50 protein-coding genes and 1 tRNA gene (2 of these 51 only partly in view) are annotated in these 57,671 nt (G+C 59.4%); 34 read left to right on the forward strand and 17 right to left on the reverse strand.

Features of this window, described 5'->3' with window-relative positions; genetic code table 11:
• Positions 1 to 2,059, reverse strand: the 5' portion of a protein-coding gene (gene treY, locus ADB08_RS01805; protein WP_048734725.1) for a malto-oligosyltrehalose synthase. Its footprint begins 404 nt before the window's first position; 2,059 of the gene's 2,463 nt are visible here — the first part of the coding sequence; the start codon lies at positions 2,057 to 2,059; its stop codon lies beyond the left edge, outside the window.
• Between the two features lie 113 nt (positions 2,060 to 2,172).
• On the reverse strand, positions 2,173 to 3,816 hold the full coding sequence (locus ADB08_RS01810) for an exonuclease domain-containing protein (RefSeq protein WP_049170289.1): 1,644 nt from the start codon (positions 3,814 to 3,816) through the stop codon (positions 2,173 to 2,175).
• Positions 3,817 to 4,139: 323 nt separating this feature from the next.
• Between ADB08_RS01810 and ADB08_RS01815 the strand changes: the two genes are divergently transcribed.
• The gene (locus ADB08_RS01815; RefSeq protein ID WP_005510305.1) at positions 4,140 to 4,382 is read left to right on the forward strand and encodes a HigA family addiction module antitoxin; all 243 of its coding nucleotides are present in this window, start codon (positions 4,140 to 4,142) and stop codon (positions 4,380 to 4,382) included.
• Positions 4,383 to 4,554: 172 nt separating this feature from the next.
• Here the strand turns inward: ADB08_RS01815 and glgX are convergent, their stop codons facing one another.
• Positions 4,555 to 6,696 (reverse strand): glycogen debranching protein GlgX, encoded by a 2,142-nt coding sequence (glgX, locus tag ADB08_RS01820; protein WP_048734718.1) that lies wholly within the window; start codon positions 6,694 to 6,696, stop codon positions 4,555 to 4,557.
• 274 nt (positions 6,697 to 6,970) lie between these two features.
• Here glgX and ADB08_RS01825 point away from each other — a divergent pair, with 274 nt between their 5' ends.
• From ADB08_RS01825 to ADB08_RS01845, 5 genes are all read left to right on the forward strand, one after another.
• Entirely contained in the window at positions 6,971 to 8,467 is a 1,497-nt protein-coding gene (locus tag ADB08_RS01825) for a methylmalonyl-CoA carboxytransferase subunit 5S (protein WP_049170291.1), read from the forward strand.
• A gap of 23 nt (positions 8,468 to 8,490) precedes the next feature.
• Positions 8,491 to 10,104 (forward strand): acyl-CoA carboxylase subunit beta, encoded by a 1,614-nt coding sequence (locus ADB08_RS01830; protein WP_049170294.1) that lies wholly within the window; start codon positions 8,491 to 8,493, stop codon positions 10,102 to 10,104.
• Positions 10,104 to 10,409: a hypothetical protein gene (locus ADB08_RS01835; RefSeq protein ID WP_048734709.1), complete on the forward strand. Its 306-nt coding sequence runs from the start codon at positions 10,104 to 10,106 to the stop codon at positions 10,407 to 10,409. The genes ADB08_RS01830 and ADB08_RS01835 overlap by 1 nt, the downstream gene beginning before the upstream one ends.
• A gap of 71 nt (positions 10,410 to 10,480) precedes the next feature.
• Complete coding sequence (locus ADB08_RS01840) at positions 10,481 to 10,840, forward strand: biotin/lipoyl-containing protein (RefSeq protein WP_016422964.1); 360 nt, start codon at positions 10,481 to 10,483, stop codon at positions 10,838 to 10,840.
• A gap of 89 nt (positions 10,841 to 10,929) precedes the next feature.
• Positions 10,930 to 12,294 carry a Na+/H+ antiporter family protein gene (locus ADB08_RS01845; protein WP_016422963.1) on the forward strand — a complete coding sequence of 455 codons (1,365 nt, stop codon included), beginning with the start codon at positions 10,930 to 10,932 and terminating at the stop codon, positions 12,292 to 12,294.
• A gap of 40 nt (positions 12,295 to 12,334) precedes the next feature.
• On the opposite strand, the gene ADB08_RS01850 is transcribed toward ADB08_RS01845, so the two are convergent.
• Positions 12,335 to 13,003: a TetR family transcriptional regulator gene (locus tag ADB08_RS01850; protein WP_224784224.1), complete on the reverse strand. Its 669-nt coding sequence runs from the start codon at positions 13,001 to 13,003 to the stop codon at positions 12,335 to 12,337.
• 191 nt (positions 13,004 to 13,194) lie between these two features.
• Between ADB08_RS01850 and bioB the strand changes: the two genes are divergently transcribed.
• The 6 genes from bioB to nadC all read left to right on the forward strand — a co-directional run bounded on the left by bioB (position 13,195) and on the right by nadC (position 18,971).
• Positions 13,195 to 14,202, forward strand: a complete 1,008-nt coding sequence (gene bioB, locus ADB08_RS01855; protein ID WP_016422961.1) for a biotin synthase BioB — start codon at positions 13,195 to 13,197, stop codon at positions 14,200 to 14,202.
• Positions 14,189 to 14,491 (forward strand): hypothetical protein, encoded by a 303-nt coding sequence (locus ADB08_RS01860; protein WP_048734678.1) that lies wholly within the window; start codon positions 14,189 to 14,191, stop codon positions 14,489 to 14,491. Before bioB ends, ADB08_RS01860 begins: the two co-directional genes overlap by 14 nt.
• A gap of 81 nt (positions 14,492 to 14,572) precedes the next feature.
• A complete protein-coding gene (locus tag ADB08_RS01865) occupies positions 14,573 to 15,145 on the forward strand; it encodes a hypothetical protein (RefSeq protein WP_239660001.1) in 573 nt (190 codons plus the stop codon).
• 291 nt (positions 15,146 to 15,436) lie between these two features.
• Positions 15,437 to 16,513 (forward strand): quinolinate synthase NadA, encoded by a 1,077-nt coding sequence (nadA, locus tag ADB08_RS01870; RefSeq protein WP_049170297.1) that lies wholly within the window; start codon positions 15,437 to 15,439, stop codon positions 16,511 to 16,513.
• 10 nt (positions 16,514 to 16,523) lie between these two features.
• Positions 16,524 to 18,083, forward strand: coding sequence for an L-aspartate oxidase (nadB, locus tag ADB08_RS01875; RefSeq protein WP_049170299.1), 1,560 nt, complete (start codon positions 16,524 to 16,526; stop codon positions 18,081 to 18,083).
• 6 nt (positions 18,084 to 18,089) lie between these two features.
• A complete protein-coding gene (gene nadC, locus ADB08_RS01880; RefSeq protein ID WP_016422956.1) occupies positions 18,090 to 18,971 on the forward strand; it encodes a carboxylating nicotinate-nucleotide diphosphorylase in 882 nt (293 codons plus the stop codon).
• A gap of 35 nt (positions 18,972 to 19,006) precedes the next feature.
• On the opposite strand, the gene ADB08_RS01885 is transcribed toward nadC, so the two are convergent.
• The 3 genes from ADB08_RS01885 to ADB08_RS01895 all read right to left on the reverse strand — a co-directional run bounded on the left by ADB08_RS01885 (position 19,007) and on the right by ADB08_RS01895 (position 23,207).
• Positions 19,007 to 19,582, reverse strand: a complete 576-nt coding sequence (locus tag ADB08_RS01885; protein WP_049170302.1) for a hypothetical protein — start codon at positions 19,580 to 19,582, stop codon at positions 19,007 to 19,009.
• Positions 19,583 to 19,632: 50 nt separating this feature from the next.
• Positions 19,633 to 21,423 (reverse strand): hypothetical protein, encoded by a 1,791-nt coding sequence (locus ADB08_RS01890; protein ID WP_049170305.1) that lies wholly within the window; start codon positions 21,421 to 21,423, stop codon positions 19,633 to 19,635.
• A gap of 77 nt (positions 21,424 to 21,500) precedes the next feature.
• The gene (locus ADB08_RS01895; protein WP_016422953.1) at positions 21,501 to 23,207 is read right to left on the reverse strand and encodes a hypothetical protein; all 1,707 of its coding nucleotides are present in this window, start codon (positions 23,205 to 23,207) and stop codon (positions 21,501 to 21,503) included.
• Between the two features lie 296 nt (positions 23,208 to 23,503).
• Here ADB08_RS01895 and hisD point away from each other — a divergent pair, with 296 nt between their 5' ends.
• The 4 genes from hisD to ADB08_RS01920 all read left to right on the forward strand — a co-directional run bounded on the left by hisD (position 23,504) and on the right by ADB08_RS01920 (position 28,385).
• The gene (gene hisD / locus ADB08_RS01900) at positions 23,504 to 24,853 is read left to right on the forward strand and encodes a histidinol dehydrogenase (RefSeq protein ID WP_016422952.1); all 1,350 of its coding nucleotides are present in this window, start codon (positions 23,504 to 23,506) and stop codon (positions 24,851 to 24,853) included.
• Complete coding sequence (locus ADB08_RS01905; protein WP_016422951.1) at positions 24,853 to 25,995, forward strand: histidinol-phosphate transaminase; 1,143 nt, start codon at positions 24,853 to 24,855, stop codon at positions 25,993 to 25,995. The genes hisD and ADB08_RS01905 overlap by 1 nt, the downstream gene beginning before the upstream one ends.
• 45 nt (positions 25,996 to 26,040) lie before the next feature.
• Complete coding sequence (gene hisB / locus ADB08_RS01910; RefSeq protein WP_005510321.1) at positions 26,041 to 26,679, forward strand: imidazoleglycerol-phosphate dehydratase HisB; 639 nt, start codon at positions 26,041 to 26,043, stop codon at positions 26,677 to 26,679.
• Positions 26,680 to 26,963: 284 nt separating this feature from the next.
• On the forward strand, positions 26,964 to 28,385 hold the full coding sequence (locus tag ADB08_RS01920) for an MFS transporter (RefSeq protein WP_016422949.1): 1,422 nt from the start codon (positions 26,964 to 26,966) through the stop codon (positions 28,383 to 28,385).
• 105 nt (positions 28,386 to 28,490) lie between these two features.
• On the opposite strand, the gene ADB08_RS01925 is transcribed toward ADB08_RS01920, so the two are convergent.
• Positions 28,491 to 29,114, reverse strand: a complete 624-nt coding sequence (locus tag ADB08_RS01925; RefSeq protein ID WP_049170308.1) for a low molecular weight phosphatase family protein — start codon at positions 29,112 to 29,114, stop codon at positions 28,491 to 28,493.
• Between the two features lie 189 nt (positions 29,115 to 29,303).
• Here ADB08_RS01925 and hisH point away from each other — a divergent pair, with 189 nt between their 5' ends.
• From hisH to pyk, 12 genes are all read left to right on the forward strand, one after another.
• Positions 29,304 to 30,002, forward strand: coding sequence for an imidazole glycerol phosphate synthase subunit HisH (gene hisH / locus ADB08_RS01930; RefSeq protein WP_016422947.1), 699 nt, complete (start codon positions 29,304 to 29,306; stop codon positions 30,000 to 30,002).
• 147 nt (positions 30,003 to 30,149) lie between these two features.
• Positions 30,150 to 30,884 carry a bifunctional 1-(5-phosphoribosyl)-5-((5-phosphoribosylamino)methylideneamino)imidazole-4-carboxamide isomerase/phosphoribosylanthranilate isomerase PriA gene (gene priA / locus ADB08_RS01935; protein ID WP_016422946.1) on the forward strand — a complete coding sequence of 245 codons (735 nt, stop codon included), beginning with the start codon at positions 30,150 to 30,152 and terminating at the stop codon, positions 30,882 to 30,884.
• Between the two features lie 103 nt (positions 30,885 to 30,987).
• The gene (locus tag ADB08_RS01940) at positions 30,988 to 31,800 is read left to right on the forward strand and encodes an inositol monophosphatase family protein (protein WP_049170313.1); all 813 of its coding nucleotides are present in this window, start codon (positions 30,988 to 30,990) and stop codon (positions 31,798 to 31,800) included.
• A gap of 83 nt (positions 31,801 to 31,883) precedes the next feature.
• Positions 31,884 to 32,660 (forward strand): imidazole glycerol phosphate synthase subunit HisF, encoded by a 777-nt coding sequence (hisF, locus tag ADB08_RS01945; RefSeq protein ID WP_005510401.1) that lies wholly within the window; start codon positions 31,884 to 31,886, stop codon positions 32,658 to 32,660.
• On the forward strand, positions 32,657 to 33,055 hold the full coding sequence (hisI, locus tag ADB08_RS01950; RefSeq protein ID WP_005510296.1) for a phosphoribosyl-AMP cyclohydrolase: 399 nt from the start codon (positions 32,657 to 32,659) through the stop codon (positions 33,053 to 33,055). The genes hisF and hisI overlap by 4 nt, the downstream gene beginning before the upstream one ends.
• 110 nt (positions 33,056 to 33,165) lie before the next feature.
• Complete coding sequence (locus tag ADB08_RS01955) at positions 33,166 to 34,710, forward strand: anthranilate synthase component I (RefSeq protein ID WP_016422944.1); 1,545 nt, start codon at positions 33,166 to 33,168, stop codon at positions 34,708 to 34,710.
• A gap of 7 nt (positions 34,711 to 34,717) precedes the next feature.
• The gene (locus ADB08_RS01960) at positions 34,718 to 35,368 is read left to right on the forward strand and encodes a TIGR02234 family membrane protein (protein WP_049170318.1); all 651 of its coding nucleotides are present in this window, start codon (positions 34,718 to 34,720) and stop codon (positions 35,366 to 35,368) included.
• Between the two features lie 4 nt (positions 35,369 to 35,372).
• The gene (trpC, locus tag ADB08_RS01965) at positions 35,373 to 36,179 is read left to right on the forward strand and encodes an indole-3-glycerol phosphate synthase TrpC (protein ID WP_049170320.1); all 807 of its coding nucleotides are present in this window, start codon (positions 35,373 to 35,375) and stop codon (positions 36,177 to 36,179) included.
• Between the two features lie 146 nt (positions 36,180 to 36,325).
• The gene (gene trpB, locus ADB08_RS01970) at positions 36,326 to 37,615 is read left to right on the forward strand and encodes a tryptophan synthase subunit beta (RefSeq protein ID WP_080971464.1); all 1,290 of its coding nucleotides are present in this window, start codon (positions 36,326 to 36,328) and stop codon (positions 37,613 to 37,615) included.
• Positions 37,616 to 38,395: a tryptophan synthase subunit alpha gene (gene trpA / locus ADB08_RS01975; RefSeq protein WP_049170323.1), complete on the forward strand. Its 780-nt coding sequence runs from the start codon at positions 37,616 to 37,618 to the stop codon at positions 38,393 to 38,395.
• Positions 38,396 to 38,402: 7 nt separating this feature from the next.
• On the forward strand, positions 38,403 to 39,326 hold the full coding sequence (lgt, locus tag ADB08_RS01980) for a prolipoprotein diacylglyceryl transferase (RefSeq protein ID WP_049170326.1): 924 nt from the start codon (positions 38,403 to 38,405) through the stop codon (positions 39,324 to 39,326).
• 33 nt (positions 39,327 to 39,359) lie between these two features.
• The gene (pyk, locus tag ADB08_RS01985) at positions 39,360 to 40,775 is read left to right on the forward strand and encodes a pyruvate kinase (RefSeq protein ID WP_016422938.1); all 1,416 of its coding nucleotides are present in this window, start codon (positions 39,360 to 39,362) and stop codon (positions 40,773 to 40,775) included.
• Positions 40,776 to 40,936: 161 nt separating this feature from the next.
• Here the strand turns inward: pyk and ADB08_RS01990 are convergent, their stop codons facing one another.
• Positions 40,937 to 42,214 carry an amidohydrolase gene (locus ADB08_RS01990; protein ID WP_016422937.1) on the reverse strand — a complete coding sequence of 426 codons (1,278 nt, stop codon included), beginning with the start codon at positions 42,212 to 42,214 and terminating at the stop codon, positions 40,937 to 40,939.
• 43 nt (positions 42,215 to 42,257) lie between these two features.
• Positions 42,258 to 43,607 (reverse strand): DUF4921 family protein, encoded by a 1,350-nt coding sequence (locus ADB08_RS01995; RefSeq protein WP_016422936.1) that lies wholly within the window; start codon positions 43,605 to 43,607, stop codon positions 42,258 to 42,260.
• Between the two features lie 110 nt (positions 43,608 to 43,717).
• Here ADB08_RS01995 and ADB08_RS02000 point away from each other — a divergent pair, with 110 nt between their 5' ends.
• From ADB08_RS02000 to ADB08_RS02010, 3 genes are all read left to right on the forward strand, one after another.
• A complete protein-coding gene (locus tag ADB08_RS02000; protein ID WP_049170330.1) occupies positions 43,718 to 44,101 on the forward strand; it encodes a hypothetical protein in 384 nt (127 codons plus the stop codon).
• A 255-nt stretch (positions 44,102 to 44,356) separates the two neighbouring features.
• A complete protein-coding gene (gdhA, locus tag ADB08_RS02005) occupies positions 44,357 to 45,700 on the forward strand; it encodes an NADP-specific glutamate dehydrogenase (RefSeq protein WP_016422934.1) in 1,344 nt (447 codons plus the stop codon).
• An 85-nt stretch (positions 45,701 to 45,785) separates the two neighbouring features.
• Positions 45,786 to 46,547 carry a sulfite exporter TauE/SafE family protein gene (locus tag ADB08_RS02010; RefSeq protein WP_049170334.1) on the forward strand — a complete coding sequence of 254 codons (762 nt, stop codon included), beginning with the start codon at positions 45,786 to 45,788 and terminating at the stop codon, positions 46,545 to 46,547.
• 8 nt (positions 46,548 to 46,555) lie between these two features.
• Here ADB08_RS02010 and ehuA read toward each other — a convergent pair whose 3' ends face one another.
• The 4 genes from ehuA to ADB08_RS02030 all read right to left on the reverse strand — a co-directional run bounded on the left by ehuA (position 46,556) and on the right by ADB08_RS02030 (position 50,650).
• Positions 46,556 to 47,329 (reverse strand): ectoine/hydroxyectoine ABC transporter ATP-binding protein EhuA, encoded by a 774-nt coding sequence (gene ehuA, locus ADB08_RS02015; RefSeq protein ID WP_016422932.1) that lies wholly within the window; start codon positions 47,327 to 47,329, stop codon positions 46,556 to 46,558.
• Positions 47,330 to 48,247 carry an amino acid ABC transporter permease gene (locus ADB08_RS02020; protein ID WP_369707174.1) on the reverse strand — a complete coding sequence of 306 codons (918 nt, stop codon included), beginning with the start codon at positions 48,245 to 48,247 and terminating at the stop codon, positions 47,330 to 47,332.
• Positions 48,248 to 48,310: 63 nt separating this feature from the next.
• Positions 48,311 to 49,204, reverse strand: coding sequence for an ABC transporter substrate-binding protein (locus ADB08_RS02025; protein WP_016422930.1), 894 nt, complete (start codon positions 49,202 to 49,204; stop codon positions 48,311 to 48,313).
• Positions 49,205 to 49,330: 126 nt separating this feature from the next.
• Positions 49,331 to 50,650 carry an NAD(P)-dependent malic enzyme gene (locus ADB08_RS02030; protein WP_016422929.1) on the reverse strand — a complete coding sequence of 440 codons (1,320 nt, stop codon included), beginning with the start codon at positions 50,648 to 50,650 and terminating at the stop codon, positions 49,331 to 49,333.
• 757 nt (positions 50,651 to 51,407) lie between these two features.
• Between ADB08_RS02030 and ADB08_RS02035 the strand changes: the two genes are divergently transcribed.
• The gene (locus tag ADB08_RS02035; RefSeq protein WP_080969583.1) at positions 51,408 to 52,166 is read left to right on the forward strand and encodes an Ltp family lipoprotein; all 759 of its coding nucleotides are present in this window, start codon (positions 51,408 to 51,410) and stop codon (positions 52,164 to 52,166) included.
• 149 nt (positions 52,167 to 52,315) lie between these two features.
• Positions 52,316 to 52,618 carry a hypothetical protein gene (locus ADB08_RS02040; protein WP_053087298.1) on the forward strand — a complete coding sequence of 101 codons (303 nt, stop codon included), beginning with the start codon at positions 52,316 to 52,318 and terminating at the stop codon, positions 52,616 to 52,618.
• Between the two features lie 275 nt (positions 52,619 to 52,893).
• Here the strand turns inward: ADB08_RS02040 and ADB08_RS02045 are convergent.
• From ADB08_RS02045 to ADB08_RS02055, 3 genes are all read right to left on the reverse strand, one after another.
• A tRNA-Leu gene (locus ADB08_RS02045) sits at positions 52,894 to 52,967 on the reverse strand.
• 50 nt (positions 52,968 to 53,017) lie between these two features.
• Positions 53,018 to 53,995: a DUF368 domain-containing protein gene (locus ADB08_RS02050; protein WP_049170338.1), complete on the reverse strand. Its 978-nt coding sequence runs from the start codon at positions 53,993 to 53,995 to the stop codon at positions 53,018 to 53,020.
• A 209-nt stretch (positions 53,996 to 54,204) separates the two neighbouring features.
• On the reverse strand, positions 54,205 to 54,795 hold the full coding sequence (locus tag ADB08_RS02055; protein WP_049170343.1) for a TetR/AcrR family transcriptional regulator: 591 nt from the start codon (positions 54,793 to 54,795) through the stop codon (positions 54,205 to 54,207).
• 459 nt (positions 54,796 to 55,254) lie between these two features.
• On the opposite strand from ADB08_RS02055, the gene polA reads away from it, so the two are divergent.
• Positions 55,255 to 57,671: the 5' portion of a DNA polymerase I gene (gene polA / locus ADB08_RS02060; protein ID WP_151011022.1), read on the forward strand. It continues 214 nt past the right edge of the window; the window shows 2,417 of its 2,631 coding nt (coding positions 1-2,417); its start codon is at positions 55,255 to 55,257; its stop codon lies beyond the right edge, outside the window.

The raw sequence follows: 57,671 nt of genomic DNA on the forward strand, positions 1-57,671 counted from the left end.
TCTTAGTCACCGACGTGACCTCATCGCGGGCAACCTTATCCAGCGCCGCGACGCGCGCATCATAGTCGACGAAGCGGCGGTTGTCGGGATCAACCAGGGAGTCCTCTGTGAACTCCGTCCCCTGGTAGGTATCGGGGATGCCGGGGCCGACAAGCTGGAGGAGCTTGCGCGACAGTGACGTGGTCAGGGCAGCTGGCGCAATGGAGCGGACGAACTCTGTGATGGAGTCGGTCAGGGGGCCGTCGAGAAGCGCGTCAATCCAGCTGCGGATGCCGAGTTCGAACTCCTCGACCGGCTCCGTCCAGGAGGTGTGCACATCTGCCTCGCGGATGGCCTTAATGGCGTAGTCGTGGAGGCGTTCGCGCAGTTCATCGGTAATCACGCCGTCGGTCGGCCAGACTCCGATGATGTTCTGCAGCAGGAAGTAGCCGGTGGCATCGTCCGGGGCGGGGGTGATGGCCATCCAGTTGCGGACATTTTCAGCCCAGTCGCCGGAGACATCGGAGAGCTGGAGAATGCGGGCGCGGACATCTTCGCCGCGCTTGGTGTCGTGCGTGGACAGCGTGGTCATGGTTCGTGGCCAGAGGCGAGCACGTTCCGACTGCAACAGGTGGAACTCCGCCGCAGACATGCCGTAGCGACCGAGATCACCGCCGACTTCGTTTAGGCTGATCAGGCGGCAGGCACGGTAGAAGGTGGTGTCTTCGACACCCTTTGCCATGACCGCACCACAAACCTGAGCGAACCGCGTGGCGGCCTCACCACCGGCTACCAAACCTGCCGAAATGAGGTCGAGGGCAAAGACACGCGAGGGGAAACGCGCTGCCATTTCACCAATGACCGTGGAAGCCACTCGCGACAGGGAGACATAGTCCGAACGGTAGACAGGCATGGCAGCGACCAGCTTGCAGATGGTGTCGATAAGTACCTCATCGCTGACGCTGGTACCGCTGATAGACCAGTTATCGCGGCGCAGGGCACGTGCTAGACGACGGACTTCTGCAGCCAACTCGTGCGCTGCGACATCGTGTTTGAGAGCCTGCGCAGTTGCCTGCACGGCAGTTTTGTCCCAGGTTGAGCCGGACTGCTGCAGAGCCAACATACTCATGGCGTCTCGGGAGTCGCGGTTGACGAAGACATTGTCGAACTCACGCAGGGCGTCGTAACCCGTGGTGCCGTCAACCTGGAGCCTCGGATCCAGTGGCTCTTCGGCACCCAGAATCTTCTCGATAACCAGCCACTTGTCATCGCCGAGTAGACGGCGCAGCTCACTGAGGTATCCGAATGGGTTGCTGAGGCCATCCGGGTGGTCAATGCGGACACCGTCAATGATGTCCGCAGCTAGCAGCTCGCGGATGATGCGGTGTGTGTGCTCGAATACCACCGGGTTTTCCTGGCGGATGCCGGCCAGACCGTTGACGCTGAAGAATCGACGGTAGCCAATGACCCCGTCCTTCCAGTACATCAGGCGATAGGCCTGGCGATCATGTACTTCCTGCGGGGTGCCGTCCTCGGTGCCGGGGCGCACCGGGAATGCATTGTCGTAGTAACGCAGAAGTGGCTCGTCACCAGACGTGTCGAGCTCCAGCTTGTCGATATCCTCCGGGGAGCCCAGAATCGGCAACCCCATCTTGCCGTTGGCACCGTTGTCCTCGTGCCAGTCGATGTCGAAGTAGGGCTCGAACTGAGAATCCTTGCCATAGGTCAGAACGTCCCACCACCAGGCATTGAGCTTGGGCTCCTCAACACCGAGGTGGTTCGGTACCAGGTCGATAATGATGCCCAGACCGGCCTTGTGCGCCACCTGCGCGAGCTTCTGCAGCTCTTCCATGCCGCCGAGCTCCGGGTTCACCGTCGTCGGATCGATGACATCGTAGCCATGGTTAGACTCCGGTACGGCGGTGAGGATAGGCGACAGATACAGGTGTGAAATTCCGAGGTCTGCCAAGTAGCCGACCTGTTCAGCCGCGTCAGCGAACGTGAAAGCGCGCCCGTTTGGGTCGGCCTTGGGGCCACGGAGTTGGAGACGGTAGGTGGACGTAATTGGTCGGCGACTCATGTTCCCCTTTATACCGCCCACCAGGAAAAGCTGCTGCCTGACCGCTGTGGCAGCAGCTAGCCCCAGAGTCTGCGCCTGCCGTCCGAATGCGAATTTCTTCTCGTGAACGTGGCCTAGAAGGGTGGCATTCCGTCATCGCCGGGCAGGGAAGTAGAACCGAACAACGGAACCGACTCACTGGAGTTGTTTCCGGCGCTGGCGCTAGGTGTCCCTTCCGCAGTGTCTCCTGCTTCGGACGCGCCATCCTCTTCCGGATTCAGCCCGAGTGCGGTGAAGAGCTCCTTCTCAGTCCAAATCTGGATTTCCTGGCCTTCGGCCTGCAGCTGTCGAGCCCTCTTCTCCTTCGACGTCACCGAATCCCACGGACCGGCGACCAAAATGGTCGTTTTCTTCGTGACACCCTTATTGATATTCGCACCTGCAAAGGCGATCTTATCCCACAGAAAGCCCTTGTCATACGGGGCAAAATCGCCGGTCAGCGTCACCCGCTGCTGGTACAGCAGGCCGCTTGGATCCGCGTCCGGATTCGGGTCTGGAATGGTGTCCGGTGTCTTGGCCGCATCCCATTTCGCATTGCGACGCGGCCGACGTGACGGCGCGGAACTGCCGGACTGCGCACCAGCACCAGCACCAGTTCCCGCGTTGGTCCCGGCGCCAGTGCTGGCGACACCAGCCGGGTCATAGCGCACCATCCGCACTCGTCCACTGCCAATCTGGCCCAAGCTCAGCGAGACCTTCTGGCTCAAATCAGCCACCGACGTTGCGCGCTGCTGCTCCATCAACCACAGCGCTACCTCAGCACATGCGACCGCATCGGCCGTCGCATCATGATGATTCTCCAGCGACGTCCCCGCGGCCTCCGCCAATGTCGGCAGCTTCAAGTTGGGCAGCCCCAACTGCATCTGCCGAGCCCACATATAAGTACACGCAAAATTCAACTTCGGTGCTGGAATGCCTTCCGCCCGGCACGCCCGCGACAGGGCTGTGAAATCAAACCGCGCATTGTGAGCAACTACGTCCAAATCCCCAACGACGTCAACAAACTTCGCCAGCTGCTCCGGAAATGACGGCTCACCGGCCACATCCGCCGCTGTGATGCCATGAATCGCGACATTGGCTTCATCAAAATACTCCAGCCCCTTTGGCGGACGGCACATCCAGGAATAACGATCCGTCACCTTCCCGCCACGCACGACCGCAACACCAAGCTGAATAATCGAGCCGGTGTCTTCGTTCGCTGTCTCTACATCGAACGCCGCAAACGGTGCGATGTCTGACACCGCAACCTCATCCCCAGTAGGAAGCGGTGCAAAAGGCACAGAGTGCTTTACGACGTCGCCCGCGCCCTCAACCACACTCACGCCTTCGGTGACCGCCGCGCGCTGTGCCACCCACGGCATCAACGTGGAAGTAAAAGCATCTGCTGAGTTGTAGAACTCAGGATTCTTGGCTATCTCCGCCACGAGGTCTGCCAGCAACTGCGCTGCTGCCTGACGATGAGGCATCACACGGGCCTTTGGTAAAGCTACCCCGAGGTCTACCGTGCCGGGGAAAAAGCGGTTGGCCGGAGTGTAGACACCGTTTTTACTTGCCGATGCGACCTCGGCAACGTCGGTAAGCGGGAGGGGCTTCGCGGGGGCGGTGCTGGCCGTGTTGATGGTGTGGGTAAGGCGGAGCCCATCTGCGGTAATAGTCACCGTGTCGCCTGTGAGCTCGAAGACGACGGCGGGCTCGGAGGATGGCGTGGTCGTAGTCATGCACTAGATGGTAGCGCCGATGGCGGATTGAGCCCCATAGAGGCTGCGGTACCTGCGGTTCTCGCCGAGTACACATGGCTTCCGACAATGTGGAAATGCCCACAAAAATAGGAATATTTATGGAGCGTTCGGACAGTGGGGGTGTCTGTACCCCTGAAAACCACATGTTTTGGGGGGTTAAATGTCCGGATGCATTTTGAGCGGGCGCTCCTTATACTTTTCGACGAACGGCGGTAACTGGTCGTTCGAGCTTTCGAGCTCAAGCGTAGGGCAAAGCGGAAACAACGTATGCCAGTGAAGCGATGAAATAAGGAGTAAACATTTTGAGCACGCATCCTGTGCACCCTGGTTCTATCTTGAACGATAATTTCCTCGAGCCGCGACACCTCTCTATCTACCGACTGGCTCTTGCCATCGGCGTGCCAAGCTCAACTCTGGAGCGCTTTCGCACCGGCCGCACTGCGGTCACTACTGACCTCGCAAATCGACTGTCCGACTACTTTGACACCGAGCCGGAGTACTGGTTGAACTCTCAGGCGGAGTTCAATATGCGCGCATCTGCGTAAGAAGACTTCACGCCAGCTCGGCTCCCGCAGTGCTGTGTTGACCCAAACCCTGTTTTGAGTTGAACTCAGAGCCGAAAATCCCCTGTCAGTGGAAGAAAAGCCTTCCGCCGACAGGGGATTTTTGTGTAGGAACCAACCCAGGCCCAGGCCCCTACACCCAACGCGGACGCGGCTAGTGTCGCTCGATCAGCACGATGGTAGAACGGGCTGGCACGCGGAGCTCGCCTTCTGGCTCAACGATGCGCTCGCGGGTCGGGCGACCCGTGATCTCTGTGGTGTCGATGATGACTTCCCAGCTGTGTGCGTATTCGGTGCCCGGAATTTGGAACATGATGTCCTCGTGGTGGGCGTTGAAGCACAGCAGGAAGGAGTCATCCTCAATCCTGTGACCTCGGCGGTCAGGCTCAGTGATGGCATCGCCGTTGAGCCAGACCATCAACGACTTGCCGAAGTCGAAGTTCCAGTCATCGGTCGTCATGACACGACCCTCATAGGTCAGCCAGGCAATGTCACGATCGTCGGTTTCCGCACCGAGCGGGCCACCGCGCAGGAAGCGGCGGCGTCGGAAGACTGGGTGTTCCGCACGCAGCTCAGTCAGGAACTGGGTGTATTCGACCAGTTCAGAGTTGGTACGAGTCTGATTCCAGTCGACCCAGGCCAAACGGTTGTCCTGGCAGTAGACGTTGTTGTTGCCCTTCTGGCCACGTCCCATTTCGTCACCGTGGCTAATCATCGGAGTGCCCTGGGACAGCAGGAGAGTGGTCAGGAAGTTACGATGCTGGCGAGCGCGCAGCGAAATGATGCGCTCGTCGTCGGTCGGGCCTTCCACACCGCAGTTCCACGAACGGTTGTGGGACTCGCCATCGCGGTTGTCCTCGCCGTTGGCCATATTGTGCTTCTCGTTGTAGCTGACCAAGTCATTGAGAGTAAAACCGTCATGCGCGGTCACGAAGTTAATCGACGCAGTTGGGCGGCGGTCATTGTTTGCATACAGGTCCGAGGAACCGGTGATACGTGAAGCGAACTCGCCGAGCGTGGATGGCTCACCGCGCCAGAAGTCGCGGATAGTGTCGCGGTACTTACCGTTCCATTCAGTCCACTGCGGTGGGAAGTTACCGACCTGGTAGCCACCTTCGCCGACATCCCACGGTTCTGCGATGAGCTTGACCTGGCTGACAATCGGATCCTGCTGCACCAAGTCAAAGAAGGCGGAGAGGCGATCCACATCGTGGAATTCTCGAGCCAGGGTGGATGCCAAATCGAAGCGGAAGCCGTCGACATGCATCTCGGAGACCCAGTAGCGCAGCGAATCCATGATGAGCTGCAGCGAGTGCGGGTGGCGCACATTCAGGGAGTTACCGGTGCCGGTGTAGTCCATGTAGTGCTGGCGATCGCCTTCGACCAGGCGGTAGTAGGCCTCGTTGTCGATGCCTCGGAAGCAGATGGTTGGGCCCATGTGGTTGCCCTCGGCGGTGTGGTTGTAGACCACGTCGAGGATAACCTCAATGCCGGCATCGTGAAATGCGCGCACCATGCCCTTGAACTCGCTGACTGCTCCGCCTGGCTTTTGGGAAGCCGAGTAGTCCTGATGTGGTGCTAGGAAACCGAAGGTGTTGTAGCCCCAGTAGTTGCGTAGCCCCTTTTCGCGCAGGTGGTCGTCCTGGAGGAACTGGTGGACCGGCATCAGTTCGATAGCCGTGACACCAAGGTCCTTGAGGTAGTCAATAATCGCCGGATGCGCGAGACCGGCATAGGTACCACGTAGCTCCTCCGGAATATCCGGGTGAGTCATGGTCATGCCCTTGACGTGGGCCTCGTAAATCACGGTCTCGTTGTACGGCGTGCGAGGTGCGCGGTCAGCGCCCCAGTCGAAGAATGGGTTGATGACCACGGAGGTCATGGTGTGTCCCAGGCTGTCCTCGGTGTTGCGCTTCGAGTGGTCATGAATGTCATAGTTGAACAGTGATGGGTGACCGTCGAATTCGCCGTCGAAAGCCTTGGCGTATGGGTCGACCAGCAGCTTGTTGGGGTCGCAACGCTTACCGTTGGCCGGATCGAATGGGCCGTGTACGCGGTAGGCGTAGCGCTGGCCCGGCATGATGGACGGGATGTAGCAGTGCCAGATATGCGCATCGACTTCTTCCAACTCAATGCGTGTTTCTTCGCCTTCGGCGCTAATCAGACAAAGCTCAACCTTTTCCGCAACGTCGGAAAAGAGTGCAAAGTTGGTGCCAGCGCCGTCGTAGGTAGATCCGAGCGGGTAAGGCTCACCCGGCCATACTTGATAATCGCCGACTGTATTTGCTTGGTTCATGTGACTACCTTAACCGTTTTGTAAAAAACATGAGCCTTTTTCGGTCCCGTGTGGGCGCGCCATCCGTCCCATCTGTCGAGCGCAATTCGCAAAAACGACCCCCAAGGAAAAATTCGAGTCGAACGATTAAGAGCATAAACTTCGCGTGAAAATAAGTATTTAACCCTGCAAGTGGGCAATTTGACACTCTAAACGCACCTTGGCGGGCGCCGAATCCCCAATATTCGCGGTCACCAACGCGCGAAGATCCCCAAAGGCCTTTACTTTTGGAGTTATGAGTCCACGAACCATTGGTGTAACGGAAGTAGCGTTCCGAGACGCTCATCAGAGCCTCATGGCAACGCGAATGGCTATGGAAGACATGGTCGATGTCTGTGAAGAAATGGACAAGGCCGGTTTTTGGAGTGTGGAGTGCTGGGGCGGCGCAACCTTTGACGCCTGCATCCGCTTCCTTAATGAAGATCCCTGGGAGCGCCTGCGGACATTCCGCAAGCTGATGCCGAACAGTCGCCTGCAGATGCTGCTGCGCGGCCAGAATCTTCTCGGTTACCGCCACTACGAGGACATGGTGGTTGACAAGTTCGTCGAGAAGTCCGCTGAAAACGGTATGGACGTATTCCGTGTTTTCGACGCGCTCAACGACCCACGCAATCTCGAGCACGCCATGCGCGCGGTCAAGAACGTCGACAAGCATGCGCAGGGCACGATCTGCTATACGACGTCTCCGCTTCACGACGTCGACGGGTACGTTAAGCTCGCTGGTCGTCTACTGGATATGGGGGCGGACTCCATTGCGTTGAAGGACATGGCAGCGCTGCTGAAACCTCAGCCGGCTTACGACATCATCCGCGGCATCAAGGAAACTTACGGCGAGGACACCCAGATTAACGTCCACTGTCACTCGACCACCGGTGTCACGATGGTGACTTTGATGAAAGCCATCGAAGCTGGTGCGGATGTCGTGGACACGGCAATTTCGTCGATGTCGCTGGGCCCGGGGCACAACCCGACCGAGTCGCTGGTGGAAATGTTGGAGGGAACCGACTACACCACCGACCTGAACATGGATAACCTCATCACCATTCGTGACCACTTCCGCAAGGTGCGTCCGAAGTACGCAGAGTTCGAGTCGAAAACCCTGGTCAATACCGACATTTTCATGTCGCAGATCCCTGGCGGCATGTTGTCGAACATGGAAAACCAGCTCAAGGCCCAGGGCGCGGGTGACCGCGTCGAAGAGGTTATGCGTGAAGTACCGATTGTCCGCAAGGACGCCGGTTACCCGCCGCTGGTGACTCCGAGCTCGCAGATCGTCGGCACGCAAGCTGTGTTTAACGTGCTGATGGGGCGCTACAAGGTTATGACGGCTGAGTTCGCCGACCTCATGCTCGGCTATTACGGGCAGTGTCCTGGTGAGCGCAACCCAGAGCTGATTAAGCAGGCAGCGGAACAGACCAAGAAGGAAGAAATCACGGTTCGCCCGGCTGATCTCCTCGAACCAGAGTGGGACGACCTGGTCAAGCAGGCCAAGGAGCTCGACGGTTACAACGGCACCGCCGAGGACGTCCTGACCAACGCACTGTTCCCATCCGTCGCACCGGGATTCTTCACCACGCGCGGCGAAGGGCCGAAGAACGTCGGTAAGACTGCCGAACAGCTCAAGCGCGAGGCGGAGCAAGCCTCAGGTGCTGCCAATGCCATTCGCGAGCCAATTCGCTACAAGGTCACCGTTGGCGGTCGCTCACAGACCGTCCAGGTGGAACCCGCCTAGGAACATCGGGAGAAGAGATAGCAATGTCGCAAAGTTCAGCAAACCAGCCGAATTCGGCGGATGCCGTCGCGCCGGGCGTCGACGCCTCGATGGCGGAGCGCCTGGATTATTTGGATGCTCAGCGTCGCCGTGTTGAGGCCGGTGGCGGTGAAGCCCGCCAGGCCAAGCAGCACGAACGTGGGAAGATGACTGCCCGCGAGCGTATCGACAACTTCGTCGACGAGGGCACTTTCCGTGAAACCGGCATGTTCATGACTCACCGCACCACCGACTTCGGCATGGATACTGCCGACGCGCCTGCCGACGGTGTGGTCACCGGCACTGCCGCGGTTCTCGGCCGGGCAGTGCACGTGGCCTCCCAGGACTTCACGGTCATGGGTGGCTCCGCTGGTGAAACGCAGTCCCGCAAGGTTGCGGCCACCATGCGCGCTGCTGCCGACAACGGCACTCCGTTCGTGTTTATCAACGACTCCGGTGGTGCTCGCATTCAAGAGGGGATTGACTCTCTGTCGGGCTACGGCCAGGTCTTCTACAACAATGTCTGGCTTTCCGGTCTGGTGCCGCAGATTTCCATCATTGCAGGCCCATGTGCTGGAGGCGCTGCCTACTCGCCAGCGCTGACCGACTTCATTATTCAGACTCGCAAGGCACAGATGTTCATCACCGGCCCGGGCGTTATTAAGTCGGTGACCGGCGAGGAAATCACCTCCGAGCAGCTCGGTGGCGCTGATGCGCACATGGCCAAGGCCGGCAATATTGACTTCGTTGCCGACGATGACGAGCAGGCCATCCTGATTGCGCAGAAGCTCTTAAGCTTCCTGCCACAGAACAACACGGAAGAGCCACCAATCGTGGATCCGGTATTCGACGCCGAGCCGGATCCAGAGCTCCGCGACATCGTCCCCGTCGATGGCAAGAAGGGCTACGACGTCCGCGAGGTCATAATCCGTATCGCCGACAATGGCGACTTCCTCGAGTGCCAGGCGGGTTTTGCCACCAACCTAGTCGTTGGTTTTGGTCGAGTTTTGGGTCGTACCGTGGGCTTTGTCGCCAACCAACCGAACGTGATGTCCGGTGTGCTGGACATCAATTCCTCGGACAAGGGCGCAAAGTTCATCCGCTTCTGCAATGCCTTTAACATCCCGCTGGTCACCCTGGTTGACGTTCCTGGCTTCATGCCGGGCGTCACCCAGGAGCATGGCGGCATCATCCGCCACGGCGCAAAGATGCTCTACGCATACTCCGCAGCGTCTGTGCCCAAGGTGACCGTCGTCATGCGTAAGGCCTACGGCGGTGCGTACCTGGCGATGTGCTCGAAGGACCTCGGCGCGGACTATGTATTCGCATGGCCGACCGCGGAAATTGCGGTGATGGGCGCAGAGGGTGCGGTCAACGTGGTCTTCCGAAAGGAAATTGCCGCCGCGGGCGACGAGGAAGAGCAGGCGCGCGTGCGCGACGAGCGTATCGCCGAATACAAGACACGCTTCTCGACGCCGTATGTCGCCGCCTCGCGCGGACTGGTCGACGACGTGATTGACCCGGCGGAAACCCGCCTGCGTGTGGCTGACGCACTGTCGGTTCTGCGTAACAAGCGCGAGGTTCGCCCGGCCAAGAAGCACGGATTGGGGCCACAGTAATGTCTGACGGCATCGGTGAGATTAAGGAGCTGCGAGCGCTCGTCGCTGAACTGACCGACCGGTTGGATGCGACCTCGACAAGCTTGCAGAAGGCCACGGCACGACTGAATCAGGCAGAGAGCGAGTTGGCTGAACTGCGCAAACGCGTGGACGCAGATATCCCCGAGGATACTGTCATCGCCATTTCGGCAGCGGTGTCTGCGTACCTGGGCAATCGCGGCAAGGTGAAGGCAATTCGATACAACCGCCATAAGACGTGGGCTGCGCAGGGACGCCAGATCCAGCAGCAGCACAACCTGCGTTAGTTGGAAATTTTCGATAACCGACTTAATTGAGTCTGACTCATTGACTTTTGTTACGTGAGGATTGTTGAGCCATGAAATTGAAAGTGACTGTCGGCGGCATTGCCTACGATGTCGACGTTGAAGTAGTTGAGGAGCCCAAGCGTCTTTCGCCCATCGTGTTGGGTGGATCGTCGAGCGCTTCCGTTGAGCCGGCCACCGCTAGTGTCTCGGGTGTCTCCGCCAATTCGGTGGTGGCGCCACTGGCAGGTTCGGTCAGCAAGATTTTGGTCGAGGAAGGCCAGAAGATTGAGGCTGGGGAGGTGCTGCTCATTCTCGAGGCAATGAAGATGGAAACCGAGATTACGGCCCCGGCTGCAGGCACCGTCGGCTCTATTCATGTTGAAGTCGGCGACGCAGTGCAGGGCGGCCAGGGACTCGTCTCGATTGATTAGCCGCATTAGCCGGGGTGTAAAGATTTTGGGGTGAAATCTTTCTAGCCCCGGTTGCTGGAAATACTTAAGGTTGCCTTAATATTTTCCTTATGAATGCCGTTCTTCTCGCCGTTTTGGTGATGCTAATCCTGGCGGTCTGCCGGGTACACGTTGTGCTAGCGCTGTTTATTGGCGCCTTAGTCGGTGGTCTTTCCGCCGGTATGGGGCTCGATGCCACAATGGTTGCCTTCCAGGAAGGCCTCTCTGGTGGTGCGAAGATTGCCCTGAGCTATGCCATGCTGGGTGCCTTTGCCATGGCAGTGGCATCCTCCGGGCTGCCCAAACTGCTGGCCGATTGGCTGATTGCCAAGATCGGCACGGAGGATGAAGGCGCTAAATCTAAGGCAGAGGCATGGACCAAGTGGGGCATGGTCGCCGGCATTTTGGCCATGGCGATCATGTCGCAGAACCTCATCCCAGTTCACATTGCGTTTATCCCGCTGATTATTCCGCCGCTGTTGCCGGTATTTAACCGCCTCAACATCGACCGTCGAATGATTACCAGTGTGATGACCTTCGGTTTGGTCACCACCTACATGTGGGTTCCGGTCGGATTCGGTTCTATCTTCCTGAACGACATCCTGCTGGGGAACATCGAGAATGCTGGCCTTGATGTTTCCAATATCAACATCATGATGACGATGGGCATCCCGGCTCTCGGCATGCTGGCCGGTCTGGCCATTGCCGTATTTTTCTCCTACCGGAAGCCACGGCATTACGAAGATCGGCCGATTGCCCAGTCCTCACACGCAGAAACCCAGTCTGACGAACCGGTGTCGAAGTACCGAGTTATCGTTGCTCTCGTTGCAATCGTGGTGACTTTCGTCGTCCAGATTGTGATGAATTCTATGGAGACCGATGCCGATCCGTTGCTGATTGGTGCACTCACTGGTCTGGCAATCTTCATGCTCACCGGCGCCGTGCGCTGGCGTGAGGCGGACGACGTGTTCACCGCCGGTATGAAGATGATGGCCCTGATTGGTTTCATCATGATTTCTGCACAGGGCTTCGCCTCGGTGATGTCGGAGTCCGGCCAGATCGAGCCGCTGGTGACCGCTACTGCAGAGCTGTTTGCGGGCAACAAGCCTGCCGCTGCATTCGCCATGCTGGTCGTTGGTCTGGTGGTCACGATGGGTATTGGTTCGTCCTTCTCGACGCTGCCGATTATCGCCATCATCTATGTGCCGTTGTGTGTATCGCTGGGCTTCTCGCCGATGGCTACCGTCGCCATCATTGGTACTGCAGGTGCTCTGGGCGATGCTGGTTCGCCGGCATCGGACTCGACGCTCGGCCCGACGATGGGTCTCAATGCCGACGGGCAGCACGACCACATTCGCGATTCGGTTATTCCGACCTTCCTGCACTTCAACCTGCCGCTGCTGGCAGCTGGTTGGGTAGCAGCTCTGGTGCTCTAGCGCCGGGGCGTGACCGTGAGCGTGATTGTTTCAGCGGGGCTTAGTGACCTGCAATTCCCTTAGTCCCCGCAACCCCCGCAATTCCGGCGATAAAGAGCTCGGTTCCCAGTGCAATGCGCTGGCGGCCGAGCTCTTTTGTCTGTGTAGCCGTATCTTCAGGGGAAGTCGCGACCTCAGCGTCCTTACCGGCGGTGTTCTCGCCACTGGCATCACCATTGTCGGAAACGCCCTTGGCGCCATTTAGATTAAGCGCGATGGCTGTCTGCTGGTCGACTGTCGCACCGAGAATGAAGTACACGAGGACAGACGCGGTATCACCCGCTGATGGGGTGCTGATGGAGGTTTCGGATGCATTCTCCAGGACGTCGGCAAGCAGTTGTTCGGGGCGAATCGTGGCGGTGCCCGTAGCGAGCGCGGCCGAGACGACCTCGGCGCCATCCCGATGAGCGGTGAGGCAGGAGTAGAGCAGCTCGGCGACGGCTTCGATGTCGGCACGCCAATCGCCTGTGGCGGAAAACTCTGTGCAGGGAGCCAAGATGCGGTCAGCGACGGCGCCCAGCAGTGCCTGCTTGGAAGGGTAGTGCCAGTACATTGCGCCAGCGGCGGTACCCAAGTGGCGAGTCAGGCGGCGGATCGTGAGATCGCCGAGTCCGTACTCGTTGAGAATGGTGAGAGCTGCGTCGACAATGATGTCCTTGGTCAATTGCACACTGCCTACCGTAGACGAAAGAAGAATCATCTGGAAGATGTCTCAAGGCTGAAATGGGGAGCGTAAATCCGCGACACGACGGGAATTGAACCCTGTTCGACATTCTGTAGCTGCGGTATTAAGTTTGATAACTGAACAACTTCTGAAACGGTGTTCAAGTTTTATCCCCAGCCTCAAGGAGCATCACCCCCATGACTCAACAGCAGCAGGACATTTTGGAACTCGCCCGAGAAAAGGTGCTCGGCCGCGGTGAGGGGCTGAACTATGAGGAGACCCTGGCAGTTCTGAACCTCGATGACGACAGCATCGAGGATCTGCTGGCACTGGCGCATGAGGTGCGCTTGAAGTGGTGCGGCGAAGAGGTCGAGGTTGAAGGCATTATCTCGCTGAAGACTGGCGGCTGCCCAGAGGACTGCCACTTCTGTTCGCAGTCGGGTCTGTTCGAGTCCCCGGTGCGTTCGGCATGGCTGGATATCCCGGCGCTGGTGGACGCCGCTAAGCAGACCGCAAAGTCGGGTGCGACTGAGTTCTGCATCGTTGCTGCAGTAAAGGGGCCGGACGAGCGACTGCTCAGCCAGATGGAACAGGCTGTCGCCGCCATTCAGGCAGAGGTGGACATTAATGTGGCCGCCTCTATGGGCATTCTGACGCAGGAGCAGGTGGATCGCCTGGCCAAGGCTGGTATTCACCGCTACAACCACAACCTCGAGACCGCCAAGAGCTACTTCCCGCAGGTCGTGACCACCCACACTTGGGAAGAACGTCATGACACCCTGCGTATGGTCGGCGAAGCCGGTATGGAGGTCTGCTGTGGCGGCATCCTGGGTATGGGAGAGACCCTTGAGCAGCGTGCCGAGTTCGCTCAGGACCTGGCGGAGCTCAACCCGACCGAGGTGCCGATGAACTTCCTCGACCCGCGTCCGGGCACTCCGTTCGCCGGTCGCGAGCCGATGCCAGCCAAGGACGCACTGCGTGCCATCGGTGCCTTCCGCTTGGCTCTGCCGAAGACCATCCTGCGTTTTGCTGGTGGTCGTGAGCTCACCCTGGGCGACCTGGGCGCAGAAAAGGGGCTGCTCGGCGGTATCAACGCTGTCATTGTCGGTAATTACCTGACCACGCTGGGCCGTCCGGCGGAGCAGGATCTGGACATGCTTGGCAAGGTACGACTTCCAATTAAGGCCCTCAATGCAACTGTCTAAGCCTCGGACATCTAGCCCGCGTGCGACGCGGGGTAAGAAAGTCGACTCCACGGAGCTGCTCCAGGCCATGGTGCTGGGAGACGATCCCAAGTTCGATCCTTTTACCGGCGCCGACCTCGAAGCTGGTGAAGTGCGCGAACGCTCCTATGGTGCAAAAGCTGGACTGGAGGCGCCTCGATTCTGCCAGCTCTGTGGGCGCCGGATGGTGGTGCAGGTGCGTCCGGACGGCTGGACTGCAAAGTGCTCGCGCCACGGCGAAGTGGACTCCGTTATGTTGGAGCAGCGATAAAAGGCGCTGGTTGTGCTAGTGCGCCATTCGGGCACGCTAGTACTGGATGTGCGCCGTGAGGTAAGTTAGTCAACTATGACCATGAAAAATACCCGAGTCCCGCACGTTGAAAAGCAGAGCGTGGCAATGGCCTCGGGTATTGTTCTCTTCTCCGTTGTAACGGGAACGATAGCCGGAGTGGCCTGGGCATTCCTGCGCCCCAAGCAGCAGGTGCAAATGCTCCCAGATAACCAACTGGCGATTATTCAGGAAACCGTTGACGCTGGTTTTATCGGGCTGCTCTGGTTTGTTGCTGTCACTGCCATCAGCGGCCTGGTGCTGGGAATTACTACCTTCCGAAACCGTGCCATCACGACTCCTGTGCAGATGCTCACGGCAATTGGATGGGCAGGTTTCTCCGCGTTGATGAGCGCAGCAGTGACGTACCTCGTCGGTCAGTCGGTTGCGGCATTGCTCCAGCCGGATCTGGCGGGAATGCAGCCGGGCGATAAGTTCTCGGTGATTCCAGACTTCAAAACCTATGTAGCACTGCTGGTCGCGCCACTGGTTGCCATGCTCGCACTGTGGTCCCGGGTGCTGTTCCAAACGGACTTCACGGAAGGCAACGAGAGCGCTGCAGACAATGCTGCGGACGCAGATTCGGTCACTAAGTGAGACGGTGAGGTTCTGCGCGGGAGCCGTCGTAAAGCACTAATTCCTACTGAACAGGGGTAGTTATTGGGAAATAGGCTTATACAAGCCTTACAATTTTGGGAAATAGGTTCGTCCTCGATGTCAGTATTCGCCCCGATTAGGGGCTTTTTCGATATTGTGTGGCGAGCTTAGGTCTCTTGCACTTGCCCGTTTGAGTCCGCTGCGAATGCCTCCGGGGACCGTTGCCGGTAACGGTGACGGCGTTTTCTCCGGTCGTAGCCACAGCCCATTGAAGTAAGGACGTAGTTTTCCGTGAATACCAGCCTTGCGGCCAATGCTTCCAGCCTGCCGCGCCTTGAATCGGATCTGTACGAATCGGTAGTCGATAAAGATGGCCGCTACGGTGGCGTAATTGCAGATGAGCGCTGGGCCCAGGAGATTAAGCGCCTCGCCCGCGAACGCAATGCCGTAATTCTTGCGCACAACTACCAGCTGCCGGAGATTCAGGATATTGCCGATTACACAGGCGACTCCCTCGGACTTTCCCGCATCGCTGCGGAAACCGATGCCGACGTCATCGTCTTCTGTGGTGTCCACTTCATGGCGGAAACCGCCAAAATTCTGAGCCCAGAGAAGACCGTCCTTATTCCGGACGAGCGCGCCGGCTGCTCCCTGGCGGACTCCATCACCGCAGATGAACTGGCCGAGTGGAAGGCAGAGAATCCCGGCGCACTGGTAGTCAGCTACGTCAACACCACGGCAGACGTAAAGGCTCTGACCGACATCTGCTGTACTTCCTCCAACGCCGTCGACGTGGTCAAGTCCATCCCGGAAGACCAGGAGATCCTGTTCAACCCGGATCAGTTCCTCGGCGCACACGTCCGCCGTGAGACCGGCCGCGACAAGATCAAGGTATGGGCTGGTGAGTGCCACGTCCACGCCAACATCAACGGTGAGGAACTCGCGCACCGCGCGGAAGAGAACGCCGATTCGCAGCTGTTCATTCACCCGGAGTGCGGTTGCGCGAACTCTGCGATTTACCTCGCAGGTGAAGGCACCATCGAGCCCGAGCGCGTGCAGATGCTCTCCACCGGCGAGATGCTGACCGAGGCGCAGAAGCTGAAGGAGAACAAGCCCAACGGCAAGGTGCTCGTGGCCACTGAGGTGGGCATGCTCCACCAGCTGCGCAAGGCCGCGCCGGATGTCGACTTTGAGCCGGTCAACGACCGCGCTTCCTGCTCGTACATGAAGCTCATCACTCCGGCGGCTCTGCTGCGCTGCCTCGTTGAGGGCACTGATGAAGTCGATGTCGAGCCGGATGTCGCCGACAAGGCACGCGCTTCTGTCGAGCGCATGATCGCCATCGGTAACCCAGGCGGAGGCGAGTAACACGTTTGGTCTGCGCCCATCATTCGACAGTTGGACACTGACGTGTGACTTCCTCGTCATCGGCGGGGGAGTCGCAGGGCTCAGTGCTGCGCGTCGGGCCCTTGAGCTCGGCCTCGACGTGCTGGTTATCGACAGCGTCGAGTGGCGCGTCGGTGCCCGCAAACAGCTACGTTTCGCCGATGCGGCCACGAATCTCGCACAGGGCGGGCTCGCGGTCGTCGGGCTTGACGACGACCCCAGCGGCCATGTGGCCAATGGGTTCGATGACACCACTGATTCCCACATCGCGGATACTCTCGATGCCGGTGCCGGCCACTGCGATGAAGGGGCCGTGGCTTCTATCATCCGTGCTGGCGCTGCGGCGACCGAGTGGCTGATAGGGCTAGGCGCTACATTCGACCCGGCGCGGGATAACCCGGCCGTATATTCCCGCACCAAAGAGGGCGGACACCACGCGCGGCGCATCATTCATGCCGGCGGTGACGCCACTGGTGCTGAAATCGAGCGCGCCCTAGAAGCCTCAGTTACCGGCGTGCGAGTACTACAAAACGCCACAGCGCGCCAGCTCATCGTTGGCAAAGACGGCCGCGTGCTGGGGGCGCTGGTAGCGGATCCCCGTGGGGGTGGAGCTATTCGAGCAGGCGCCACTCTGCTGGCTACCGGCGGCGTGGGCCATATTTACCGCGCGACCACGGCCCCCTCGGGTGCCCGCGGTGAGGCTATCGGCATGGCCTCCGATGCTGGCGCGGAGATTCGGGACATGGAGTTTATCCAGTTTCACCCGACGGTGCTCTATGACGAGCGCTCGGCATCAGATGGCACCGGCCGACGCCATCTCATCAGCGAGGCTGTCCGTGGTGAAGGAGCCATTCTCGTCGACTCCCGGGGCAACAGTGTGACCGCCGGCGTTGACCCTCGCGGGGACCTGGCTCCGCGCGATATCGTCTCGCGCGCCATCGCGACTCGCATGCGCGAGCTCGGCGAGGACCACGTCTTCCTCGACGCACGTCACATCGACAACTTCGCCGCCCGCTTTCCGACGATCACAGCGGGCCTGACCGCAGCGGAGATTGATCCGACCAAGGACCTCATTCCCGTGGCCCCGGCGGTCCACTACACCTGTGGTGGTATTGCCGTCGACCCATTCGGTGCAACTAGTGTGCCGGGCCTCTATGCGGCCGGCGAATGCTCCGCAACAGGGCTCCACGGTGCCAACAGGTTGGCCTCCAATTCGTTGCTGGAGGGCCTGGTCGTCGGCAAGCGGGTGGTCGAAAAAGTCGCTGAAACACACGCTGTGCCGGTCGGGGACGAGGAATTCGCAGCGGCCGTTGAAAGCCTGCCTCAGCCACGGTCAGAACTGGAACCACGGCAGCTTTTCCGGTTGCAGACGGCGATGCAGGAAGGCGCTGGTGTAACGCGTAATGAGCAGAGCTTGCGGCAGGCGTTGGCGGTTATCGATCGGCTCCCGCAATCGGTTCAGGTCGTGGCCGCAAGGAAAGTCGTCGAAGCAGCATTGGCACGACCATATACTTTGGGGTGCCACACTTGGTTTGAAAAGGATGGGGATTAGCTAACCATGACTCTTGAGAAGGACACTCTGCGCGGGGTGCTGAACGAAAACATCACCCGTGGCCTCATTCGGACGGCACTACAGGAAGACATGAGCTTCGGGCCGGATGTGACCTCGCTGTCGACAGTCTCGGCATCTGCGCAGGCACTCGCCCGCCTGGTGGCCCGGCAAGAGGGCGTTATCGCGGCAATCGATGCGGTGGAGTGGACGCTGCAGGAGGTCATCTCGGGTGAGTTCACCGTCGAAAAGCACGTTGAAGATGGCACCCTGGTGCGTCCTGGCACAGTGCTGGCAACGATTTCTGCGCCGACTCGGGGGTTGCTGACTGCTGAGCGGACAATGCTGAATATCCTCACGCACGCCAGTGGTGTAGCTACTGCGACGCGCCAGTGGGCTGACGCGATTATCGGCACCGGTGCGCGGGTGCGCGATTCCCGAAAGACGCTGCCGGGGCTGCGCAACCTGGAAAAGTATGCTGTGACCTGCGGCGGCGGAATTAACCACCGCTACGCTTTGGGCGATGAAGCACTGATTAAGGACAATCACGTGGTGGCTGTCGGTTCCGTGTCCGGTGCGTTGAAGAGGGTGCGGGATCAGTACCCGGAGCTGCCGTGTGAGGTGGAAGTCGATACCCTCGCACAGCTCGATGAGATCCTGCCGATGAAGCCGGACATCGTCATGCTGGACAACTTCGAGGTCTGGGAGACCCAGATTGCGGTGCAGCGCCGCTCGCAGATTTCTCCGGCCACGCAGCTTGAGTCCTCTGGTGGACTGACCATCGATGTGGCTCGTGAGTACGCGTCCTGTGGTGTCGATTACCTGGCTGTGGGCGCGCTAACCCACTCGGCCAAGGTGTTCGATGTCGGACTCGACTTCGACGAGCAGTAGCTGAATCAGCCCCCGGTATCGCTTCGCAGCTTCGCCTACAGGCGACGGGCGATTTCTGCGCCAATCTCGCTTAGTGCCGACCCCCAGCGCTCCCGCGATTGCTCATCACAGGTTTCCTGTGCGCGGTAAAGCGCCTTCTCCGCAGCAGCGACATCGCCCAAATGCAGGTGGCACTGTGCAATTTGTGCAAGCAGAGGCACGGCCTGGATATTGAGCTTGTCGGACTGGAAAAGTCCCGCCGCCAACTCCAGGTGATCAATGGCGCGCCCTTGATGTCCTCGACGAATCTCTGCTTGGCCGTTCAAGGTGTGCCACATCGCCCAGCGCAGGTGGCGCGGTGGGGTGTCCGCAGTCGGCTCGAAGCCGTCTTTCTCCAGGTTATCCAGCAAATCCAACCAGTCCGCGGCCTTGTCCATCAGCTTCGGTGCAGAGCCACGGATGGGGCGCCCTAGACTGTCGGTCTGCGGGGCATCAGCCTTGTCGCCGAGCTCCTCGAACCCCTGCATCAGAGTTAGGGCTGCTTCCCAGAGGTTGTTTTCCTCAGCCAATGCCGTGGCGGCGTCGAAAAGCTGCTGCGGGCTAGAAGTCGCGGAATCACCAGAAGTAGTCATGACCTAACACTCTACTTTGTGCCACCGCCAGCACTGAAGTGGGCGGGGCGCTAGTATTCGTCGTCAAGCGACTGAATGATGATGACGTCAAGGGCATCGAGAACAGGATGGCCTTCCCACACGTCGCGGGGCAGAAGCTCTTCGACGCGCCGGGCGTAGGCGGCGGCACCGTCGGAATCACCCGCGTCGAGACGGTATCGAACCCCCGCCAGCAGCGCGCGGGCGGCTTCCTCGCCATCGCCGGACTGCAGGTAGCCCTTCGCGGCGGCTTCCACATGGTTGATGGCCAAAGTGTCGCGGCCAGCGGAGTAGAAGACGTAGGCGGCATCGTCGTGCCAGTCGGCGAGTGACCAGTCGTCGGAGATGAGCTTCTGAGAACGCAGCAGCAGGTCCTCAGCCTCGTTGAGCGTGTGGTCAATGGCGGCGGAAGCGTCCTCGGAGACGATCTCGGCGGTGAATTCGGAGCCCTCTTCGGAAATGACCAGGTCAATGACATGAATGATGGAACGCGCAGCCTGGCGGTAGGCCTTGGCAGCACCCTTGGTATCGCCGTTGCGTTCAAGGTGCTCGCCGTGTTCGATGAGCAGCTTTGCCGCCTGGCGGGGATTATTGCCGAGACCCGCGGCTGTGGAGGCAATAGAAAATGCCGCGTCGGTGCGTTCTTCATCGGCGGTAAATGCTGACCAGTGCGCAACTGGTTCGGCAAAGCGCAGCGCCTCGTCAACCTCGTCGGCGTCGAGGAGACTGCGGGCCAGAACGAGCTGGATATCCATGGTGATGGGGTTGACCGGAATGCCTTCGGCGCTGGCGAGCGCGCGGCGGGCAATTGCGGCGGATTCCGCGAAATCGCCGTGGGCGTTGAGAAGCGCACAGAGCAGACGCACGCTGCGAAGCACCGCGACCGTGAGTCCTGCATCGAGACCAGCCTGCACGATTGGGCGTAGCTGGCGGATTGCCTCCGCTTCCTCACCAGCTTCCAGAGAGAGGAAAGCCAGGAATTGGCGAGCTTCAATCGTCGTGGTGACGGGTTCCGACTGAGGGGCTGCCGCGACGCTGGCTGCGATGCGGGCGGCCCTGCGCAGCTCACCACGGCTGTGCGCGAGCTGCGCCTCCAATAGCTTGCGGTCATCAAAACTGCTTCGCTTTGGTGCCCAGCGTGCGGACCATTCAGAGAGTTGACCGGCGATTTCCGCCCGGCGCGCCAGCGATGCTGCGGCACCAGCAACAGCCGCGCTGACCAGGTAGTAATAGGCCTCCCCGGGCTGTGGAGTGGTGGCGACGATGTCCTTAGTAAGCCTGATCAGCTCGGGGATTTCGGAGTCCTCGGGGCGCCGGCCGGTGATGGCATCACCTGGGTTGGCGTCGATGAAGGCCTCTGCCTCGGCGAATGCTCCGTAGGAGCGTGCGTGCAAGATCGCGGGGCGGATGTTGGCCTCAGTTGCCCAGCGCAGCCACTCGGCGCGTGCAGCAGCGGCTTCTTCTACTAATTCCAGTTGGTCGGCGACTGCGTGCCTGAGTGCGTGGAATTCGCCAACGACATCGGGGGAGTTGGTAGGCGCGTCGGCTAACCAGTGCGTGTGGGCGAACTTGGTGACAGCGCGCCAACTGGTGACGTGGTCGAGCGTGGCACCGGCCCTGCGGGAAATAACCAGCAGCTCCGGAAGTGAGTCCGGTAATGCCTTTAGCGGATTGGGCAGGGGAGGAAAGTCCAGGGGTTCGGACGAGTTCTCCGTTGCTGATGCGTTTTCTGAATTCCCTGACGCGTAGTCGGCCGCGATGCCGGTATCCCAATCGCCAACTTGAATTCCAGACTCAGAGTTTTCTTCTTCCCACCAGACCATTGGACTATCTTCGCCCGTGGCATCGGGAAGATGCAAAAACTGCTTTGTTTTTCAGACCTGTGCAGTCGGGTGCGCTGTTAAGCCGGGTTTGAAAAGCTACGCATTAGTCCACGAACTTCATCGCGCACCGGGTGATCCGGGCCGACTAGGTCGCCGATGCGAACCGCGAACCGGCGGGCGCGTTCCTCATTGTTATCACTAGCAGCAGCACGCACCGCGATGGTCAGTGTGCGGGCGGCGTCGGCAGGGGCGTGGGCTTCTAAGAAAAGCTCGGCAGCTTCGTCGGCGTACTTGTACACGCCGTCGTTGTCCCACACAGACCAGCACAACAGCGCCTGTGCTTCATGCCACTTGGCCGATTCCCAGGACCCAACCACGTAGCCACGTGAGCGTTCCATCAGGTGGTCAGTCAGTTCACTTGTAGCGCCCACGTTACTGAGTGATAGTGCGGCATCCATCAGAGTTTCCGCAGGCGAAATCGGGGACGAGTATCCGGCACGAATATCGGCCAGTGCGTCGAAGAGTACTGCGGCATGCTCAGTATTGCCCTCTTGGACTGCCGATTCCGCCGCAATGGCACAGGAAAAATCAGTACGTGCGGAATCCTGGGTAGGCTCAGACCACTTTGCAACCGACTCCGCTTCCTGGCCGGCATGGTGGAAATCTCCGAGCTCGTACAGTGCCGTTGCCTTCAGCAGCGCGATTTCCATGGTGACTTCACAGTTGGGGTAGTCTGCCGACACATCCTGGGCGCGCTGAGTTAGCTTCAGCATCTCCCCGGCATCGGGCTTGTTGTGTGCCACCTCGAAGTTGATGTCTGCCATCTCACGAACCGCGAGAATATAGTCAGTGTCCAGTCTGTGCTGGTCCGCGACTGCCACGTTGTTTGACAGCATTCGGAACGCGGTATCGCTATTACCTGTCTCTATCGAGTACCGTGCCAAATTCTGCCTCAGCTCAAGGCCCGCGATTACGGAGCGGTTACCGATTGCATTGAGCTGTGAGGCGCAAAGTCGCGCTGCGTCGACGACTTTCCCGGCTCGGTGCAGCAGTGATGCCTCCGTCAGAGTCTTCGCCAGCGCAATCGACTCAAACTTATCCTCATTTGGCAGTGCACGAATCATCTCGTGCAGCTCCCGTGCCAAGTCCTCGCGGTTGACCTTTCGCAGGGCGCTTGCAATCCGAATCAGCGCGTCAGTCAGTGCCGCCCGCTTCTTCCACTGGCGTGGGCTAAACGGCTCCTCCGCTTCTTCGCTTGCCGACGATTCCTGCGGCCGCGGCCCATCCGCATCCGTGGTCACCGCGCTGTGACTGCTGGTTGGGGCATCCAGATCGTCGGCAAGCACGAGTGCCCGGTACGAGGTGATCTCCCTGCTCATGCGTGCGATGAGTGGGATTTCGGTCTCTGCGGCAGCAGAGGTGGGGCCATCGGCGATAAAGGTGGTGTAGCGGCGGGCTTCATCCGCCGCTAGCCGTGCCCGGGCGCGCCAGTACTCCGGGACGTTGTCGTTATCGGATGCCCATACCATCCAGTTCAGGGCGGCATCGTGCGCAGCCGTCATCATGCCGAGCGATTCGGTGACCTCGCGGACTATGCGGTAAAACGCGCCGACGTGTTCGGTAACGCCGTGGGCTTCCGGGTCAGAAAAGAGCTGTGGGTTGTAGAAATGATGCGCGAAAACTGATTCCAGTTGGCGCGTGGCCAGGGAATTGTCGGCTGCGGTCGCGTCTGCATAGGCTGCGACGAGCTCCGGCAAATCCGGGCTGTTTCCTTCCTGGTTCAACAGCTGACCTTTCTACGACTGGTTACTACTTTCCTTAACACTGTAATGGGTCACTGTGGCGGAGCTAACTTGCGCCACAGTATGAGGGGTTAAATGGGGCAATCGGTATGAACCTAACGTGAGAAAGATATGCTTAGTTCATACTCAAGGGTGCCTTTAAGGGCGAATAGTAGCGAAAACCGTGGATAAAGTCTTTGGCTTTGACCCAGATTTTCAATACTTTGTTGTCATTTCTTTGTCACTCTGAAGTGCTCACGTATGAATCCATCGTGCGAATAGGCGGTTACTAATTAATTATGTTGTCCACTATTGATCTTCGCGGTCAGACTCCCACCACCGCCACTCTGCGTCGAGTGTTGCCGCGTGGTGCGGCAGACGTTGATTCGATGATTCCCACGGTCAAGCCCGTTGTCGATGACGTGGCAGTCCGTGGTGTGGAAGCGGCGATGGAGTACTCCGAGAAGTTTGACCGTATTCGTCCGGCATCCATGCGCGTTCCAGCGGAGGTTATCGATGCCGCGGAAGCTGCGCTGGAAGACGATGTCCGCTCTGCTCTGCAGGAGTCCATCGGGCGCGTGCGCGCGTTCCACGCTGCTCAGAAGCCGAATGATAAGACTGTTGAAATTCTGCCCGGCGGCATTGTCCGCGAGAAGTGGATTCCGGTTTCGCGCGTCGGTCTTTACGTCCCCGGGGGCAACGCCGTCTACCCGTCGTCCGTATTGATGAACGTCATCCCAGCTCAGGAAGCTGGTGTGGAGTCCCTCGTCGTCGCCTCTCCGCCGCAGGCCGACAACGACGGCTGGCCGCACCCGACCATCCTGGCTGCCTGCAAGCTGCTTGGCGTGACCGAGGTGTGGGCCGTCGGTGGTGCACAGGCCGTCGCACTGCTCGCATACGGCGATGAAAACGAGAGCCTCGAGCCGGTCGACATGGTCACCGGTCCGGGCAACATCTTCGTTACCGCCGCCAAACGCCTGTGCCGCTCGGTCGTCGGTATCGACGCCGAAGCTGGCCCGACCGAAATTGCCATTCTCGCAGATAACACCGCTGATCCTGTCTCCGTCGCCTACGACCTGATTTCCCAGGCTGAGCACGACGTCATGGCCGCCAGCGTGCTTATCACCGACGACGCCGATTTCGCCGCCACCGTCGACCGCGAGGTCGAAAACCGCTACGAGGTCACCATGAACGCCGACCGCGTTCGCGAGGCGCTCACCGGCGATCAGTCTGGCATCGTGCTTGTCGACGACATGAATATCGGCATCCAGGTTGCAGATGCCTACGCCGCTGAGCACCTGGAGATCCACACCGAAAACGCGCAGGCCGATGCCGAACGCATTACCAATGCCGGCGCAATCTTCATCGGTCGCTTCTCGCCGGTGCCACTGGGCGATTACTCGGCCGGCTCTAACCACGTGTTGCCGACCTCCGGCACCGCCCGCCACGCCTCGGGCCTGTCAACGCACACCTTCCTCAAGTCGGTCCACATGATTGACTACAACGAGGCCGCGTTGAAGGAAGTTGCCGACAGCGTAGTAGTCCTGGCCAACGAAGAACGACTGCCAGCGCACGGCGAGGCCATCCGTGCCCGCTTTGAGACGCTTCTCGGCTCTGAGGACAATGGCGCAGAAAAGGGGAACAACTAATGAGCAACCAGCCTGAGAATCAGCCACAGCCGTCGGTAGCCAAGTTGGCGCTGGCAGATTTGCCACTGCGCGACGAACTGCGCGGCGAGGAAGCCTACGGTGCCCCGCAGCTCGACGTCGATGTTCGCCTGAACACCAACGAAAACCCGTACCCGCCATCCGATGACCTCATCGCCGACCTGGTGGCGCAAGTGGAGAAGGTCGCCTCTGACCTCAACCGCTACCCGGACCGTGACGCAGTAGCACTGCGCAGCGCACTCGCCGATTATGTCACCCGCCAGACCGGCGTGGACATCACCGTCGACCAGGTATGGGCCGCCAACGGCTCCAATGAGATTCTCCAGCAGCTGCTGCAGGCATTTGGCGGGCCGGGGCGCAGCGCAATGGGCTTTGTGCCCAGCTACTCGATGCACCCGATCCTCTCGTCCGGCACGCAGACGGAGTTCATCGGCATCGCCCGCGACCCGGAGACCTTCGACATCGACATGGATAGTGCGCTCGCGGCCATTGCCGAGCACCGTCCTGACGTCATCTTCATCACGACTCCGAACAACCCGACTGGCAATCTGACCACGCTCGCTGACCTGCGCCGCATTATTGAAGCCGCGCCGGGCATCGTCATTGTCGATGAGGCCTACGCCGAGTTCACTGAGGAGCCGTCGGCGACAACGCTGCTGGCTGAGTTCCCGTCGAAGCTGGTTGTCTCCCGTACGATGAGCAAGGCTTTCGACTTCGCCGGAGGCCGCCTCGGCTACTTCGTTGCTAACCCGGCATTTATTGATGCTGTGATGCTCGTACGTCTGCCATACCACCTGTCGACGTTGACGCAGGCCGCTGCCACGGTTGCACTTCGCCACTCGGATGCGACGCTGTCGACCGTCGCAAAGCTTGCCGACGAGCGTGATCGCGTCGTAGCCGCCCTGAACAGCTATGGCTACGACGTGATTGACTCGTACTCCAACTTCGTATTCTTCGGTCGTTTCGCCGATGCCGCGACGGCATGGCAGAGCTTCTTGGATGAGGGAGTACTCATCCGCGATGTTGGCGTGCCCGGTCGTCTCCGTGCCACTATTGGTCTGCCCAGCGAAAATGATGCGCTGCTGGCGGCGGCCAAGAAATTGGCAGCGACCGCGCTGGCTTAAGCGAAATGCTGCCGGTACATCCCACTACAAGGAGAGATCTGACTTATGCACTTCAGTGATAAGGACCATCTGGAGGCAGAGCGCACTGAGCGCGTTGGCCGTGTCGAGCGCGCCACCCGCGAATCGAGCATCGTCTGCTCGGTGAATCTCGATGGCACCGGCAAGACCGATATTTCGACCGGTCTGCCGTTCTTCGACCACATGTTGACCGCTTTCGGCTCCCACGGCAGCTTCGACCTGACTGTGCACGCCAACGGCGACACCGAGGTCGATGCGCACCACACGGTGGAGGATACCGGCATTGTGATGGGGCAGGCCTTCGCCCAGGCGTTGGGGGACAAGTCTGGTATTCGTCGCTTTGGTGACTGCTATATCCCGATGGATGAAACGCTGGCACACGCAGTGGTTGATGTGTCTGGTCGCCCGTACTTCGTTGGCACTGGCGAACCAGAGCAGATGTTGACTGCCGTCATTGGTGGTCACTACGCAACGGTTATCAACGAGCATTTCTTTGAGTCCTTCGCCCTAAATGCCCGTATTGCGCTGCATGTTCGCTGTCTCTACGGGCGCGATCCGCACCACATCACCGAGGCTGAGTACAAGGCTGTGGCCCGTGCCCTGCGTGCTGCCGTCGAGGACGATCCGCGCGTCCACGGTGTGCCGTCGACCAAGGGCACTCTGTAGGTCGCAGCTGAAGTAGACGGCCACTGTAGGAAACCGGAAAATCCGCCTTAGCTGGCATTTTAGGGGAATCGATGGTAACAACGTCTGTAGACGTGCTTTTAGCGCAGGTGTCTACCGCATCGACGCTGAGCACTTATTTTTTGTTCATTGTCGCTGGTCTGCTGGTGGGCGGAACATGGTCACTCTATAAATCCGGATCGAGGGTCGGAACAATTGTCCTTGGTCTCTTATCTGTGATCGCGCTCGCCGGCGCAATTTTGTGGTTGATAGGAGTGATGGAGTAAATGGCGTCCCGGGTGATGGACCGCAGGCAGTTGGACGAACTGGACAGCATGTGGAAAGCGCCCGGACTAGTACCTACGCTAGTCGCCGTGATGGCCGCCTTCGGTGGCTGGTCACTCCTCATGCCTGTCATTCCGCAGGCAATTCTTGACGATGGCGGTGGAACCTCGCTCGCCGGTGCCTACACCGGTGTTTTTATGGCCGCTACCGTTCTCACACAGACGCAGACTCCACGTATGTGTCGCCGTCTTGGCTACGGCATGACCATGCTGATTTCAGGTCTGTTTCTGGGCTTGCCGACGATTCTGCACATCTTTGGCACCGATGCTGCTTTGGTGCTCATCATTGCGGTTCTCCGCGGTATGGGCTTCGGTGCGTTGACTGTCGCCGAGTCCGCATTGATTGCCGAGCTAGTGCCAATGAAATTTCTGGGTAAGGCCTCTGGCGTTCTCGGTGTGGCAGTTGGTTTATCTGAGCTCATTTTCTTGCCACTAGGACTAATCATTGCGGACAAGACGGGTTCTTACACCCCTGTTTATGTCTTGGGCGCCGTCATCTCGCTTGTCGGTTCGTTGATGGCACTCTTTATCCCGAAGATTAAGCCAGCGCCGAAGGAGGGCAAGGGCGGCAAGGAAGACGTCGGCGATCCTGTGCCCGGATCTGCAGCAACTCAGCCGAGCCCCGTTGAGCACGTTGCCACATGGAAGCTGGTGGCCATTCCCGCGCTCGCAATTTGCACGATTGCGATGGGCTTTGGTGGTATTTCCGCATTCCTTGCCCCGGCAGCTCGCGAAATCGATCTGGTCTCCGGTGCGGTTGTGGCTGGCCTGTCGCTGTCTGTTCTCGGTGGCGCGCAGATGGTGTTCCGTTATTTCGCAGGAATCTACGCCGACCGGAAGTCGGAGGCTGGAATTCTGCTGATTCCGGCATTGATCAGTGGTTTTATTGGTCTGCTGATGATGTCCGGCGTGGTTCTCTTTGATTTGTCGGCCTGGCTGCTGCTGGTTGCGGCCGTTTTCTACGGCGCGGGCTTCGGCATAGTGCAAAATGAGGCTCTGCTGCTGATGTTTGCCCGCCTGCCGCGTGACCGTACTGCTGAGGCCAGTGCCTTCTGGAACATGTCCTTTGACTCGGGCACTGGTATCGGCTCGTTCGTTCTGGGAGCCGTAGCCGCGGCTGCACTCCGTCCGTACCCGGCTGTCTTTGCCTTTGCGGCAGCTCTGCTGGCAGTTGGCCTCATTGGTGCGGTGCTCGACCGAATCATCGGAAAGCACCGCGTGGCGGAGTACCAGAACACCCGCGCTACGCTGCGTCGTCTGGGGGATGCCGTGAAGCGTCGTACGCCGGAGGCCGCTGTGCGTGTTGCCCGCCCGGCAAAGAATGCAGTGACGCGTTTGACGGTTCGGGACCGCAAGAAGAAGTAACTACATACAAAGAGACGTTTGAAAAAGAGTGGCTGCGCAAGTTCTTGCGCAGCCACTCTTTTGGTTATTAGATGCAACCCCCGGTGTGGGGTCAGCCGTGCCTGTTTATGCGACGGCGACGTCCATCTCGGTGAAGAGAGCCCGCAGGCGGGTTTCGATATCGTCGATAAGCGACTGCAGCTCATCGTCTGTGAGACTGTCCGGATCTGCGACATCCCATTCCACGTAGCGGTCGCCGGGGACTGCTGGTGTCTCGTCGATGCCCATGAGCACGACAACATCGGCGCGGTGGGAAACGCGGGGAGTAATCGCCTTTTGGGTGAGGCGTGAGGTGTCCACGCCACGGTCGTGAAGAGCCGCGACGACGCGAGGGTTCAGGCCATCCTCTGGATTGAGGCCGATAGTGCGGATAAAGACTTCGTCACCAACCAGGTGGTAGGCCAGGGCAGTGGCAATCTGGCTACGGCCGGAACCGCGACTATCGGCAAAGAGAATCTCTTGGCGCGGGGCGAAGTCCTTGCATCCGCTCGCGGCCTTGATGCGTTCGGTGGCCTCGCGTTCGGCGAGGACGGGGAGGAAGTTAGTCACCTTCGCAGAGTTGGACAGCTCTGCAATGACATCGTCGAGGATGGAATCGATGGTCGCAGCATCGCAGGCTGCACCGTAGAGCCGGTGAAGGTCCTCGCAGACAATGGCAAATGATTTACTAAGAACGGATGCGGTAGTCATGGCGTCGGAGCCTCTCTGTGAAAAAGTAATCAGGGGTATTAGGGATAAATCAATAACTTAGTTAACCTGTTGTTAACCTTGAGTTTACCAAAGTATTCGGTAGTTGTATACCAGTGCTTCTGCCTATCCAGGCAGTTTTCTTGGGGTAAGTGGCAAACATCGATTCCCAGCGCCTTAAAATGTCCAACTATGGAACAAGTCTCACCTTCGACGAAGACCCCGACCGTTGCCATCCTTGATTACGGCTCCGGTAATTTGCGTTCAGCTGAGCGCGCTGTGGCCACCACGGGTGCCGAGGTTATTGTGACCGCCGATCCGAAGACCGTGATGGAGGCCGATGGTCTGCTCGTTCCCGGCGTCGGCGCCTATGCCGCATGCATGGAGGGTTTGCATCGAGTACAAGGGCCGCGCCTGATCGGCTCTCGACTCGCAGGTGGTCGACCAGTGATGGGAATCTGCGTCGGTATGCAGGTGCTCTTTGACCGCGGCGTCGAGTACGCCGACGGCATCCACGCAGCGGAGACCGACGCATCCGCAGCTGTCACCGGCACCCCGGGTTGTGGTGAATGGCCCGGTACTGTCGAGCGTCTCGAGGCGTCGATTCTGCCGCACATGGGCTGGAACACGGTTGAAGTACCGGAAGGCTCAAAGATGTTTAAGGGACTGGAAGATCAGCGTTTTTACTTCGTCCACTCCTACGGTGTGCGCAAGTGGGACCTTAATACGGATTCTCGCATCGCTCCGCCGCTGGTGACGTGGTCTGCCCACGAATCCGATCGGTTTATCGCAGCCGTGGAAAACGGTCCGCTGTGGGCCACGCAGTTCCACCCTGAGAAGTCTGGTGAAGCAGGGTTGAAGCTGCTGCAGAACTGGGTGGACACGCTGTAGTTGCCCAATCGGTAGTATCTGCCCTAACCGCACTACCTGGTAGGTGGCGGAATTTCGCCACCTAGACCACCTATACTGAGATAACTAGCAACAAGCGTCGTGGTGACTATGGCCACAACGCCCAAAGTCGAAGAGAGTAGAGCCCCCATGAGTTTGACCCTGCTGCCCGCTGTAGACGTAGCCGATGGCCAGGCTGTGCGCCTTGTTCAGGGTGCTGCTGGAACCGAGACTTCCTACGGTGCACCGCTGGAAGCTGCCATGAATTGGCAGAACGCAGGCGCTGAGTGGATCCACCTGGTCGACCTCGACGCCGCGTTTGGTCGCGGTTCGAACTACGACCTGCTTGCCGACGTTGTGGGCAAGCTCGACGTGAAGGTAGAGCTCTCCGGCGGTATCCGTGACAACGCTTCGCTCGAAGCTGCGCTGGCCACCGGCTGCGCCCGTGTCAATATTGGCACCGCCGCACTGGAGAATCCGGAGTGGTGCCGCGAGGTTATCGCCAACTACGGCGACCGTGTAGCCATTGGTCTGGATGTTCTTAACGAAGAGGGGCAGTGGCGCTTGCGCGGCCGCGGCTGGGTCTCCGACGGCGGTGACCTCTGGGAGGTGCTGGAGCGCCTGGATGCTCAGGGTGCATCCCGTTTCGTGGTGACTGACGTCTCCAAGGACGGCACCCTGCAGGGGCCGAATGTGGAACTGCTGCGCGAGGTCGCTGCTGCTACCGATGCTCCAATCGTCGCTTCCGGCGGTGTCAGCAGCCTGGACGACATTGCAGCTATTGCCACACTGGTCGATGAGGGCGTTGACTCCGCAATTGTGGGTAAGGCGCTCTACGCAGGGCGTTTCACCCTGGAAGAGGCCCTGGCAGTAGCTCGCGGCTAAAAAGAACACTTTCGTGGCCGGACCGGGGAGACGTCGTCAAGCGAAAGCGTTAACGAGCAAACGGCACCCCGGCTGAGACGGCGGATGAAGGACTTAGAAAAGTATGGATGCCCTGGAACCGCGGGCGATGCTCGCTATTGCTGAAGCGGCGCTCGATGAGGTTGAAGGCCTGTTCACGCAGCAGGTGGGCGCGGACCCGGTTGTCATGAAGCCGCGCGGAGATTTCGCGACGGAGACTGACCTGGAAATTGAGCGTCGTCTGCGCAAGCTCCTCACGCAGTATTCTGGGCTGCCCGTCTACGGCGAGGAATTCGGTGGCAAAGTCCCCGAGGAACATACCGCCTGGGTCATCGATCCGATTGACGGCACCACGAACTATTCCAACGGTTTTCCGCTGTGTGCCATGCTGCTCACACTCATGCATGAGGGGGAGCCGGTGGTTGGTATTACCTCCATGCCTCTGCTACGCCGGCGTATTACCGCAGCTAAAGGTAGCGGCACGTTCGTCAACGGCCGTCGCGTCAACATCGACGCCGAGGCCGGCCGCCCGGTTTCGATTGCCTTCGGGTCCGTCATCGCGAGTACCGACGGCACACTCCCGCGCAAGTGGCGTCAACTGCTGCTGTCAAAGGTGGGCGAACGCTATCCGACGATCCGAATTACTGGCTCTGTCGGAGTGGACTTGGGTTCCACCGCGATGGGGGCATTCGGCGGCACCGTGACTTTCTCACCGCATGTGTGGGATAACGCAGCTGGTGTACTTCAGATTTCCGAAGCCGGTGGCGTGGTCACAGACTTGGCGGGCAATCCCTGGCGGCATGATTCCGTAGGCGTGCTGGCGGGAACTCGCGATGTTCATGCCACGCTGCGGTCGATTATTGACCAACTGGGTCGTCCGGAGACTTTCCGGAGCTAAACCGTGGGCGACGTCCCGAGCTGGGTGGTTGCGCAAACCGTCGATCCACAACTTTGAGCTAACACGAGGAGAACTTAAAAACTATGTCTCTGGCAGTACGCGTGATTCCTTGCCTGGATGTCAACAATGGGCGGGTCGTCAAGGGGGTTAACTTTGAGAATCTCCGTGATGCCGGCGATCCGGTGGAGCTGGCTCGCCGCTATGGCGAGGAGGGCGCTGATGAGCTGACCTTCCTGGATGTCACGGCTTCCAAGGATGGCCGTGGCACCATGCTCGACGTGGTGCGTCGCACCGCAAGTGAGGTCTTCATTCCGCTGACGGTCGGCGGTGGCGTGCGCAGCGTCGAGGATGTCGATCAGCTGCTCCGCGCCGGAGCTGACAAGGTCAGTGTCAATACCGCTGCGATCGCACGTCCAGAACTGCTCAGCGAGCTGTCGCGCCGCTTCGGTGCGCAGTGTGTCGTCCTGTCGGTGGATGCCCGCCGCGTTCCCGAGGGAGGCACGCCGCAGCCGTCGGGCTTCGAGGTGACGACGCACGGTGGTTCACGCTCGGCGGGGATCGACGCCGTCGAGTGGGCACGCCGCGGCGAGGAGCTCGGGGTCGGCGAGATTCTGCTGAACTCCATGGACGGCGACGGCACCAAGGACGGTTTCGACCTGGAGCTTCTGGAGAAAGTCCGCGCTGCCGTCGACGTCCCGGTGATTGCCTCTGGCGGTGCGGGCAAGGCAGAGCACTTCCCGCCAGCAGTGCGCGCCGGCGCCAACGCGGTGTTGGCCGCATCCATTTTCCACTTCGGCGAGGTCAGCATTGCTGAGGTTAAGGAAGAGATGGCCCGCGAGGGAATCGAGGTGCGCCAGTGACTGGTCTAGCCCCGGGCGCTGCAGCTCACGGCGCCGGCGACGATCCGCGTGAGTACACGCTCCCAGCAGATATCGCGAACATCGCCAAGTTCAACGCTGACGGCTTGATTCCCGCTATTGTGCAGGAGGAATCCACTGGCCGCGTGCTCATGATGGCGTGGATGGATTCCCACGCACTGGCATATACCATCGCTACCAAGCGCGGCACCTACTGGTCGCGCTCCCGGTCCGAGTACTGGATTAAGGGGCTTACCAGCGGCCATTTCCAGACCGTGACATCGCTGGCGTTGGACTGTGATGGCGATACCGTGCTGATGCAGGTAGTGCAGGACGGCGCGGCATGCCACACTGGCTCGCATAGCTGCTTTGACGTGCATCCCGTGTTCGAGGACTAGGCAGTCAACCCCGGCTGCCGAGGTGGGGATTTCGTCGTCAAGCGCGCCCACCTCCGGTGAAGTCCGGGGTTAAGTGATGTGCAATCCGGGTGCGTGGCACAATAGCGGCTATGACTCGTATCACCATGACCACGCGTGAGCGCTTTCGTGAACTGGCTGCACACCATCGGGTCGTGCCCGTGGTTCGCAAGGTTTTGGCGGACGGCGAAACGGCGCTGTCGGCCTACCGCAAGCTCGCGGCCGATCGTCCCGGCACTTTCTTGCTGGAGTCCTCCGATGTGGGGCAGTCGTGGTCGCGCTGGTCGTTTATCGGTTGCGGCAGTCGCGCCGCGCTGACGGTGGATGATGCGGGGGAGGCAACCTGGATTGGCAATGCGCCGTCGGGTGCGCCAGAGGGCGGAAATCCGTTGGATGCTCTGCGTCGCACGCTGGAGCTGCTGCACACGGAGCTTCCGCTTGCCGACGACGCTTCGGTGCCCAAGCTCACCTCTGGTCTCGTTGGCTACTTCGGGCATGACATTGTCCGCTACATTGAGCCACAGCTGCCGGATACCACTGACAATGATTTGCAGATTCCTGAGCTTATGCAGTTGCTGGTGGAGGACCTGGCTGCTTTTGACCACCACGAGGGCGTGCTGTGGCTGATTTCCAATGCTGTCAACTGGGACGGCTCGGATGAGCGGATTGACCAGGCGTATGACACCGCCTGTGATCGGGTCAATGCGATGGTGGAGCGGCTGTCGGGGGCCTCTGATCTGCGTCCGGCGGAAATTAGCTTCCCAGAGCCGGTGATTCGTCGCCAGCGCGCCGCCGACGACCACATGGATCGTATTGAGCGTTGTAAGGACCACATCCGAGCTGGTGATGCGTTCCAGATTGTGCTCTCGCAGCGGTTCGAGATGGACACGCAGGCGTCAGCTTTTGATATCTACCGCATCCTGCGGGTTTCCAATCCGTCGCCCTACATGTTCCTGGTCAACGTTCCAACCAAGGACTTCTCCGCTACCGCTTTTCAAATTGTCGGTTCCTCCCCGGAATCACTCGTGGCAGTTCAGGGCAGTGAGGTCATCACCAATCCCATCGCGGGCACACGTCCGCGCGGTGCCACGGTGGAGCAGGACAATGCGCTGGAAGCTGATTTGCTGGCAGACGAGAAGGAAAATAGTGAGCATCTGATGCTCGTTGATCTTGGCCGCAATGACCTCGGACGTGTCTGCCGCCCAGGCAGTGTTGTTGTGCACGACTTCCGTCATATTGAGCGCTACAGTCACGTTATGCATCTGGTCTCTACGGTCACCGGCGAGCTTTCCAGCGACGCCACTGCCGTCGACGCGTTCGCGGCCACCTTCCCAGCGGGAACGCTGTCGGGTGCGCCGAAGCCTTCCGCGCTGAGCATTATCGACAAGTTCGAAGACACGCGTCGGGGTGTTTACGGCGGCACTGTTGGATACTTTGACTTCCGGGGCAATACCGATCAGGCAATTGCCATCCGCACAGGTGTGAAGAAGGGCGATACGGTCTATGTTCAGGCTGGCGGCGGAATTGTCAGTGACTCTGACCCGGTGGCAGAGGATGAGGAGACCCGCAACAAGGCCGCGGCCGTGCTGCGAGCTGTCGCGGCAGCTGAGACACTAGTCCCAGCGGAAAGGAGCTAGGTTTTCGATGAAGTCGACAACGATGCTCTCCGGTGGCCTCATTGGCGTGGCCGCAGCGGGAATGTGGTTGTGCAGCCGAAGCGCGTGGCTGACGGTCGATACTGTTGATGACAAGTCCGGTCCAGCGACCACAGATTTGGTGGGCGCAGTTTGGGCTCCAGAGTTGACGTCGATTGCGCTGGCAATGGTGGCTGCACTGTTTGCCACCACCATTTTGGGCTCACTGGGGCGCCGTATTGTCGGTGGCCTCGCGGCGCTGCTCGCAATTGCGGCGTCGTGGACTCCGATGACTCTGCTTGCCAGCGGAGAAGACGGTGTGGACTCCCAGCGGGCACTGGATTTGTTGACGTCGGGAAGCACCTCACAACGCGCCAGTGATGCGGTGACTGTGGCAGACTGGGCGCAGATCTCAGCGATTGAAGTGCATGCGATGGGGCCAGCCCTGGCCTTGCTGTGCTGCGCATTGGCGCTGGTCGGGGCGGTATTGTTGGTGCGTCGACCGGGTACTGTGAAGAAGCAGAAGTCCAGCGCGTATGAGACCCCGGAGGTACGCCGTCAGCGTATCGCCGAGGACCTGGAGGAAGACCCACAGTCGGGTCGAGTTCTGTGGGATGCTTTGGATGCCGGTGTAGATCCTACGGATCTGGATAAGGAGTAAGGCCGTGGCTAACGTTCTGGACAAGATTATTGAGGGCGTGCGGGAAGATCTCGCTGCTCGGGAAGCCAAGATTTCCTACGGTGAAATCAAGGAGCTCTCGCTGAAGGCGCCGTCGCCGATTGATGCCGTGGCGGCACTGGCTAAGCCCGGGGTGCAGGTGATTGCAGAGGTCAAGCGTGCCTCTCCGTCGAAGGGAGAGCTGGCTGACATCCCTTCGCCGGAAGTTTTGGCCGCAGAGTACGAGCAGGGTGGCGCGGCTGTCATTTCCTGTCTGACTGAGGAGCGACGCTTCCGCGGTTCGCTCGCCGACCTCGATGCCGTGCGCCGCGCGGTGAACATTCCGGTGCTCCGCAAGGACTTCATCGTCACTCCGTACCAGGTCCATGAGGCCCGCGCACACGGTGCCGACCTGGTGCTGCTGATGTGCTCCGCTTTGGATCAGCCGACGCTGGAGTCCCTGCTGGATCGCACCGAGTCGCTTGGCATGAACGCTCTGGTTGAGGCGCACACCGCAGAAGAGGTCGAGCGTGCCGAGGCCGCTGGTGCCAAGATCCTCGGCATCAACGCTCGCAATCTAAAGACGCTCGACGTGGACCTCTCCGTGTACGAACGTCTTGCGCCGATGCTGCCGGATCATGTTGTGAAGGTGGCGGAGTCCGGTGTTAAGGGGCCGGAGGAACTGCGCTACTACGCCTCTCACGGTGCCGACGCGGTGCTGGTGGGCGAGGGCCTGGTTACTGCGGGCAAGCCGGGTGAGGCTTGCCGACGTCTCGTTGCCGCCGGTGTCCACCCGACTCTCCGCAGCGAGTAGTGGTGGTCCGCGGTTGCGATAAGCAGCTGCATCGCACCGCGAACTCCGCCTCTTTGGTTGCCAGCCACACCTGTTGTGTTGGCACGCCACAGTTTCTTAGGCCTTATGTCCCCGCAACGGGTGGGGATAGTCCACAATAGATAACTGTGAGTGACCAAGATTTCAAGAATCATGATGCCCGCGGTGACCGCCTGCCCACGATGGGTGAGGTAATCGCGGAGACAACGAACCACGAGTCAGATGCCATTGGGCACTGGGGTAAGTGGGGCGGCCAGTTTGTGCCGGAGGCGCTGATGGCCGTTATCGGTGAGGTCACCGATGGCTACGCGAAGGCCCGCGTTGATCAGGGTTTTCTCGATGAGCTTGACCGGCTGCAGCGTACTTATGTCGGACGTCCCTCGCCGCTGTACTATGCGGAGAAGTTCTCCGCTGATATCGGCGCTGACGTCTGGCTTAAGCGCGAGGATTTGAACCACACCGGTAGCCACAAGATTAATAACGTCTTGGGTCAGGTTCTGCTTGCTAAGCGCATGGGTAAGAAGAACATTATTGCCGAGACCGGTGCCGGCCAGCACGGTGTCGCAACCGCGACTGCCTGTGCGCTGCTCGGCCTTAACTGCCGTATCTACATGGGCAAGGTCGACGCAATCCGCCAGCGCCTTAATATCGCTCGCATGCGTTTGCTTGGTGCCGAGGTTATCGAGGTCGAGATTGGCTCGAAGACTCTCAAAGACGCAATCAATGAGGCCATGCGTTTTTGGGTTTCACACGCCGATGACACCTACTACTGCTTCGGCACTGCAGCCGGTCCGCACCCGTTCCCAACAATGGTGCGCGACTTCCAGCGCATCATCAGCGCCGAGGCACGCCAGCAGATCCTCGCGGAAACCGGCTCGCTTCCCGACGCTGTCGTGGCCTGTGTCGGCGGCGGTTCTAATGCAATCGGCGCGTTCCACCACTTCATCGATGATGAATCGGTTCGCCTGATTGGCGCTGAAGCTGGCGGTGACGGTGTTGAGACCGGTCGCCATGCAGCACCGATTTCGGCCGCCGGTAATCCGGGTGTGTTCCAGGGCTCCTTCGCCGCCCTGATGCAGAACGAGGATGGCCAGATTACGGAGTCCCACTCGATTTCCGCCGGTCTGGATTACCCGGGCGTGGGGCCAGAGCACTCGTACCTGGCCGATATTGATCGCGCGTCCTACCTGCCGGTGACCGATACCCAGGCGATGCAGGCATTCCAGGACCTGACTCGGATGGAGGGCATCCTGCCCGCTATCGAGTCCGCACACGCGGTGGCTGCCGCCCGACTCATCAGCGATGATCTGAATGAAGAGCTGGGCCGTAAGCCGCTGATTATTGTCAATGTTTCCGGTCGCGGTGACAAGGATGTCGACACCGCTGCTAAGTGGTTTGATCTGATGGAGGAGTCCTAAATGAGTCTGAGTGACGTCTTTGACAAGGTCCGTGAGGAAAACCGCGCAGCATTTATCGGCTACTACCCAGCGGGTTTCCCGACCACCCATAAGTCGATTGAGAACATCAAGGCGATTGTCGACGCTGGCGCCGACATCATCGAGGTTGGTCTGCCTTTCTCCGACCCGATGATGGATGGCCCAACTATTCAGGATGCCGCCAACGTGGCTCTGGATGCGGGCTTCCGTACCCGTGAGATTATGCGGGTGGTTCGCGAAGTCACCGAGCACGGCGGTACCTGTGTGGTCATGAGCTACTGGAATCCGATTCTCCAGTATGGTCCGGAGCGTTTCGCCGAGGACTTGGCCGCCGCTGGTGGTCGGGGCACCATTATCCCGGATCTCATCCCCGAGGAGGCCGGCCAATGGCAGCGTGCAGCTGAGGCCAATGGTCTGTCCAACATCATGTTGGTGGCCCCGTCATCGACCAACGAGCGTCTGCAGCTAACTGCCACCGCGTCGACCGGCTTCGTCTACGCCACCAGCCACATGGGTGTCACAGGTGCCCAGGCCAGCGTCGACTCGGCCGCAGGCAAGTTGGTTGCCCGCACGCGCGAGGTCACCGATACACCGGTGTGCGTCGGTTTGGGTGTCTCCAATGGGGCACAGGCCGCGGAGATTGCCGAGTTTGCAGATGGCGTAATCGTTGGCTCGGCACTGATCAAGGCCGCGATGAAGAGCACCGATGACCTGGTAACGCTCGCCCGCGAACTCGCCGCGGGCGTACGAGGAGAGAGCTAGCGCATTTATGAGTTCCACCCTTGTTCTCGCTGAAACTGCAACGACGTATCTGGCCAACATTCCCTCTCCGCCGCAGGGGGTGTGGCAGTTAGGACCGCTACCACTGCGCGGTTACGCGATTTCCATCTTGGTTGGCGTACTCGTCGGCATTTACTGGATGCAGCGCCGCTACGCGGCCAGGGGTGGAGACCCGGAGTTAGTCCTCGACATTGCCATTGCGGTTATTCCTGCGGGCATTATCGGCGGCCGTCTCTACCACGTCGCCACCGACTGGGAGAAGTACTTCGGCCCCGGCGCCAATCCCGCCGATGCACTGAAAATCACCAATGGTGGTCTCGGCATCTGGGGCGCGGTGGCGCTGGGAGTGCTAGCCGCGTGGGCGGTTGCTAAGTGGCGGAAGGTGCCGTTTGCGCCAGTTCTTGACGCGGCCGCACCCGCAATCATCCTTGGACAGGCCATTGGGCGTCTGGGCAATTGGTTCAACCAGGAACTCTACGGTGGCCCAACGTCACTTCCGTGGGGTCTGGAAATTTACCAACGAGTTGATGAGTTTGGTCGGGTTACCCCTGTCACCGGAACGTCGACAGGCGAAGTGCTGGCCGTGGTGCATCCAACGTTTCTCTACGAGATGGTGTGGAACGTCCTCGCCTGTCTGGTCATTGTGTGGGCGGACCGAAAGTTCAAGATGGGCGGCGGGCGCGTCTTTGCGCTCTATGTCGCGGCCTACACTTTGGGGCGTTTCTTCATTGAACTCATGCGCGTCGATGACGCAACGCTGATATTCGGTGTGCGTATTAATAACATCACGTCGCTCGTGGTCTTTTTCTGCGCTGTCATTGCTTTGTGGATTCTGCGGGCCAAGAGCCGCGAAACCGCAGCTGAAGTCAGGGGAGAGCGCGAGGCTGCTGAAGCTCACAGTGCTTCCAACTGACGCATAGCCCGTTAAGGGACTAGGCTGGAGGCCGTGCTTAGACGAACGAAGATTGTATGTACCCTCGGTCCAGCAGTTGCTTCGCTGGAGGGGATTACCGGGCTGGTCAACGCCGGCATGGATGTTGCCCGCCTGAATTTCTCTCACGGTGAGCATGAGGACCACGCTCAGAACTACCACTGGGTGCGTGAAGCATCCGACGCTACGGGACATGCCGTCGGTATTCTCGCCGACTTGCAGGGACCAAAGATTCGCCTCGGTCGTTTTAAGGAAGGCTCGACGTATTGGGCTGACGGCGAGATTGTCCGCATCACCGTCGACGATGTCGAAGGCACGCACGACCGCGTCTCCACCACGTACAAGAATCTCGCTGACGATGCCCGTCCGGGCGATCGCCTGCTTGTCGACGATGGCAAGGTGGGCCTGGAGTGCATCGAGGTAGATGGCAACGATGTGGTGTGCCGTGTCATCGAGGGCGGTCCGGTCTCGAACAACAAGGGTGTTTCCCTGCCGGGGATGAACATCTCGGTGCCGGCTCTGTCGGAGAAGGATATCGCCGACCTGCGCTTCGCTCTGAAGCTGGGAGTCGACTTCATCGCGCTGTCCTTCGTCCGTTCGCCTTCCGACGTCGAACTGGTCCATGCGGTCATGGATGAGGTTGGCCGTCGTGTCCCGATTATCGCCAAGCTGGAGAAGCCAGAGGCAGTCGAGTCTCTCGAGGCCATCATCCTGGCTTTCGATGCCGTGATGGTCGCCCGTGGTGACCTTGGTGTTGAGGTGCCGTTGGAAGATGTTCCGCTGGTTCAGAAGCGCGCTATTCAGATTGCCCGCGAGAACGCCAAGCCGGTCATCGTCGCCACCCAGATGCTCGACTCCATGATTTCGAACTCGCGCCCGACTCGTGCGGAGGCCTCCGACGTGGCCAACGCTGTGCTCGATGGCGCAGATGCCGTGATGCTCTCGGGTGAGACCTCGGTTGGTAAGTACCCGCAGTCCACGGTTAAGACCATGGCTCGCATCGTCACCGCCGCTGAGCGCGAGGGGGAAGTTCCTGCGCTGACCCACATGCCTCGCACGAAGCGTGGTGTGATTTCCTACGCAGCTCGCGATATCGGTGAGCGCTTGAATGCCCGCGCTATGGTTGCTTTCACCACCTCGGGTGATACCGCTCGCCGTGTGGCACGCTTGCACTCTCGCCTGCCGCTGCTGGTATTCACTCCGAATCAGCAGGTTCGTTCGCAGCTTGCGCTGACGTGGGGTGCGGAGACCTTCTTGGTGCGCGAGGTTAACAGCACGGATGAGATCATGCAGGTCATCGATGAGCAGCTCTTGACCATGGAAAACTACAACGCTGGCGACACGCTGGTCGTTGTTGCTGGTACCCCTCCAGGAAATGAGGGCAATACCAACATGATTCACGTCCACGTTATTGGCGAGGACGCACGCTAGCTCTCTGGCGCGTTTGAAAAAGCCGGTAAGTCCTTTTGGGGCTTACCGGCTTTTTGTAAGAGCCTTTCGACCTGGGGGGTTAAGTAGCAAAACTGACAACCCGAAAACTGAGCTGTCTTTTTTGGCGCGGTGCGCGGTGGCAAGCGGCCGGCACACAGCCCTTACTTTGCCAAGTAGGACAGCACGGCGGCAGCGGCGGCAGAAGTCGCGGAGGTAGCCGTCGGCTTGAAATCCGGGAGGAATGTCGGCATGTGGTTCGACGGTACGTCTTCGACCACGCGGTCGGCAGCAACGGCGGCTTCCCACGTATCCCGAGGTGTGGCGCCAACGGTCCAGTAGACATATGGGCAGTTCAGTCCACGCGGCAGGTCTGAGAAGTCCTCCGATGCGGTCCACGGCACAGCGTCGGTGGAATCGTCGCCGAGCACAGCGTCCATGACCGGGCGAATCGTGGCAAACGCCTCCGGATCATTGTCAGTGACTTCGCCGTGATCGGAGTACTCAATCACAGGCTCAACCTCAGTGCCGGAAGCCAGGCATTCGCCACGAACAACGCGCTCAATGCCCGCAATGAGCTTCGCGCGCACATCGTTGGAGTAGTAGCGAATGTTCAGCACAATCTTGGCCTGGCCAGGGATTGTGTTATTCGAATTGCCGGACTGCAGCGTGCCGACGGACAAAACACCAAACTCGTGGGGAGGAATCTCGCGCCCTACAATTCCTTGCAAGCGCAGAACGACTGCGGCAGCCAAGTATGTCGGGTCAATGGCGTTGTGCGGCATAGACCCATGTGCGGAGCGACCTGTCAGCGTGATGCTAATAGTGTCACAACCAGCAAGTGCCGGGCCGGGCATGGTCATTACCTGACCTGCGGGGCCGGGAACAATGTGCTGGCCGAAGCACACATCTGGGGTGGGGATGAGGTCTGCCAGGCCGTCGTCAATCATGGCCTGTGCACCGCAGGCCAGTTCCTCGGCGGGCTGGAACAGGGCAATGTAAGTACCCGACCACTCAGACTTAGTTGCTGCCATCAGGCTAGCCAGACCAAGACCGGCCGTCATGTGCATGTCATGGCCACAGGCGTGCATGACGGCGGTGGCAGAACCATCGCGGGCGGTACCGGTAGCAGAGGAAGCGAAGTCCACACCTGTTTCCTCGAAAACGGGAAGCGCATCGATATCAGCGCGGAACAGCACGGTAGGGCCGGGGCCATTTTCCATGACACCAACGAGGCCGTGACCACCGATTCCCTCATGCACTGTGTAAGTGCCCATGTCGCGAAGAGCACCGGCCAGATACGCGGCAGTTTTCTCCTCCGCCTGAGATAGCTCCGGGTGCTGGTGCAGGTAGCGGTAGATTTCCCACTGCCGGTCCAATGGCACTCGATGGGCGGCGATGAGGTCGCGAATGCGGCTCAGTCGTGCTTCATTGTTGCTCACCTGGTTTAAGACTCCTAACTTCTCTCTACTCTGTGCCAGAGAACTACAGCCGCGACCCGTCTTCAACGAGCGGGTTGTATTTCAGCGAGTTTGGCTGGCACTGGCACTCGGTCGCAATGTGGATGCTGTCCGAGATCTTTCCGGTCTCCCGTAAACGGTACATCTCCGGGACAACGCGGTCTCGCAGATCCCATGGGGAGATGGTGTTCAGATAAATCTTGGTGCCACCTTCAAAGCCGGCCAGGTTCGAGGTGCGCCACTTAATCATTACGCGCCACGGCATGCGGGCATCCAAATCGACAGGGCGGTGGTGCCATTCCTCGTTACACGGAATAGTGGGGCCGGCAGCTGCATGACATGCGTGAATCAGGTCCGACATTGCGTCGATCTCAGCCCGGGTTTGCAGCCACGGTTCGCAGACATCTGACTTCGAGAAGATCTCCAGCGTCGGGTACCGGTGTCCGAATCCTGCGAAAGCCACCGCGTGCTCGTTTTCCGCGATAACCAGGTTGTGGCGGGCCGCATAGTCCACTGCGTATTCGTTGTAGATATTCGGGTTCTTGCGCACCGCCTGTACTTCGCGCTTGAGCTGCTCACCGTGCTCATCGATGGCCACAAGCTGCTTGTGCAAGTGATCGAAGCTTGCGCCTGCCGGTTTTAGCCAGTTTTGGAAAGCGGCCACATAACGCACGTAGCGGTTACGTCGGTACAGGTCAGCAATCGACTCGACGGTAAACGCAATAAGTGCGCGGTGCTCGGCAACACTCAATGTGCCAGAAGAAGCCAGCTGATTATCGTGGGTAGCGCCGTCGACAAAGTGGCGACGGGCAACAATCACATCGTGGCCGCCGGCGAAATAGCTTGGGGCGCGGCGCAGCAATTCCTCGTCGGAAAGCGCGCTGATTTCCTCTTCACTGCGTCCAGCGGCGCGGTAGCGCGTGCGAATGATATTGAGCACGTGCTCGCGGCCCTTCGGGTCATCGAGGTAGGCCTCCATACGTTGCTGAGTTTCGCGGTCGGGCTCGAAGCCATAGTTTTCCGACCAATAGTCATAGGAGACGATCTCGAACAGGTTGGGCACGCGGCGGAACTCCGCGGTGGTGTCGAAGAGCTGGTCGGGCAGTACTCCGGTCACCGTGCTGTAGCCGCCGAATACCGATTCGTCGAGGACAACGCGGGCCTTCTCCGGCGGGGTTTGCAGCAGGTTGTTCCAGCCAAAGGAGTCGCGGGATCCAAAATCCTCCTCGCTCAATGGCTGCGGATCCGTGTGCTTAATTCCCAACGGCCGATTGCCACGACCTGGGACTGTCCACACCTGGGTACCGGAAAAAGGATTGACTTGCTTCACCGTGCCGTCGGCAAGCGTGATGAGGGGATTGCTGAAAGCCTGCATAAGTCCAACACTACGTCTTTGCTGGCGGTCGGCGCGCCAATGTAGGGGGACAGGGCTTGACGACGGTTAGCTATTGTCTGGCCGTCTCGCGTGGCTTAGCCTGTGAAGTTATGTCGAAGATTGTTTTTCACTGCCTGGTGAAGCCGACCGAATCGGAGTCGCTGGCCGAGGCATTTCGTACCAAGTTGAGTGAGTTTGACCGCGCCGGGCGAATTAGTGACGTGGATGTTTCGGTGGCGTCGGCGGACACGGACGCGCAGTTGGTGGAGCAGTGGGAGCGTGAGAACCCGAAGGAGCCGTTGGGGGATAGGAAGGTATTCCGTTATCTCTTGAGCTTCGATCAGCACGGCGGTTCTCTCAATGAACTCGCTATGGACCTCTCTGAGCTACTGACTCCGCGTGCAGAATTGCCCCCGGACCCAGTGCTGCGTGAGTTCGACGAAATGCTCGAATCTGTTGCGACGTATCCCTGGAATGTTGCCGTATTTAGGTAATTTCCTACCTAATTCGTGAAAAGTGTAAGCCTCCACAGAGTCAGTGATTGGCTTGGCCAACGGGTGTAGCGCAAATCGCTACGAGTTTTCCCAGCAATATGCCGTTGTATAATTATGTCCGCTTCAATATCTACAGTTGCCCAGTCCTTGTGCACACAACCTGTGCCACCGAGTTACGGCAACCGGGAAGTGGTTTACAACCGCTGACGGTTTGTTCTTCGTGGGCGCCATAATGGTTTCGCAGAGAGGTTTATTTTGAATATCGAGCAGAAGGTTTCGGGACTCTATGACCAGATTCTCACCCGAAACGCCGGTGAGCCGGAGTTCCACCAGGCAGTGGCAGAAGTTCTGGAGTCGCTGAAGGTCGTCCTGGAAAAGGACCCACACTACGGTGACTACGGCTTGGTTCAGCGTCTGTGTGAGCCGGAGCGTCAGATCATTTTCCGCGTGCCGTGGGTCGATGACCAGGGGAAGGTCCAGGTCAACCGTGGCTTCCGTGTTCAATTCAACTCTGTGCTGGGCCCGTACAAGGGTGGTCTGCGCTTCCACCCGAGCGTGAACCTCGGCATCATTAAGTTCCTGGGCTTCGAGCAGATCTTCAAGAACTCCCTGACCGGCCTGCCGATCGGTGGCGGCAAGGGTGGCTCCGACTTTGATCCGAAGGGCAAGTCCGAGCTAGAAATCATGCGCTTCTGCCAGTCGTTCATGACTGAGCTGCACCGCCACATCGGTGAGTACCGTGACGTCCCGGCCGGTGACATCGGCGTCGGCGGCCGCGAGATTGGCTACCTGTTCGGTCAGTACCGCCGTATGGCCAACCAGCACGAGTCCGGCGTTCTCACCGGTAAGGGCCTGACCTGGGGCGGTTCCCTGGTTCGTACCGAGGCCACCGGTTACGGCTGTGTCTACTTCACTGAAGAGATGATGAAGGCCAACGGTGCTGACATCAACGGTGCCAAGGTCATCGTTTCCGGTTCCGGTAACGTCGCCATCTACGCCATTAAGAAGGCTCAGGAGCTCGGCGCTACCGTCGTCGGTTTCTCTGACTCTTCCGGTTACGTCTCCACCCCGAACGGTGTCGACGTCGAGCTGCTGAAGGAAATCAAGGAAGTTCGTCGTGCTCGCGTCTCCGAGTACGTCGCTGAGGCTGAGGGCGCTGAGTTCCACGAGGGTGGCAACATCTGGGAGCTCAAGGCTGATGTCGCACTGCCGTGTGCAACTCAGAATGAGCTCAATGGCGAGTCCGCCAAGCTGCTGGTCGACAACGGCTGCCGCTTCGTTGCTGAGGGCGCAAACATGCCGTCCACCCCGGAGGCTATCGAGGTCTTCAAGGCCAACGGTGTCCACTTTGCGCCGGGCAAGGCTGCCAACGCTGGCGGTGTTGCAACCTCCGCTCTGGAGATGCAGCAGAACGCTACCCGCGATTCCTGGTCCTTCTCCTACACCGATGAGCGCCTGAAGCGCATCATGACCAACATCTTCAAGAACTGCGAAACCACCGCCGCTGAGTACGATCACGAGGGTAACTACGTGCTCGGTGCCAACATCGCAGGCTTCAAGAAGGTCGCTAACGCAATGCTGGCTCAGGGCGTCATCTAGTCTGCTAACGTTTCCGCTTTACGACGGATCCTCGGCGACCCCGCCCGTCGAATAGCCGAAAAGCCCACGCTGTAAACTCCCTCCCATGGAGTTATCAGTGTGGGCTTTTGTCTTTATCGTGGCAACGATTTTTGTCGGGGCCCTGATGCAGCGAATAGCCGGTATGGGGCTCGGACTGTTGGGAGGTCCGGTCCTCTCACTGGTTGCAGGTCCCGTAGCAGGAATTTTGATTATTAACGTGCTCGCATCGGTCAATGCGATCATGCAGACCATCTCGGTGCGAGAAAACGTCGATTGGAAGAAGTTCTGGCTGATTGGCCCGGTGATGGCTCTCGGCGCGCTCCCCGGCGCTTGGGTGGTTCACAACACGCCCAGCGGTCCACTCCAGGTGCTGGTCGGCGGGCTCGTGCTACTCGCGCTGCTAGTGACATCCGTTATGCCTCAGCGCATGCGTGTCGACGGCCCACAATACGCCGTTGCCTCAGGCGTGGCCGGCGGTTTTATGAATACCCTGGCCGGCATTGCGGGCCCAGCCATTACCGTTTACGCACAGGCTTCCCGTTGGCCAGCGCAGACATTTGCAGCCACCCTGCAACCGCTCTTCTTTGTTTCCGGCGCGTTGTCCTTGCTGTTCAAGGAAATCAGCGGTGACGTATCTGTCTTCGCCACCACACCGGTTATCCTCTGGCCGCTGTGTTTGGTTGCCATGATTGTGGGTATATTTTTGGGCACTCGCGTTTCCCGACGAGTGCCCATTGTGCAAGCCCGAAAGCTCGCGGTCATTCTGGCGACTACCGGCGCGGCAGTCACTATGTTTCGCGGAATCTCCGCAACTTTTGGCGCTTAGGCTTGCTGTTACTTCAACAGCGAAGACAGGAAGTTGCGGGTGCGCTCGTGCTGCGGATTACCCAGCACCTCATCCGGGGTGCCCTTTTCCACGACCACGCCGTCAGCCATAAACACGACCTGGTCGGCGACTTCACGGGCAAAGCCCATCTCGTGCGTCACGACGACCATGGTCATGCCCTTATCGGCCAGACCACGCATGACGTTGAGAACCTCACCGACGAGCTCGGGGTCAAGAGCGGAAGTCGGCTCATCGAAGAGCATTAGCTTCGGCTCCATGGCCAGGGCTCGAGCAATGGCAACACGCTGTTGCTGACCGCCCGAGAGCTGAACAGGGTAGGCATCGGCCTTGTGCGCCAGACCAACAGTCTCCAGCAGCTCCATGGCACGCTTTTCAGCCTGCTCCTGAGAGACGCCCTTTACCAGCACTGGTGCCTCGGTGATATTTCCCAGCACCGTGCGGTGCGGGAACAGGTTGAAGTTCTGGAACACCATGCCGATATCGCGACGCTGACGGGCAGCTTCTGCGGCGGAAATTTCGTAGAGGCTGCCGTTCTTTTCGCGGTAGCCAATCAGGGAACCGTCGACGTAGAGACGGCCGGCATTGACCTTCTCCAGGTGGTTGATGCAGCGCAGCAGTGTGGACTTACCGGAGCCCGAAGGCCCAATGAGGCAGGTAACCGTACCGCGTGGAACTTCCAGGTCGATGCCCTTGAGGACCTCGAGACGGCCGAAGTTCTTCCGAACCTTTTGCGCCTCAACCATCAAATCTTTGGTAGTCATTTACTGCGGATCCTCTCGGTAGAAGTGCTCTTCGTCCTTATCGACAACGCGAGCATTTGCAAGCGGCACACCTTCGGCGTCGGCAAGCGCGGCCAGCTGGCGGGCGGTGAGCTGACGGGTAGCGCCGCGGGCGAAGTAGCGCTCAAGGTAGAACTGTCCGACCATCAGAATTGATGTGATGACCAAGTACCAGGTGGCGGCGACAAGCAGCATCGGCACCGGCAGGAACAGCGCATTGGCGATGTCCGTGGAGCGGCCGTAGAGTTCCAGCGAGAACGGCACTGCGATGACCAGCGAAGTGGTCTTCAGCAGGGAGATGAACTCGTTGCCCGTCGGCGGGATGATGATGCGCATAGCCTGTGGCAAGATGGTGCGGCGGACAGTCTGCCACCAGCTCATACCCAGTGCCTTCGATGCTTCGGTCTGGCCCTCCGGGACAGCCTGGATGCCGGCACGGACAATTTCAGCCATGTATGCGGACTCATTCAAGCCGAGACCGACGAACGCTAACACAAAGGTATTGGACAGGACAGTGCTGAGATCAACCTCGGCAACGCCCAGGTCAATCGTCGAGTAGATAGTGCCGAGGAGGCCCCAAAAGACCAGCTGCACGTAGACCGGAGTTCCTCGGAAAACCCACAGGTAGAACCAAGCAACAGTGGACAGCACGGGGTTGTCCGACATTCGGAGTACGGCGACGATGGCACCGCCGACGATACCGATGAGCATGGCCAGGACCGTTAGTGCAATGGTCCAGCCAGCGGCAGCGGCGATTCGTGTGTCGAACAGGTACTGGAAGTAAACATCCCAGTGGTAGGCCTCGTTGCGGGCGGCACCGATGATGAACCACAGGAAGAGCACAAGCAGCACTGCTGCGGTGATCCAGCGACCCGGGTGCGGCAGCGGTTTGGCCTTAATTTCTTCGTTGAGTTCCGCCTGTGTGGCCTCGTAGCGGGCGCCAGACGCAGATGAGTCGCTCACTTAAAGTTCCTCTCCGTTAATAGTGGCGCGTTCCAAAGCACCGTCTTCCAAACCCCATGTGGTCAGGATTTGCTTGTACTGGCCGTTGTCGATGAGGTACTGCAGCGCCTGCTGGAGTACTGGGCCGAGTTCTGAATCCTTCGGAATAGCGAAGCCGAACGGGGCACCATCGTAGATATCTCCGGCAAGTTCGAGTTTGCCCTCAGAACGATTGACCGCGTAGGCACTGACTGGTGAGTCAGCTGCCAGCGCGTCAGCACGCCCCAGCACCACGGTGGTAGCTGCGGTACCAGCATCCTGGTAGGCCAATTTGTTAATTGGTGGCAAACCGCGATCCAGACAATCCTGATTCTTTACCGGCAGGTCCTCCATGTCAGCGACGGTATTGCGCTGAACAGCGACAGTTTTGCCACAGTAGTTGTCGGAGCTGGCGTCGCTGCCCGGGCGACGTGCCCACTGCAGGCCGGTATCCAGGTAGTCGACGAAGTCGTAGGTCTTGCGGCGCTCCTCGTTTGAGGTGAAGCCGGAGGCACCAACATCAACTGCGCCGGCCGACAGGGCCGGCAGAATCAGTGCGAAATCCTGTTCTTGGATTTCCAGCCGCAGATCCAGGACGCTGGCCATGGCCCGCATGAGGTCAATGTCGAATCCGATGATGGAACCGGCGGAATCCTTAAACTCTGCCGGGGCGAATGTTGGGTTGGTGCCGATGCGCAATACTTCGCGCTTACGAAGATCTGCTGGGACCTGTTTCGCCAGTTCGGGGACCGCTGCCGGTTTGATCTCTGACCAGCCCTCGGGGTTACCGCTTTCGTCATTGGTGACGCAGCCTGTAAGCCCTAAGAACAAGGTCGCAGTCAGCGTGGCAGCCGCCAATGCGATGGGTCTTTTCATATCTGAATATGTTACCTAGGCACAGGAATACCTTAAATTCGGTACCCCTATTCAGCTGCGTCTTAGGCTGGTGCAGGAAAACCGCACACTTTTCAGACTTCCCGGGGAATAGTCAGCGCCGGTTTTCTAGTTCGCTTCAGCTGCAGCAAAGCCATTGCCAGTGACGTCGAGCGGGCCGACCGCGCCGGAGGCCGGGTCGCTCAGCGCAGCATCGCGGACAGCCTTCGCCACGGCCGGCATGACGCGCGAATCCAGCGCCGACGGGATAATGCGGTCGGCACTCAGGTCTTCTACGCCAACATTTGCAATGGCCTGAGTAGCAGCCAGCTTCATGGCCTCGGTGATCCGTTTGGCACCCGCCTCCAGTGCGCCACGGAACAGACCCGGGAAGGCCAGCACATTATTAATCTGGTTCGGATGATCCGAGCGGCCAGTGGCCACGACGGCTCCGTACTTGCGGGCGACTTCCATCGGAATCTCCGGAATCGGGTTGGCCAGCGAGAACAGAATCGGGTCAGCGGCCATTTGGCTAATCGCATCCTCGCCGATACGGCCGGCAGAGACGCCGATGAACACGTTAGCGTCGACAAGCGCATCGTTGATCGAGCCGGTGATACCGCGTGGGTTAGTCATGCCGGCGACCCACTGCTTGATGTCGCTCAGTGGCTCGCGGTCCGGGTGGATGATGCCGCGCGAATCGACGACGACGATGTCGGACACGCCAGCGGACAGCAGCATCTTCGTCGCAGCGACACCAGCGGCACCAGCGCCGGAGATGACCACGCGGAGATCCTGGAAGCTGCGACCTGTCAGCTTGCAGGCGTTGATCAGGCCGGCGGCGATGACGATGGCGGTGCCGTGCTGGTCGTCGTGGAAGATGGGGATGTCGAGCTCTTGGTCGAGACGCTGCTCGATCTCGAAGCAGCGAGGCGCGGAGATGTCTTCGAGGTTCACTCCGCCAAACGACGGCGCCAGCGCCTTGACCGTCTGGATGATTTCCTCTGTATTGAGGGTATCCAGGACGATTGGCACAGCGGAGATGCCGGCGAACTGCTCGAAGAGCTGGGCTTTTCCTTCCATCACCGGTAGCGCGGCCTTGGGCCCGATGTCGCCAAGGCCAAGCACGGCGGTGCCGTCGGAAACCACTGCGACGTTCTGGCCGGTCCAGGTGTAGGTGCGGGCCAGAGCCGGATCTTCGTGGATGGCCTCACAGACGCGAGCGACACCTGGGGTGTAGCCGATGGAGAGGTCGCGAATTGTCTCGAGCTTCATGGTGGAGTGGGAGCGGAGCTTGCCGCCTCGGTGTGCCTCAAAGATTTCCGCATCGGTGATGGTCGACGGATCTGTGGGGGCGGTGTCCTCCGGTACTGCGTGAAGTGGCGTCTTAGCGGAGTTCGCGTTCGCAGTGTGGGCGGAGGAGCTAGAGGGGGAATTCGCAGCAGGCATGATGACAGTCCAAAACGTGTTGAGTACTGAGTACTTTGTACTTTGAGAAAACTCGACCGCGGCGTGAGCTGCTGGTGGGCAGTGCGTAAAGCCGGGAGCAAAGCTTGGCAGGTGATACGTAGTGGTGTGCGTAAAAACTAAACCAGTCTTGCTATACGGGATTGGTATCTCATTATATGGACAGTGGGGTGGAAAATAAAATCTTTGCGGTTGGGGGAGCGGGGATTTGGGAAGTGTCGTGGGGCTGGCGGCCGCGGGCGTGATGCCGGAACCCCGGCTTTTGCCGAGTTCGACGAGTCCTGCCATGGCATCGTTTGTGTTAAGGGCTACTCAGCTGCGTCGTTTGTGATGAAGGTGTGCATCGAGCTTGCTCGGAAGCATCTTTGTTAGGAAGTGCCTTCGGTGGGGTGTCTATGTGCTGTCGGGTTCCATATGGGCGGCTGTCGTTGGAGGGGCTCCATGCCTTGGCCGCTTTTGGCCTTCTATTGGTTTGGAAAATGTTGGCGATATTATTTGCCGATATTGAGTAAGCGCTGGCCGGGGTTGAAGGTTAGTTTTTAAAGAGATTAACCAGTTCCAAGCCCTGTTCTATGGGGTAGAGGCCTGGTTTTTTCTTACCTTCAGTGGTGCCTTATGGTTCGCGAATCGAAAATATTTGTGTAGTGCGGAAAGTTGAATCCGGAGTTCCTGGGATAGTTCCAACTGACGACAGAGAGCTGTTCGTTTATTGCAACTTCTACGCAGGAGGCTTCTTACGATGTCCGATTCCACTTTCCCCCAGAACCCGCAGAGTCCACAGAACCCGTATGGCTCCCAGAATCCGTACGGCTCCCAGAATCCGCAGGATTCGCTGGGGCAGCAGTCCTACCAGCACAGCCCGCAGGATCCGCTCGGCCAGCAGCCCTACCCGCAGGGTCCGTCGGCAGCGGGGCAGATGCCTCCGGCTCCGAAAGAAAAGAAGAAGGGTGGCTGCTTCAAATGGGGTGGTATTGCCGCGGGCGCTGTCGTGGTCCTCGCTGTGGCGGCCAGCTTGACTGGTGGCGGTGACACTGAGTCGGGTTCCGATTCTGAAGCTGCATCTCTCTTTGGTTCGGAGACTGCCGTTGCGGCTGATTCTGGGACTGTTGAGAATGCCGATTTCGCTGAGTCTTCCGAGGCAGGTGTAGATGAGCAGCAAGGTCAGACGGGGGAGCAGCAAAAGCAGGATGAGAAGGTCCCGACCGAATACAAGAATGCTCTCCGCAAGGCAGAGATTTACGCGAATCGCATGCACATGTCGAAGGCCGGTATTTATGATCAGCTGACCTCGGAGTACGGCGAGAAGTTCTCACCGGAGGCAGCCCAGTATGCAATGGACAATCTCGATGCGGACTGGAATAAGAACGCACTGGAAAAGGCGAGAATCTACCAGGATTCGATGGCGATGTCCCCGGATGCGGTTTACGAGCAGCTGACGTCGGAATACGGCGAGCAGTTTACTCCGGAGGAAGCTCAGTACGCGGTGGATAACCTGTAGCAGCGGGCTTCGTTTGTTGATGACGCCAATTGGCCAGAGTCCAGTTGGATGCCTGCTGCAAAAGGACGGCTTCCGCTTCACCAGAATGCATTTGCTGCACACTGAACGGCTGTTGGTGAAGCGGAAACCGTCTCGGCAGTTTTTAATGCGTGACCGGGCAGTTGAGCGAGTGTCTGCAGCACAACTTCGGCGCGGTACAATTCGTGCCGTTTATCAACCGCGCCCGCATCGGCGACCGCGGCGGCAAATCAGAAGTAACCGCGGCACTGCGCCGCTACGCAGTCGCAGCCACCTATCTTGCAGAAGACATCGCTGAGTTTCGAGTCTCCATCATAGAAGAGCAGCGGCAAGCTTTGTTGAGTGGGATGTCCGAGTACGTCGATGGCGATGAAGAAGTTTTCAGAGCGTATGCTCGCCTGTTGAAATCAACGGACTCAAAAGCCATGGAGTAGCCACATTCGCGGGGTGCGAGTCCCCGCCATGGCACTGCCCCGTTCACTCAATCGGTAGTGGCGGGGTTTTCTTATGCCCAAAAACAGATTCACCCAGGAGTTAACGCAGGATTCAGCAGGCAATACGTGGCTCTTTTTTGGCTCATTTTTGGTGCAAAATACCCGTGAAAGTACGTGAAAGTGCGTGAAAAAGAGTGAAAGATAGTGAATACTAACCCAACCAAAAACCCGCCCCCACCAGGCTAAAAGTCAGGTGAAAGCGGGTTTTAAAATCGTGCCCCCGGTGAGACTCGAACTCACACTGGACGGGTTTTGAATCCGTTGCCTCTGCCAATTGGGCTACAGGGGCGCAAAGCCGTCGATAAGCGAAAATGCTCTATCGAAGCGACTTTGACTAGTTTAGTCCATCGACCCCGAATTAGAAAAACGGCGCTGCGCATAAGCGACGACGCTGACGATTGCGGCGCCGAGAATGAACAGTCCGAGGGCGAGTCCCCAGTCGGAGCCGATGCCCTGGAGCTCGTTGTTTTCGGTCTGCCACGGCCAGAGAGCGCGCAGCGAACCGAGCATGAGGCCGGACATGGCGACCAACGTGAGCGCCTGGTGCGTACTCAGCAGCCATTCGAGGAAGCGGATGAACAGGACGATGCCAATCAGCGCGCCGACGAAGAAAGTGCCGATGTAGGCGAAGTCGCGGTCGTGAATTGCGCCCATGGTCGGTGCGTAGAGTCCGATGACCAGCAGGAAGAAAGAGCCCGAAACGCCCGGCAGAACCAGCGCGCACACGGCAATCGAGGCGGCGATGAGTACGAGCCAGAGAGGCGGCTGCGTCGGTGCGGCCTGGGGGAGGGAGGTCAGCGCGAACAGGGCGATGCTGAAGAACAGGAAGACAGCGATGGCCTTGCCGCGCATGCCCGGCTGACGCAGAGCACCCGGCTGTAGCTCGTTCAGCGGCATGGTGATCGAGGCGGCGATCATGCCCATGAACAGTGCTCGAGAAGCGACTGGTTGGTTGGTGACGAAGTTCTCCATGACGCCTGCCATGGAGAAGACCACGGCAACCATGCCGATAGCCACCGGGATGAGCAGCCACCAGTCGATTCTGCGAAGGTCCTCCTTGAAGGTGCCCTTCGACATTGCCCGCGGCAGGTCGGTGATGCGCTTGGCCGATTCAATCAGGCGTCCGTAGATGCCCGTGATCAGCGCAAGGGTTCCGCCGGAGACCCCCGGAATCGTCTCGGCGAGACCAATGAGGCCACCGCGAACTGCGTTGGCGATGACACCCAGCGGGGTCGGCTTCGGGATTTCAGAGTAGGGGCTCGTGGTCGGCAGCGTGGTCGACTCTGCGCCAGGAGCGCTCGTATTTTCAGTAGACATCGCAGGCCATTGTATGTCTTCCACCTGAGAAGAAGCGTATTTCCGTGTGTGTATTAGTGGCTTCGGGGTGCGATTAAGGACACAAAACAAAAAAGCAGCGCCTGGGGTGGCGCTGCTGATTCAGTGAGTTACGCAGGAGTAGTCGGTGGTAGTGGGTGGTGGCAGTGGGCAGTGGGCAGTGGAGCTGCTTCCTTGGCCGTGCTCAGTTCTTAGCCGTGCTCGATGATTTGCTGCAGGCAGCTGCCCAGGGCCTCAACCGAAATCCTCGGCGCGTTGGCCTCATCAATCAGACCAGTATCAGAAAGAACTAGGTATCCGACGCAGAGGGAAATAGCCATCTGGCTGCGGTGCACAGCAGCGTCGTGGCTAACGTCTTCCGGTCCGTCCTCTTCGACGCGGCGAATCAAGTCATCTGCAACAGCTTCATTGAACCGCTCGGCGATGACTTTTGCAGTTTCCTCGGAGTCGAGGGACCCGACAATCAGCGGAATCATGGACTGCCCAGCCATGCCTTGACCAGTCAAAATAGCGCTGGCCATCCGCTGGCCAAGTTCATTGAAGGGAGCTCGGCTGAGCGTGCCTTTGAACTGGCTGAAGTTAATCAGTTCGGCCATGAGGCCTTCTTTGGAGCCGAAGTACTTGATGATGAGCGGCGCGCTAACGCCCGCATCGCTGGCAATTTCCTTCAGCGGCACGCTTCGCAAAGGCTTGCGCGCGAAGTGCCGAGCTGCAGCCGCGATGATGCGCTCGCGGGTGGACTGGGCGCTCCGTTGGAAATCGGTCGAATCGAACTCACTCATGCTGAAGAGTCTAAAGCCATGAAAGCGTAACTACGCCAATTGATTTCAGAGGCATGCGCAGGACGTGGTGATATGTTTTCGCGGCCACCTCAAAGAGGGGGTAATTTCTAGGTGCCTCATTTGGGGCAGGTTCCGTGCATGCTGTTGAACAATCGCTGGAAAATATGGAAAAACTCCAGGAAAATAAGGCGAATATTAAAGTTGGATTACAGCATTTCGGAAACTGAAACCAGGTGCCAAGCGACGCTCGAGAGGCTCACTCTTGCGAATCACTGTTCAGGTGGACTAAGGGGCTGCTGAATCCGTTTCAAAATGCAGCCTGATTACCGTAATTATTGTTCACTGAAGCTGACCGGCCAACAGCTCATCCTCCGCAGCTCGCGATTCCTCAGCGCGCATCTCAGTTTTCCTACGCTGTTCAATATTTTCCTACACTGGGATGTCATGAAGAAGACCCTCATGCTTATCGACGGTCATTCCATGGCCTTCCGCGCGTTCTTTGCCCTTCCGGTGGATAATTTCTCAACCACCGGTGGTCAGACAACGAACGCGGTGTACGGCTTCCTTTCTATGCTGTCCAATATCCTCAGCGAGGAAAAGCCCACGCACGTGGCGGTCGCCTTCGATGTCGCCCGCGAGACCTTCCGCAACGAGATCTTCCCGGAGTATAAGGCTCAGCGTGAGAAGACTCCTGAGGAATTCCGTGGTCAGGTGCCGCTTATTCAGCAGGTGCTGAAAGAGATGGGCATCGTCACGCTGGAGAAGGACAACTACGAGGCCGACGACATTATCGCGACGTTGGCTACCCAGGCCAAGCCCGAGGGTTTCGAAACGCTCATCGTCACCGGTGACCGTGACTCGTTCCAGTTGGTCAACGACACCACCACGGTGCTTTATCCAATGCGCGGCGTCACCACGCTGCATCGCTTCACGCCTGCTGCTATCGAGAAGAAGTACGGTCTGACGCCGACTCAGTACCCGGATTTCGCGGCTCTCCGCGGCGACCCCTCCGACAATCTCCCGGGCATTCCGGGGGTCGGCGAGAAGACCGCGACGAAGTGGATCGTTCAGTACGGCACGCTGGCAAACCTCATCGACCACGCTGACGAAATCCGCGGCAAAGTCGGCGATAACTTCCGCGAGCGCGTCGCAAACGTCCAGCTGAACCGCGACATCACCGAAATGGTCAAGGACCTGCCCTTGCCGTATGGTCCGAACGAGCTCGAGCTCCGTCCCGCCGACGCCCAGGGCATCATCGACTTCTTCGACCGCCTTGAATTCGGCGACAACCTTCGCGAACGCGTCTTCCGCACCCTTTCCATCGAAGGCGCGGGCGTCACCGCCTCCACCAGCGACAGCGCGACAAAGCTCGAGGCTGTTTCGCTTGACGACGGCGCCCTGGCTGCCTGGCTCGATGATCTGCACGAGCCGGCCGCGTTGCAGGTCGGGGAGCACACTCTGATGATTGGCTCCGCCGATGAGAAAGGCAAGACCTCCGGCCAGGCTGTTTCTCTCGACTTGGGCGGGCTTTCCACTGAAGATGCTGACGCACTGCGCGAGTGGCTCGCTGGCGACCATCCGAAGTTGGTGCATGACTCTAAATCGGCCATGCATGCACTCTGGAATTACGACTTCGAGCTGACAGGGGTCATCCACGACACCTTCCTGGCTGCGTATCTGCTGCGCCCAAGCCAGCGCAGCTACAGCTTGGACAATGTCGTCCAGCGTCACCTGGGCCAGACTCTTTCGCAGGCCGATGGCCAGATGACCCTGCTCGATGGCCCGACCGAAGACGCTTCCCATGTCGCCGCCGTCATCGACCTGGCTGAGCGATTGGCTGTCGAACTCGACGAGGCCGGGCTCTACAGTGTGTACGCCGACCTGGAAGTCCCGCTCGCCCCAGTGCTGGGTCGGATGGAGCGTGCCGGTATCGCTGTCGATGTTGATGCGCTCGAGGAGCTCCGAAAGCAGGCGCAGGCGGCTACCGATGAAGCGGAGAGTGAGGCTCGCAACCTCGTCGATAAGCCTGAGTTGAATCTCGGATCGCCGAAGCAGTTGCAAGAGGTCCTGTTTGACCAGCTGGGGATGCCCAGGACAAAGAAGACGAAGACTGGCTATTCCACGGCGGCGAAGGAGATTGAGGGGCTGGCGAAGGTCAACCCGCATCCGTTCCTGGATTACCTGCTGAAGTTTCGCGAGTCGCAGAAGATGAAGTCGACCGTGGAGGGGCTGATTAAGGCTGTCGCTGATGATGGCCGTATTCATACGACTTTTAATCAGACGGTCGCGGCGACGGGGCGTCTGTCGTCGACGGAGCCGAATCTGCAGAACATCCCGGTGCGCACGGAGTTCGGGCGACGGATTCGTGAGGCGTTCGTGGTCGGCGATGGCTATGAGCAGCTGATCACCGCGGACTACTCGCAGATTGAGATGCGCGTGATGGCGCACCTGTCGCAGGATCCGGGGCTGATTGAGGCCTACCGCCAGGGCGAGGACCTGCACAACTACGTCGGTTCGAAGGTTTTCGGTGTCGGCATCGATGAGGTCACGCCCGAGCTGCGTCGTCGTGTGAAGGCGATGAGCTACGGACTGGCTTATGGTCTGAGTGCTTTTGGTCTGGCGCAGCAGCTCGACATTCCGCAGCGCGAGGCGAAGAAGCTCATGGAGGACTACTTCGAGCGCTTCGGTGGCGTGCGCGATTACCTGCACAAGGTTGTTGAGCGGGCGCGCAAGGACGGCTTTACGGCCACGATGTTCGATCGTCGTCGCTACCTGCCGGAACTCAACGCCGACAACCGCATCGCTCGCGATAACGCGGAACGTGCGGCATTGAACTCGCCGATTCAGGGGTCGGCGGCAGACATTATTAAGATTGC

This window comes from Corynebacterium sp. 239_CJEI (assembly GCF_001055995.1).
Classification (GTDB): domain Bacteria; phylum Actinomycetota; class Actinomycetes; order Mycobacteriales; family Mycobacteriaceae; genus Corynebacterium; species Corynebacterium jeikeium_D.

Excerpts from the sequence above, each read along its gene's own strand:
- ADB08_RS01890 (WP_049170305.1), bottom strand. The coding sequence starts at position 21,423 with ATGGTCTGGTGGGAAGAAGAAAACTCTGAGTCTGGAATTCAAGTTGGC.
- ADB08_RS01830 (WP_049170294.1), top strand. The coding sequence starts at position 8,491 with ATGTCGCAAAGTTCAGCAAACCAGCCGAATTCGGCGGATGCCGTCGCG.
- ADB08_RS02025 (WP_016422930.1), bottom strand. The coding sequence starts at position 49,204 with ATGAAAAGACCCATCGCATTGGCGGCTGCCACGCTGACTGCGACCTTG.
- ADB08_RS02050 (WP_049170338.1), bottom strand. The coding sequence starts at position 53,995 with ATGTCTACTGAAAATACGAGCGCTCCTGGCGCAGAGTCGACCACGCTG.
- glgX (WP_048734718.1), bottom strand. The coding sequence starts at position 6,696 with ATGAACCAAGCAAATACAGTCGGCGATTATCAAGTATGGCCGGGTGAG.
- lgt (WP_049170326.1), top strand. The coding sequence starts at position 38,403 with ATGAGTTCCACCCTTGTTCTCGCTGAAACTGCAACGACGTATCTGGCC.
- ADB08_RS01995 (WP_016422936.1), bottom strand. The coding sequence starts at position 43,607 with ATGCAGGCTTTCAGCAATCCCCTCATCACGCTTGCCGACGGCACGGTG.
- ADB08_RS01925 (WP_049170308.1), bottom strand. The coding sequence starts at position 29,114 with ATGACTACCGCATCCGTTCTTAGTAAATCATTTGCCATTGTCTGCGAG.
- ADB08_RS01940 (WP_049170313.1), top strand. The coding sequence starts at position 30,988 with ATGGATGCCCTGGAACCGCGGGCGATGCTCGCTATTGCTGAAGCGGCG.
- ADB08_RS01905 (WP_016422951.1), top strand. The coding sequence starts at position 24,853 with ATGAGCAACCAGCCTGAGAATCAGCCACAGCCGTCGGTAGCCAAGTTG.
- ADB08_RS02010 (WP_049170334.1), top strand. The coding sequence starts at position 45,786 with ATGGAGTTATCAGTGTGGGCTTTTGTCTTTATCGTGGCAACGATTTTT.
- ADB08_RS01835 (WP_048734709.1), top strand. The coding sequence starts at position 10,104 with ATGTCTGACGGCATCGGTGAGATTAAGGAGCTGCGAGCGCTCGTCGCT.
- hisH (WP_016422947.1), top strand. The coding sequence starts at position 29,304 with ATGGAACAAGTCTCACCTTCGACGAAGACCCCGACCGTTGCCATCCTT.
- ADB08_RS01885 (WP_049170302.1), bottom strand. The coding sequence starts at position 19,582 with ATGACTACTTCTGGTGATTCCGCGACTTCTAGCCCGCAGCAGCTTTTC.
- bioB (WP_016422961.1), top strand. The coding sequence starts at position 13,195 with ATGACTCAACAGCAGCAGGACATTTTGGAACTCGCCCGAGAAAAGGTG.
- ADB08_RS02000 (WP_049170330.1), top strand. The coding sequence starts at position 43,718 with ATGTCGAAGATTGTTTTTCACTGCCTGGTGAAGCCGACCGAATCGGAG.
- hisD (WP_016422952.1), top strand. The coding sequence starts at position 23,504 with ATGTTGTCCACTATTGATCTTCGCGGTCAGACTCCCACCACCGCCACT.
- hisF (WP_005510401.1), top strand. The coding sequence starts at position 31,884 with ATGTCTCTGGCAGTACGCGTGATTCCTTGCCTGGATGTCAACAATGGG.
- ADB08_RS01960 (WP_049170318.1), top strand. The coding sequence starts at position 34,718 with ATGAAGTCGACAACGATGCTCTCCGGTGGCCTCATTGGCGTGGCCGCA.
- ADB08_RS01920 (WP_016422949.1), top strand. The coding sequence starts at position 26,964 with ATGGCGTCCCGGGTGATGGACCGCAGGCAGTTGGACGAACTGGACAGC.
- priA (WP_016422946.1), top strand. The coding sequence starts at position 30,150 with ATGAGTTTGACCCTGCTGCCCGCTGTAGACGTAGCCGATGGCCAGGCT.
- ADB08_RS01825 (WP_049170291.1), top strand. The coding sequence starts at position 6,971 with ATGAGTCCACGAACCATTGGTGTAACGGAAGTAGCGTTCCGAGACGCT.
- ADB08_RS01860 (WP_048734678.1), top strand. The coding sequence starts at position 14,189 with ATGCAACTGTCTAAGCCTCGGACATCTAGCCCGCGTGCGACGCGGGGT.
- ADB08_RS01955 (WP_016422944.1), top strand. The coding sequence starts at position 33,166 with ATGACTCGTATCACCATGACCACGCGTGAGCGCTTTCGTGAACTGGCT.
- ADB08_RS02030 (WP_016422929.1), bottom strand. The coding sequence starts at position 50,650 with ATGCCTGCTGCGAATTCCCCCTCTAGCTCCTCCGCCCACACTGCGAAC.
- ADB08_RS02035 (WP_080969583.1), top strand. The coding sequence starts at position 51,408 with ATGTCCGATTCCACTTTCCCCCAGAACCCGCAGAGTCCACAGAACCCG.
- ADB08_RS02055 (WP_049170343.1), bottom strand. The coding sequence starts at position 54,795 with ATGAGTGAGTTCGATTCGACCGATTTCCAACGGAGCGCCCAGTCCACC.
- ADB08_RS01840 (WP_016422964.1), top strand. The coding sequence starts at position 10,481 with ATGAAATTGAAAGTGACTGTCGGCGGCATTGCCTACGATGTCGACGTT.
- ADB08_RS01865 (WP_239660001.1), top strand. The coding sequence starts at position 14,573 with ATGAAAAATACCCGAGTCCCGCACGTTGAAAAGCAGAGCGTGGCAATG.
- hisB (WP_005510321.1), top strand. The coding sequence starts at position 26,041 with ATGCACTTCAGTGATAAGGACCATCTGGAGGCAGAGCGCACTGAGCGC.
- ehuA (WP_016422932.1), bottom strand. The coding sequence starts at position 47,329 with ATGACTACCAAAGATTTGATGGTTGAGGCGCAAAAGGTTCGGAAGAAC.
- ADB08_RS01845 (WP_016422963.1), top strand. The coding sequence starts at position 10,930 with ATGAATGCCGTTCTTCTCGCCGTTTTGGTGATGCTAATCCTGGCGGTC.
- trpA (WP_049170323.1), top strand. The coding sequence starts at position 37,616 with ATGAGTCTGAGTGACGTCTTTGACAAGGTCCGTGAGGAAAACCGCGCA.
- nadC (WP_016422956.1), top strand. The coding sequence starts at position 18,090 with ATGACTCTTGAGAAGGACACTCTGCGCGGGGTGCTGAACGAAAACATC.
- ADB08_RS01810 (WP_049170289.1), bottom strand. The coding sequence starts at position 3,816 with ATGACTACGACCACGCCATCCTCCGAGCCCGCCGTCGTCTTCGAGCTC.